This window comes from Pasteurellaceae bacterium RH1A (assembly GCA_012221805.1).
Classification (GTDB): Bacteria; Pseudomonadota; Gammaproteobacteria; order Enterobacterales; family Pasteurellaceae; genus RH1A.
Map to the genome: position 1 here is coordinate 1 of CP015195.1, position 57,671 is coordinate 57,671.

Here is a 57,671-nt window from a genome sequence, read left to right on the forward strand (position 1 = left end):
AGGATTTTTGCAGAAATTTGCAAGGAGCCTACCGCTTGAATAATAAAAATAGATTTATAAAATTAAATAATGTGATCTTGATCACAAATATTGATAATATTTTCCTTTTCCCTCCTTCCTTTCCTTTATAATTGTAGAAGATGTATTTCATAATAATATATCTTATATCCGTTATTTTTTATAAAGGGGCTACCATGAAAAAAATCATTGCTATTATGGGTTTAGGTATTTTGCTATCTGCTTGTGCAGGACAAGAGAAGTTAGAAAAGGAAACTGCTTTTGCTTTAGGTGTTGATCCAGAGCAAGTAAAAGTATCTAATATTGATAGGGGAATGTATGAAACCAAATATAATGCTGTTATCAATGGCAGAAAGCATAATTGTACCGTAATTGGCGGAAACCCTGTTTCATTCGGGGTGGTTGTCTCACCTACATGCGTAGAAGTAACAGGAAGCACCAAAGCAACAGGCTCTACGAAAAAGACAAAAGGCAGTTGTAATATTATGCTTGAAAAAGCAGGGAAATGCTCAAGATAACAAGATAATATGATCACAAGCGGTAGATTTTTGGCGGAAATTTGCAAAAACCTACCGCTTTTTTATTGAAAGACTTATATTATTTTCCTGATGAATGAAAATACTGTCTGTTTTTGGAACTTTTAATCATTTAAGCAATTTTAGGCTTGTAAGTATCATATATGATACTAAATATCTGATTTTAGCCTTAAATTATCATTGATAAAAGTAACTGTCCTAAACCAAGTTCATCCTAAACTAAACCTCCACAATAAATATTTAAACGGTTACAAAAAAACGCCTAAAACCCTTACACATTACCAAATGCCCCTAAAACAAGCGGTCTCATTTCCCAAATTTCTTGCAAGGGTGTAAAATAGCCTAAATTTTTCATTTAGGTAATCTTATGGCCCTACTTCCACTTTCTCAGGCGCTGGACAATATGTTCGAGCGTCTGCCAAGCCCTTCTGAAACCCAAACCCTGCCTCTCCATCAGGCGGCCAACCGTATTTTAAGCCAGGCGGTTTACTCCCCTATCAACGTGCCCAGCTTTGATAATTCGGCTATGGATGGCTATGCCCTGCGGGTGGCGGATTTAGCCCATCATTCAGCCTTGACGGTTGCTGGCAAGTCCTTTGCGGGCTCACCTTTTAAGGGCCAATTGCCTGCCGGCCAGTGTGTGCGGATTATGACCGGCGCCATGATCCCTGCCGGGGCTGATGCCGTGGTGATGCAGGAGGAAACCAGCCTTAATCCTGATGGTTCGGTTACCTTCCATAAACAACCTAAACTAGGCGAAAATATCCGTTATGTGGGCGAAGATGTGAAGCAGGGCGACAAGGTGCTGGATCAGGGCGATCTGCTTAATGTCACCACGCTTCCCCTTTTGGCTTCGCTGGGCATTGCGGAGGTGCCTGTTTACCCCCGCCTAAAAGTGGCCATCCTCTCCACCGGCGATGAACTAACCTCAGTTGGCCAAGCCTTGGAAGCAGGCAAGATTTATGATACCAACCGCTTTGCTGTTCGCTTGATGTTGGAAAAACTTAACTGTGAGATCTTGGATTATGGTATTTTGCCTGACGACCCAGCCCAGTTTGAAACAGCCTTTACCCAGGCTCAACAAGAGGCCGATGTGCTGATTACCAGCGGGGGCGTATCAGTGGGCGAGGCGGACTTTACCAAGGATGTCTTAGAAAAATTAGGCCAAATCGGCTTCTGGAAAATCGCCATGAAACCGGGCAAGCCCTTCGCCTTTGGCAAGTTACAAAAGGCCTGGTTCTTTGGCCTGCCGGGCAACCCAGTTTCGGCCCTGGTGACCTTCTATCAACTGGTTCAGCCGGCCCTTTATAAGTTAAGCGGCTTGAAGGCCGAAAAACTTGCAAGTTTAAGCCCGAATTTAACCGCTTGTGCTGCCCAACCCCTTAAAAAAGCAGTCGGCCGCCAGGACTTCCAACGGGGCTTTTACTGGCTGGATGAGGCGGGGCAACTCCAAGTTCGCCCAGTGGGCCAGCAGGGTTCCCATATCTTCAGTGCCTTTTATGAAAGCAACTGCTTTATTGTGCTAGAAGCCGAGCGGGGCCCTGTCCAGGCCGGCGAACATGTGACCATTCAACCCTTTAATAGCCTACTCAAATGATAGAATTAAGCGATCAAGAGGCCCTACGTTATAACCGCCAAATTGTGCTGAAAAGCGTTGATTTTGAGGGCCAGGAGAAACTCAAGGCCAGCCGGGTCTTGATTGTCGGCCTGGGTGGTTTGGGCTGTGCGGCCAGCCAATACCTGGCCTCAGCTGGAGTGGGGCATTTGACTCTGGTGGATTTTGACGAGGTCTCCCTTTCCAACCTGCAACGCCAGATTTTGCATACCGACCGCAATATCGGCCAGCCCAAGGTGGAATCTGCCAAGGAAAGACTGGGCCAAATCAATCCCCATATTGCGATTGAAACGATTTATGCCAAGCTGACCGAGAAAGAATTTGCCCAGCTTATCCTGGGCTTTGATGCAGTGGTGGATTGCACTGATAATGTCGAGGTGCGTAACCAGCTCAATCAGGCCTGTTTTCAAGCTAAAGTCCCCCTGATTTCAGGCTCAGCCATCCGCTTTGAGGGCCAGGTCTCTGTCTTTAGCTATCAGGAAAATCAACCCTGCTATGCCTGTCTCAGCCAACTCTTTGGCAACAATGTCCTGTCTTGTGTAGAAGCCGGGGTGATTGCCCCGATTGTGGGGGTGGTGGGTAGCCTCCAGGCTCTGGAAACCATTAAGGTCTTGCTCAATATTGGCAAGACCCTATCAGGCAAGCTCTTGATGATTGATGGCTTGAATTTTTCAGTGCGGGAGATGGTGTTGCCCAAGCAGGCCATGTGTCCAATTTGTAACAATTGCTGAAAAAATTGACAGAAAAAAGGATTTTGCAAAGTTATGTTTGGCTGCTTGACCGTTTTAGCAAGTATAGATAATATACGCGCCATCGGTTCTTCCTAACATCTGTTAAGCAAGAAAAGTAGTAATAATTTCCTTAGTTTTCTTTCGATCTTGTTTTATTTGTCTCCTTTTATAAAACAGTGATTCATATACCTCCTAAGAATTAGATCGAAAGGTTTGACCCTCAGGTTTTCTGAGGGTTTTTTTTTATCTAGAACACGCCCTAGCAATCCACTTCCTTGGCGCTCATAATCTCAATAATCTGCCTGTCCATATAGGCCATGCTCTTGGTGGCAATGGCACAAAGGTTATTGATAGACTTATCCACCGAATGCTCCACAATCCCCTCATTGCCCGTCACTCGGCTGTTATCCAAGGCCATCAAGACCGCCTTATAGGCCGAAGATACACCCGTTGAAACCTTCATGGCACAGCTGTTGGCCGCCCCATCGCAGAGCACCCCGCTGATGTCGCCAATCATGGAACAAATGGCCATGCTAATAGCCCTAAAATCTCCTTTGAGTAAGTAGGCCATGCCAGCAGCACTGCCCATGGCGGCGGTGGTCACCGCACAGAGGGCGGAGAGTTTTGGCAGCTTGCTGTGGATATAGATAGCAATGGTATGAGAAAGGAAGAGGGCACGGATGAGCTGCTCATCATCGGCCTTGACAAAGCGGGCCACAATAACCGAAGGCATGGTGGCTGCAATGCCCTGGTTGCCCGAGCCGGAATTACTCATGGCTGGCAGAAGGGCCCCGCCCATACGGGCATCAGAGGCTGAGGTGGTTTCAATCACAATGCGGTTAAGGAGATCATCGGAGAGCAGGCCCATATCAATTTGCTTGCGTAGGGTGCGGCCAATATGCAGGCCATATTCCTTGGCTAGGCCTTCTTGGGAAAGGGCAGCATTCAGCTGGGCAGCTTCGGCAATAAAGGCGATTTGTTCCACTGGCACCTGCATGGAAAAATCATAGATAGCCTGGGCGGAAAGCCCATCAAAGAAGGCCGAGTCGTCTGGCAACTCGCTTTGGTTCACTTCCTGCTTAAACAAGATCTCGCCATTTTTTTCGATCAAGACCACATTGGTGTGGGAATCCTGAATACAGACCTTGACCCAGCCGCTTTCGCCCAAGACCAAGGCTTCGGAATAAAGAGGGCAGTCCACATTGGCAATATCGACACTGACTTGCTTGGCCTCCAACATGGCCTTGGCCTGCTCCACATCAAGCGGTTGGATTTTCTTTAAAACCTGCAAGCCGCCTTCAGGATCGCCCGCCAGCGCCCCCACGGCTGCGGCAATGGGCAGGCCCACCATGCCCGTGCCAGGCACGGTTACGCCCATGCCATTTTTCATTAAATTAGGCGACACCTTGGCCTGAATCTGCACAGGCTGGCTGCCTAGATGCGATACGGCAATGGCCGAGGCCAGGGCCAAAGAAATGGGTTCGGTACAGCCTAAAGCTGGGGTCACATCACGTCTTACAATGGCGATCAGGTCATCGCCGAAATTAAAATCTTGGGTCATGTTAATAATAGGTTAAATCTTGTTAATCGGTCTTGCATTCTCTTTGGCTTTGGGGAGGCTGTCAAGCCCTATCCCCATGAAAAAAGCCCCAATAGAAAACTATTGGGGCTATATGAGAAAGGCCTTGGATTATTCCACTGTTACGGCCTTGGCCAGGTTTCTTGGCTGATCCACATCCGTTCCCTTAATGAGAGCAATGTGGTAAGAGAGTAACTGTAAAGGCACGGTGTAGAAGATTGGGGCCGTTACCTCATCCACCTTGGGCAGAATGATGGTTTTAAAGCCCTCGGCCGCATTAAAGCCTGCATCATGGTCGGCAAAGACATAGAGCTGGCCGCCACGGGCGCGTACTTCTTCAATATTGGACTTCACCTTCTCCAAGAGATCATTTTCAGGGGCAACCACTACCACTGGCATATCAGCATCAATCAGGGCCAGCGGGCCATGCTTGAGCTCGCCCGCGGCATAGGCTTCGGCATGGATGTAGGAGATTTCCTTGAGTTTGAGCGCCGATTCCATCGCGATTGGGTAGTATTCACCACGGCCGAGGAAGAGGGTGTGGTGCTTGTCGGCAAAGTCTTCAGAGAGTTTTTCTATCTCCTTATCAAAAACCAAGGCACTTTCGATTTGTGCAGGCAAACGCTGTAGGGCGCTGACAATATTCTTTTCTTGGGCTTCATCAACCTTGCCTTTAAGGCGACCGATTGCTGTGGTTAAGAGCAACAAACAGGTTAATTGGGTGGTGAAGGCTTTGGTTGAAGCAACGCCAATTTCCACACCTGCTTTGGTCATAAAGGCGAAGTCAGACTCACGCACAAGGGAAGAACTGGCCACGTTACAGATGGTCATGGCGGCCATAAAGCCGGATTCTTTGGCCAAACGCAAGGCCGCTAAGGTATCAGCTGTTTCACCTGATTGAGACAGGGTGATAAGCAGGCTGTTCGGGCGGGTCACAAACTTGCGGTAGCGGAATTCAGAGGCGATTTCCACATCGCAGCTGACACCTGCAATGGATTCAAACCAGTAGCGGGCCACCATACCTGCGTTATAAGATGTGCCACAGGCCACAATTTGGATATGCTCCACCTTGTTTAAGATGGCTTCAGCGTTGGCACCGATGGCATCGATCACGACTTTACCGTTAGCAATACGGCCTTCAAGGGTGTTCATAATGGCCACTGGCTGCTCGAAGATTTCTTTTTGCATATAGTGGCGGTATTGGCCCTTGTCCGCAGCGTCCTGCTCGAAGTTGCCCTCGTGGATTTCACGCTCAACCTTGTCGCCCTCACGGGTGTAGATGTCCACGGTTTTGCGGGTGATTTCGGCCACATCGCCTTCTTCTAAGTAAATGAAACGACGGGTTACGCTAAGTAATGCAAGCGGGTCAGAGGCCAGGAAGTTTTCGCCCATGCCTAAACCAATTACCAACGGCGAACCTGAACGGGCCACCACCAAACGGCTTGGATCGTCTTGGTTCATGACCACTGTGCCGTAGGCCCCACGTAGTTGTTTAACCGTCTTTTGTACGGCTTCAAGCAGGCTACCTGCCGTGCGGAATTCCCATTCAACTAAATGAGCAATCACCTCTGTGTCGGTTTGGGATTGGAATACATAGCCACGGGCCTGAAGCTCGACCTTAAGTTCCTCGTAGTTTTCAATAATGCCGTTATGCACCACAGCGATCTTGCCTGAACGGTGCGGGTGGGCATTGGTTTCAGACGGCTCACCGTGGGTGGCCCAACGGGTGTGGGCAATCCCTGTGCCACCTAAAACTGGGCTGGCTTCAATGGCCTCGTCTAGGGCCTTAACCTTGCCCACACGACGGACGATTTGCATATTGTGGTTGACATCCACCACTGCCACGCCCGCTGAGTCGTAACCACGATATTCTAAGCGGTGTAGGCCATCTACTAAAATTTCTGCGACATCACGTTGTGCTACTGCACCAACAATTCCACACATTGTACTTTCCTTCTGTTAGTTAATTTCCGACAGCGACTGCGTCGCAATCGGTTACTGATAAGTCAGGGGCTTTGCCCCTGTATAGGCTGAGGGGCAAAGCCCCTCACTTATTCGTAACCACGTACGGCTTGCCGTGCGTGGTAAAGCAAGCGGTTTAAATTTGCAAAAAAATCTGCAGATTGCCCCGCTTGTAAACTTATTTCGCCACCAAAACCTCAACTCCCTTGCTTTCAATCTCCGCTTTCACCGCAGGGCTGATTTGGTTGTCGGTAATAATGCGGCTGATCCTGCCCCATTCCAGTTCGATATTGGGCATTTTTCGCCCGATTTTTTGCGATTCGATCATCACATTGACTTCCCGTGAGACCTCTGCCATGACCTGGCTTAGCCCCACCAACTCATTAAAGGTGGTTGTGCCACGAGCCAAATCCAAACCATCGGCCCCGATAAAGAGCTGATCGAAATCGTAAGAACGCAAAACCTGTTCGGCCACCTTGCCCTGAAAAGACTCGGAACGGGCATCCCAGGTGCCACCAGTCATTAGCACAGTGGGTTCGCTTTCCAAGGCGGTTAATTCGTTGGCCAAGGCAAGAGAATTGGTCATCACCACCAGGCCCGTTTGGTTGAGGGCATGAACCAAGGCCCCTGTAGTGGAGCCGCTGTCGATGATAATGCGGTTATGATCCCGAATGCAGCTGGCAGCCAGTTGGGCAATAGCTTTCTTTTGAATCGAAAGATGTTCGTCATTTTCTTCTATCAGGTCAGAAGGAATTTTTACCGCCCCGCCATAGCGACGCAGCAAAAAACCGCTCTCTTCTAGGGCGGTTAAGTCCTTACGGATAGTGACTTCTGAAGTATCAAAGAGGCTGGCAAGCTGCTCCACGCTAACCTCGCCCTGGGCTTGCACCATCTGGACAATCTGGTGGCGACGTTGTTGGGTGTTGCGTTTGGACATAGGCCTTCTCTTAAGTTTCAATTATCTTTCGTTTCGAAAGGAGGCCTATTATAGGGAGGTAAAAATAAAATGCAAGTTTTAGCTGTAATTTCTGGCCCCAAAGATAGCCGTGCCAATCCTAACCATGGTTGAGCCACATTCAATGGCAGCTTCCATATCATCAGACATGCCCATAGAAAGGGTATCAACCCCCTCAAACTGGGCCTGTAATTGCTCAAACAAGTTCTTCATCTTACGAAGTGAAACTTTTTGAGCCTCGATATCGGTTTCAGGCTGGGGAATAGCCATCAGGCCCCGCAGTTTGAGGCAGGGTAGATGGGCAATTTCCTGGGCCAGGGCCAACATTTCTTCAGGGGCGATACCCGACTTAGAAGCTTCATCACTGATGTTAATTTGAATCAGCACATTAAGCGGGGGCAGGTGGGCCGGTCGCTGTTCATTAAGACGATGGGCGATTTTGGCCCGGTCTAGGGTCTGCATCCAGTCGAAATGCTCGGCCACCAGACGGGTTTTGTTGGATTGGAGGGGGCCGATAAAATGCCATTCCAGATCATATTTGCCCGCAAAATGGGCGATTTTCTCCACGCCTTCTTGAACATAGTTTTCCCCAAAAGAGGTTTGGCCGGCCAAGATGGCCTCTTCAATGGCCTCAAAGGGCTTGGTTTTACTGACGGCCAAGAGACGAACTTCACCTGGCAAGCGGTGGGATTTTTGGCAAAAATTGCAAATTTGGGCCTGAATCTGGTTGATATTACTTGAAATAGACATGCTGAGTTCCTAAAAGCTATAATGGTTCATCTTAAAACGCAAACCAATCAAAAACAAGAAGGGTATATGCAGAGTTTAGCAAAAATTAAATTAGTGATTACCGATATTGACGGGGTTTTAACCGATGGCAGCCTCTACTACGATGCTAATGGCGAAAGCCTCAAACGCTTCCATGTGCGGGATGGGCTAGGCATGCACATGCTTATGGCTTGTGGGATTGAGGTGGGGGTGATTTCTGGCGGCGATCTGCCAGCTTTGCGAGCCAGGCTGGCCAAGCTCAAGCTTAAACATGTCACACTGGGTAAGATGGAAAAACGCTCAGCCTGCCTGGAAATGATGGCTAAATTGGGGGTAGCGCCTGAAGAAGTGGCCTATATCGGCGATGATACCCTAGATCTACCTGCCTTTGAGGCCTGTGGCCTGGCCGTGGCGGTGGGCGATGCACCTGACTATATCAAACAACAGGCCGATTTGGTGCTACAAACCCCTGGCGGACATGGGGCCTTTCGGGAACTGTCGGATATGATCTTAAAAGCCCAGGGTAAGGAAACCGTTTTTGCCACAGCGGCGGGCTTCTTGGAAGTCGTGGAGAAAATGGGCCAGTAGGCTTTATGAGAAAAAAGGGTATAATCAAGTTATCAACTAAGCAAAAAAGAAGAGGAGAAGCCTATGTCTAGCCTTGCTATGAATCAAATTACTGAACTCAGCCAGTTGGATCCCAACCGCTCTTACAGCTATGCCGACTACCTTTTATGGCAGCTCAAGGAACGGGTGGAAATTATCAAGGGTAAGATTGTGGCCATGTCGCCTGCGCCAACACGGTTACATCAGGATATTTCCCGTAAAATTAACCGAGAATTTGACCGTGTTTTTATTAACCACCCTTGCCGGGTTTATTATGCCCCTTTTGATGTGCGTTTCCCTGATCAAGAAGGCAAGATTAAAAACGTAGTACAGCCTGATCTCTGTGTTATTTGTGATGAAAATAAGTTAGACGACAAGGGCTGTATCGGTGCGCCGGATTTGGTGGTGGAAATCCTCTCTCCAGGCAATTCCAAGCGGGAGATGAAGTATAAATATGAGCTTTACCAAGAGGCTGGTGTGCTGGAGTATTGGGTGGTGCGGCCCGAGGAGCGTAATATCCATATTTATTTGCTCAAAGACGGCGAATATATCGGCCTTCAACCAGTGGTGGAGGGAGATGTAATTACCTCTCGAATTTTCCCTGACTTGAGTTTTAATACTGATGGGCTTTATGATTTATAAAAAATAACCGATTTTGACCCGCTTGTGGCTTTGGCACGGAGAGTGCCTGTGTCTTGGCTGGGCAGTAACTTATTGATATAGGCACCAGCCTGGGGGCTGGCGCCATCAATCCTTATTATTTTCCCGCCATGCGGTTGATGATTTTCTCACCCTTGATCTGGTGGTAGATAGCCATCACGATATGGCCGCCCACCAAGGCAAAGAGTGCCCAGGCTAACTCGCCATGTAAGAGGCCACCTAGATTGACCATCCAGTCAATTTTTTCTGCCGCGCCATCCATAACATTCACGCCAAAGACCTCTAAAGGCCCACGGGCGCCGCCATATTGGCGAATTAGGGCAATCACAGGCACAGCAATCATTAAGACATAAAGGGCCAAGTGGCCAAGTGTGACCATAATATTGCCCGCAGGTGGGCGATTTTTACGGTTGGCAATCGCCCAAATAATACGGATGACTAAAAGCCCCATTAAAATTGTGCCGACAGACTTGTGATAAGGCATGAGAGCCTTAAAGGTTTCCTCGCCTGCCAGGCCAGTATAAAGCATAAAACCAAAGCAAAGTGCCATGGACCAGTGTAAGAAACGGCTGACAGTGCCGTATTTTTGGCGGTTATCCAACATAAATTCCCCTAAATGTGAAGTAATAAGTAAAGGCAAGATTATAGAGGAAAACTTAAAAACTTCTTAAAATGTTAAGAAAATGTTTGTAAAGAATACATTTGCAAATTTTGCCCTAAATCCTCCCGCTTGCATTGTCCTTTCCATGCCTAAACCAGTTGAAATCCCGCCCAAAAATCGCTATTGTGGACGCCCTCTAGCAGCCCTAGAAAAGGTTGCCCACAAGCGGTCTTATTTATGCAAAATTTTACAAATATCTTAACAGGCAAGAGCCGGGAGCATTTGGTTGCTCTGCCCAATGCCCTTTCACCCAACCATTTCCTGCACCCACTGGCTGCTAAGGCTTTTTTGGCCCTGCAAACGGCTGCTCACAAGGCAGGTTTTAACCTTCAACCTGCCAGCAGCTTTCGGGACTTTGAGCGGCAAAAGGCCATTTGGAATGCCAAGTTTCGTTGTGAACGCAAGGTACATGATGATTGGAATCAAGCCCTCGACCTGAGCTGCCTTGATGACTGGGCCAAGGCTCAGGCCATTCTGCGCTGGTCGGCCATGCCAGGCGCTAGCCGCCATCATTGGGGGACGGAAATTGATGTATTCGATCCAGACTTACTCCCCCAAGGCCAATCTCTCCAGCTTGAACCCTGGGAATATCAAGCGAATGGATATTTTGCAGAACTTGCAAATTGGCTGGTGGAAAACTTGACCTATTTTGACTTCTATCTGCCTTTTTCTGAGCGGTGTAGTAAAAAAATTGGACTGGAGCCTTGGCATATCAGTTATTTTTACTTGGCGGAAAACTATGCAAGCCAATTTAAGCCTGAAATCCTCTTATCTGCCTGGGAAAATGAGGACGTGGCAGGCAAAGCCTGTCTTGAACAACACCTAGATCAAATTTTTAAAGACTATATCCTATGACAGCCATTCAACTTATCTACGAAGGCGGAGATGAAGCCAAGTTCCAAGCACTTTGTGATAAATGGCAGCTTGTTCACGACAGTTCTGCTATTTTAGCCCTAGTGCAAACCGAGCAGCAACTGGAATTACGCAAATTAGATGAGCCAAAACTGGGTGCCATTGCGGTCAATTTTACTGAGGGTGTCATGGCTCACCGCCGCAAATTTGGGGGCGGACGGGGCGAGGCAGTTGCCAAGGCTGTTGGGCTGAAAAAAGGTTTTATCCCAACAGTGATTGATGCCACAGCAGGCCTGGGGCGAGATGCCTTTGTGCTGGCCTGCGTGGGCTGTCAGGTTAAATTGGTGGAACGCAATCCTGTGGTGGCAGCACTCCTAGAAGATGGCCTAAACCGAGCCTATCAGGATCCTGAAATTGGTGCCATGATGCAGGCAAACATGCAACTGCTTTCTGCAAGATCTATCGCAGAATTGACCGCTTGTGATAAGGCCGATGTGGTCTATCTCGATCCTATGTTCCCTCACAAGCAAAAAAGTGCCTTGGTTAAGAAGGAAATGCGGGTTTTCCAACATTTAGTTGGGGCTGATTTAGATGCCGATGATTTTTTACCTTTAGCACAACAACTGGCCAACAAACGGGTTGTCGTAAAACGGCCTAATTATGCGCCCTTTCTTGCAGAGCAAAAGCCGGATTTTAGCCATGAAACTAAGAACCATCGCTTTGATGTATATTTGAAGAAAGAATAGGTTAATATGAGAGGATGGCTGGGGTACTAGGATTCGAACCTAGGGATGCCGAGATCAAAACCCGGTGCCTTACCGCTTGGCGATACCCCAAAAAAGAAAAACTAACCCGAAGTTAGCTTTATTTGAAATTTATATGTTGTGAGATGGCTGGGGTACTAGGATTCGAACCTAGGGATGCCGAGATCAAAACCCGGTGCCTTACCGCTTGGCGATACCCCAATCCAAGAATTTGCAAACTGAAATGGTGCGGGAGGAGGGACTTGAACCCACACGCTTTTGGCGCCAGAACCTAAATCTGGTGCGTCTACCAATTTCGCCACTCCCGCAATATAAGTTTAAATGGTGGCTACAGCGGGACTCGAACCTGCGACCCCAACATTATGAGTGTTGTGCTCTAACCAGCTGAGCTATGTAGCCATTCAAACTTTATTTGCTAAACCATATCGGCGTTTGCGGGGCTTATTATGCGGATTTCAGTTGCCCTCGTCAAACGTTTTTTTTGAAAAAAATGTTTTTTTGCGTTGTTTGATTTTAAAATCATCAAATTGTGCCAAAAACCAACAAATTAAGCCTCAAAAGCCTGACTATATGCGTTGAAAGCCTTGCTCTAAATCTGCAATTAAGTCCTCAATGGCCTCCAAGCCAATATGTACCCGAATTAAGGTGCCAGTTAGCTCTCGCTCAATATTTGGGCGAATACGGGCAATTTCTTTGGGTTGGTTGGCTAGAATTAAGGATTCAAAGCCGCCCCAGGAATAGGCCATGGAAAATAACTCAAAATGATCCAGGAAGTTGGCCAGTTCTTCATTATTTAGGGTTTTGCAAAGTTCAAAGGAAAAAAGACCGCTTGCGCCCTTAAAATCCCGTTTGAAAAACTCATGGCCTGGGCAGCTTGGCAGGGCAGGGTGATAAACGGCCTTGACTTCAGGCCGCTCATCCAGCCATTTGGCCACCGCAATACTGTTTTCTTCATGCTGTTTGAGGCGAATGCCCAGAGTGCGTAGGCCACGGGCGGTCACATAGGCGGTATCTGCATCCACCATTTGGCCCATAAGGTAGGACTGCTCACGCAGCTGATCCCAGCATCGGGCATTGGAAACAGCCGTGCCAATCATGGCATCAGAATGGCCGACTAGATATTTGGTGCCGGCCTGAATAGAAATATCAATCCCGTATTCCAGAGCAGGGAAAAGCACGCCCGCCGACCAGGTGTTATCAATCATGATCACAATCTCAGGATTTTTGGCCCGTACGGCACGGACGATGGCGGGAATATCAGCCACTTCCATAGTTAGCGAACTTGGTGCTTCCAAAAATAAAACCTTGGTATTGGGCTGAACCAGGTCGGCAATCTGTTCTCCCAGCATCGGGTCATAAAAAGTGGTTTCCACGCCCATTTTTTTCAAGATGATCTTACAGAAATCCTGGGTTGGCTCGTAGGCTGCACCGGTCATTAAAACATGGTCGCCCTGTTCCACAAAGGCCAAGAGAGCATTGCTGACTGCCGCTGCCCCACAAGGGTAGAGATAGCAGCCTGCCCCGCCTTCCAGCTCACACATGGCATCTTGCAGGGCAAAGTGGGTCAGGGTGCCTCGGCGGCCATAAAAGAGGGCGCCCTTGTAGCGGTTTTGGGTAGCCTGTTTTTTGTCGGCCACACTGTCAAAAACCAAGGAAGAGGCACGCTGAATTACGCTATTCACTGCCCCCTGGGTATAGCGGGATTGGCGGCCAGCGTGGACGAAGGTGGTTGCAGGTTTGTGGTTTGTCATGAGAACGTCCTTAAATCAGATCAAATGGCTGTATTATGAAAGGGATTGGCTAAAAAAGCAAAACGCACGTCTTAAACGTGCGTTTGGGGCTTAACGGAGGAAAGCCGGGATCTGGCTTTCATATTGGGAAATCTTGTCCTCGTGTTGGAGGGTCAAGCCGATATTGTCCAAGCCATTTAAGAGGCAGTGGCGGCGGAACTCATCTAGCTCAAAATGGTAGGTTTTATCGCCCACTTGCACGGTTTGGGCTTCTAAGTCCACATCAATCTGCTTGCCTTCATTAGCCCAGACCCATTGGAAGATTTCTTCTACTTCCTCTTCGCTTAAACGAATGGGCAACATATGGTTGTTGAGGCTGTTATTGTAGAAAATATCCGCAAAGCTCGGGGCGATCATCACCTTAAAGCCATAGTCGGCTAGGGCCCAAGGTGCGTGCTCACGGGAGGAGCCACAGCCCAGGTTCTTGCGGGCTAGCAAAATGGTTGCCCCCTTATATTGAGGGTAGTTGAGCACAAAGTCTGGGTTGGATTGGGTGCCCTCAGCATCTAAATAACGCCACTCGTGAAAGAGGTGCTTCCCAAAACCTACTCGGGTAATGGCCTGTAAGAATTGCTTAGGAATGATCGCATCTGTGTCCACATTGGCTGCATCAAGGGGCACAACCAAGCCTGAATGTTGTTGAATACCTGCCATAGAGCCTCCTTAATTTAATGTTACCTGACGAATATCGACAAATTTACCAAAAACCGCTGCCGCCGCTGCCATGGCTGGGCTGACCAAGTGGGTGCGGCCGTTGCGGCCCTGACGGCCTTCAAAGTTACGGTTGGAGGTGGAGGCACAACGCTCCCACTCGCCTAGGCGGTCATCATTCATGCCCAAGCACATGGAGCAACCTGGGTTACGCCACTCGGCACCCGCACTGATAAAGATCTGATCCAAGCCCTCTTTTTCAGCCTGTTCCTTAACCAAACCAGAACCTGGCACAACTAAAACCCGCTTGACGTTATCCGCCACCTTACGGCCCTTCATCACGGCTGCGGCTGCCCGCAAGTCCTCGATCCGTGCATTAGTACAGGATCCGATAAAGACCTGATCAACCGCCACCTCTTTAAGATCGGTATGGGGTTCTAGGCCAATATAGGCCAAGGCCTTTTCAGCCGAAGCCTTGGTAACAGGGTCGTCCATTTCAGCTGGGTTTGGCACCACCTCATCAATGCCCATGACCTGGCCTGGGTTGGTTCCCCAGGTGACTTGCGGGGCGATGTCCTTGGCTTCTAGGGTCACGACTGTATCAAACTCTGCCCCCTCATCGGTTTGCAGGGTCTTCCAATAGGCCACGGCATCCTCCCAGTCCTGGCCTTGAGGGGCGTGAGGGCGGCCCTTGAGGTAGGCAAAGGTGGTTTCATCAGGGGCGACCAGGCCTGCCTTGGCTCCCATTTCGATGGCCATGTTGCAGACGGTCATCCGGCCCTCCATGGACAAGTCCCGAATGGCCTCGCCACAGAATTCAACCACATGTCCCGTACCGCCTGCCATGGTGGTTTTGCCGATGATGGCCAGAATAATGTCCTTGGCCGTAATGCCTGGGGCCACCTTGCCCCGCACCTCAATCTTCATGCTCTTGGCCCGAGCCTGTTTAAGGGTTTGGGTGGCTAAAACGTGCTCAACTTCGGAGGTTCCGATACCAAAGGCCAAGGCTCCAAAGGCTCCGTGGGTGGCGGTGTGGGAGTCGCCACAAACGATGGTCATGCCTGGTAAGGTCAAGCCCTGTTCTGGCCCCATCACATGGACAATGCCCTGTTGCTTAGTGTTCATATCAAAGAGGGAAATGCCAGCTTCCTTACAGTTCTTGTCTAGCTCCAAAACCTGGATCTTGGCCTGGCCTTCCAGCTTCTGCACATCCCGCACCTGGGTGGAGATACTGTGATCCATGGTGCCAAAGGTCTTGCCTACCTGACGCACGGCCCGCCCTGCCACCCGCAGGCCGTCAAAGGCCTGGGGGCTGGTGACTTCGTGAATTAAGTGACGGTTAATATATAAGATGGGCGTTTCGCCCTCAGCCTCGTGCACCACGTGGGCATCGAATAATTTTTGATATAGGGTTTTTGCCATAAGTCCAACTCTCTTAAGTAAAACAAGCGGTTGGGTTTTGCAAAAAACTTGCAAATAGAACCCGCTTGCGAAGCGATAAGAAGAATATAACCGCTCTAAAATCTAAAGTAAAATCCTATTTTTACGGTTTTTTCATATTTTTATGCTGCTGAAAAAGCCAAAAATTCAAGTTTTTAGGAAGGTTGCAAAATTTTATGCTGGGCTATTTCTTATTTACAGAAACTTATCAGACAAATTTGGGGCTTTGTAGAGGCTTACGCTTTTTCTAAAAAGGCTAATAGGGAGTGAAAAAAGTGACCCAGCTCACATTATTAAAAAATTGTTATCAAATTGATCATTTTTTGCTTTACAAGGCCTACCGCTTTCGCTAAAAATTGACAGGTCTTAGATCTCATAGTATTCCAACGGAGGACATTTATGCAAAACACAACTCGTACACTCCTAAGCCTGGCCGTTGCCCTGGGCCTTTCCAGTGCGGCCTTTGCTGCCAAGGTGCCAGAAGGCACGCAGCTTGCCGCTAAACAACAAATCGTGATCAACAATGGTGCAGAGCCACAAAGTTTCGACCCGCATAAAGTAGAAGGCGTGCCAGAGTCCCAAGTGGCCTATCAACTATTTGAAGGCTTAGTCACCCGTGATGCTGATGGTAATCTTGAGCCTGGTATGGCTGAACGTTGGGAAAGTACACCTGATTTCAAAACCTGGACCTTCCACCTGCGTAAAGACGCTAAATGGTCTAACGGTGATCCTGTAACCGCTCATGATTTTGCCTATTCTTGGCAGCGTTTGGCTGATCCAAAAACGGCTTCTCCTTACTCCAGTTTCTTAAATTATCTGCAAGTAGAAAATGCCCAAGATGTGATTGATGGCAAGAAAAAACCAGAAGAGCTAGGCGTGAAAGCCTTAGATGATCACACTTTTGTAGTGCAACTTAGCAACTCTGTGCCTTATGCTGTGGGTTTAACTACCCATCAGGTTTTAGTGCCTGTGAATAAAAATGTGGTAGAAAAATTTGGCGATGCTTGGGTCAAAAAAGAAAACTTTGTGGGTAATGGCGCTTATGTGCTGACCAACCACGTTATCAATGAAAAAATTGAATTCGCCCGCAATAAGCACTACTGGAATGACAAGGAAACCGTGATTGATACCGCCACCTTCCTAGCCATTGAAAACCCATCTACTGACGTGGCTCGCTACCGTGCTGGCGATGTTGATATTACCAGCTATGCCATTCCGCCAGAGCAGTTTGCTAAATTAAAACAGGAAATTCCAAATGAAGTATCGGTAGTCAGAACGCTTTCTACCTATATGTATGAGTTAAATCACACCAAGGCTCCGTTTAACGATGTGCGGGTGCGTAAGGCACTGAACCTTGCCCTAGACCGTAATGTGATTACCGACAAGGTGCTAGGCCAAGGTCAAACCCCAACCTACGTCTTTACCCCAACCTATATTGAGGAAGGCGAGAAAATTCAGCAGCCTGAATATTCCAAACAGCCAATGGCAGAACGTAATGCCGAGGCCATCAAACTCTTAGAAGAGGCAGGCTTTAGCAAGAAAAATCCGCTTAAGTTTACTCTCCTTTATAACACCAATGAAAACCACAAGAAAATTGCCATTGCGGCAGCTTCTATGTGGAAGACCAATACCAAGGGCTTAATTGAGGTGAAATTGGAAAACCAAGAGTGGAAAACCTATATTGATAGCCGTCGTAACAAACGCTATGATGTAGCCCGTGCAGGTTGGTTGGCCGACTATGACCATGCAACAACCTTTGGTAACTACTTCCTTTCCACCTCCAGCAACAACACGGCCTTCTATAAGAGCCAGGAATATGATGATGCCATCAATTCCTCTTTCCAAACAGGTGATGCAGGTGAACGTGCAGCAGCCTATGCCAAGGCAGAAGAAATCCTAGCCCGTGATTCTGCCCTAGTACCTGTTTATAACTATGTAAACCCTCGCTTGGTTAAAACCCACGTTAAGGGCTACACAGGTAAAGATCCACAAGATAAGATCCTCTTAAGAAACCTCTATATTGTGAAATAAGTCTGGTATAGCAAAGTAAATGGCCTAGGGAAACCTAGGCCATTTTTTTGGCATAGTAGACAAAATAGTTGCTGATTCGTCAAAAACTATGCCAAGTGGACAAAATAGTTGCTAATGTTTATTTTCTAAAATGTTAGCAGCTATTTTTATTCAAAAAATCCTTTATAAACATGGCTTTATGTTTTTTGCTTAATCCATTATGATTATTTAACTGTCGCTTCATATGTTTAAATAGCCCTTCAAGCCTATTTGTTGTCCTTTCTATATTTAAATCTGACCGTTCTTCAAAAGTAAATAAATATTTCATATACCATTTAAGGCTTGCATAAGCCCCTCTAACACTACGATGCTTATAAGGTAAATATCCCTTTTCATTTGGCTTATCACTTCTTTCTTTTAAATACTCTTCATGTTTTAAATACCAATAATGAAGGCGTTTGTAAAATTCATTTTTTGAACTCTCCACCAGTGTTTTTACGATAACTTTTAATTCTTTTCCCGCTTGTGATTGATGCTTTTTTCTGAGTTTTCTCATCACTATTGCAACCATATGAAACTGACACATCTGCACAGGTGCATTGAACAAGTCCTTCATCAGACCTCGCCTACCATCACAGGTAATGGATTGTATTATATAGCTTTTTTCTCTCAATCTATTAAGTGCCAGCTTATAGTAAACGTCTTTTTCTGTTCTTACAAAACAGTGAAATACCACTTTCTTTGTATGAGAGTCCATTAACACTAATACGCCGAAATTACGCTTAAAAAAGGTAGTGTCCATAATTATATTAAGCGATGTGCTTTGAGGTGGATGTAATAATGTTTTAGGAGCTTTATCAATATATCTTTGGATAGTTCTAACCGAACAATGATACTTATTGGCAAGCTGTTGATAAGTTTGTTTTCCTGAAGTGTAATCATCCCAGATCTGTATTGGGTCTAATTTCTTTTGATGGGTAAAGGTTTTATGGCATTGATTACAATAATAACGCTGAATGTTATTTTGTTTACCATGTTTCTTGATATTCGCACTTTGGCAGAAAAGGCAGTTTTTTGTTCATTTTTCAAAAAGAGGGCTTAAAGCCTTGTACTATAAGGCTTTAAGCCACTTTTTAGCAACTATTTTGTCTATTATGCCATTTTTTTATGTTTGCAAAATTGCCCTTATGAAATCGGCAATTTGGGTTTAATGCTTGGGTCAATGATAGGCTCTGCGCCTTCGTCTTCAGCAGGGGCTGCGGGCTCTGGGGCGTCTGGCTCTGCTTGAGGCTGAGGCTCGGTTTTTTCCTCAGGCTGTGTAGGTTGAACTGACTCAGGCTTGGCTTCTTCTGGCTGATTGTCGGCCGCAGGTGCAGGCTCATCAACCTTATTTTCTTCTTTTGCAGAATTTTCCTGATTTTCCACCGCTTGTTCAGGTACTGGCTCTCGCACACCAGCAATCGGCACTGTTACCGTTTCCCTTTCGGCCTCATCCTTACGTTTTAGGGTGATTTTCTTGCCAATTTCTACCCGAGGATCCAACCAAACTGACACGATGGCATTGTTTACTTCCTCAGAAAACTCATCGGATAAAACCGTATCATTGAGCACAAAATAGCCCCTGTCTTCCAAGGCAATATAGCTTAAGCTATCTTTAGGATCGATATTGGGTAGGGTCTTGCGTAAATGGCTGATAATATTTTCCTGATCTTCTACCTTAATCCCTAAATTAGACCAAGAACGAGCCAGGGAAATGGCAAAATCCCGTCCATCAACGGGTTTTTCATATTTGAGGGTTAGCATGAGGGGGCGAATGCCTGGGTTATATTCCCCTGTTTCCGTATAAAGGGAAATATTGTAAATCTTGAAGGGGCCAAAGGTGTAATCCACATCATTGATCTTCTGCCAGGTTGCCAGGGCAGAGGTGCTAAAGAGCAGGAAGAGACTGGAAAGAAAGAAGGTTTTACGCATGGAATATCCCTACAAATCAAAAGTGCTGCCATTATAGCAAAAGGGCTTGAGAAAGCTATCTTCACATAAAGACAATCAAATTGTTGTATTTATCTTCAGAACCTTTTAAAATTGCACGGTTTTTTAACACTTATACACCTATTGAAGGATTTTTTATGAAACACTTAACTAAAATTGCTGGCCTTTCTCTTGCCGCAGTATTATTAACAGGCTGCTTAAACGCATCAAGCCACAACGTAGATGCTCGCCCAGAAGTGCAACCACAACCGCCTGTGGTACAAAAAGCCCCTGCTCAACCAGTTAAAGAATACACCTTAAGCGGTGACTTCTTGTTCGATTTCGACAAGAGCAACCTCACTGCGAAAGGTAAGAGCGTTGTCAGCAACATGGCTAAAGAAATCAAGGCTGCTGGTGCAAGCCGTGTAACCGTAACAGGTTATACAGACCGTTTAGGTTCTGCCCAATACAACTTAAAACTTTCTCAAGCCCGTGCTAACACGGTGAAAGCCTACCTCCAACAACAAGGTGTGAAAGCCAACATCACTGCTAAAGGCCGTGGTAAGGCTAACCAAGTTAAGGCTTGTAATGGCGTAACAGGTCAAGCTCTTAAAGACTGCTTGAAACCTAACCGTCGTGTACACGTTCGTGCTGAATAATTAGCTTATTCAAGACAAAAAAACAGGGCCTTGGTTGCCCTGTTTTTTTATTATATAGTCAGACACAGTCTGACTATATAAAACCATACGCTTTGCGTATGGGCCCAAAGAGCTTAAGCGATGAACAGAAAAAATCCGCGCTATATAATCAACAAGGCTGATAACCAAAATTCAGAATATAGGGGAATATGAAGGCAGTTATGTAACTACAAGAATGTGGAAATCATAGAAGCTCATGCAATGAAAGATCATATTCATAGGGTAGCCTAAAAACCGCCCGTTTTATGGGCGGATTGTTATTCTTACCTTGCTTATATCTTAACCAAAAAGGTCACATCAAGTGCATTTAACGATCATTATACAGTCAATAAAAATGTGAAGAATATCAAATTTCTACAACACAAGAATAAAAAGTAAACAATTGTTACATTGCTTTACACTAGAATTGTAATATAATTCAATTTGTGTCAAGTTTCTTTTTGTTTACATACATTATATAAGGCTATTTTATGAATAAGACTACAACAACAGCCGCAGCAGTATTATTAGGCTTAATTACTTCTGGAAATTTTTTAATCGCTCAACCTGCTCACTCATTGGAGTTGGAACTTGATGACCCAAGCAAGGTTGATGTAAGTGGTTCAAAGCCTCTAGTTACGCTTGACCCAACAGGAAACCTAGTTATTCCACCTCTCTCTAATACCCCATCAAAACCGAATCCTATAGAAGATCTTTCTTCACAAAGCTCATCAAATCATAACGTTGTTGCAGATAGTCAGGATTTTGATAGTAGCAATGCACCTAAGCAAACATTGGAAGATGCATATCGTAAAATTGAAAATCTAGCCTTATCTAAGGCAGATAAATCTGCTATTAGTCAATTAGAAAAAAATCTTGAGACAAAAGTGAGTGAGGATGAGCTTGCGAGACAATTGGCTGAAAAGGCCAATGTGATTGATTTAGATACTAAAGCGGATAAGACTCTCGTTGATTCACTAACAAGAAATGTTGAAAATCACGCTAAACAAATAGGTCGTAAAGCAAATAAAGCAGATGTAGATAAATTAGCTACAACGGTTAATAATAATAAAGTTGCAGTAGATAATGCGCTTAAAAATAAGGCAGACCAAAAAACAGTTGCTGATTTATCAAGCACTGTGACATCAAATAAAGCAGCTGTAGATAGCGCTCTTAGTGATAAGGCTGATAAGGCTAAACTTGAAGAGGTAAGAAATATTGCAGAGCTTGCTCAATCAGTTGCCACTCAAAATATTGGTGTTATCAATGGTTTAAAAGATGATGTTACAGCGAAATTAAATGAAAAAGCGAATGTTGTAGATTTAAGAAATAAAGCTGAACAATCTTATGTTAATGACGAATTAGTGAAAAAAGCCAACCTAACGGATTTAGCAAATAAGGCGGATAAGTCAGCTTTAGAGACCTTAAAAGATAAGGTTGATATGAAGGCTGATAAAGTTGCTTTAGAGACAGTGAAGTCTGATGTCGAGACTAAGGCAGCTCAATCAGAGGTAAATACCTTAAAAGGTCTTGTTGATACCAAGGCAGATAAGTCAGCTTTGGAAACCAAGGCAGATAAAACGGCTTTAGAGACAGTGAAGTCAGATATCGAGACTAAGGCAGCTAAATCAGATTTAGATGCTTTAAAAGGCACTGTTGATACGAAGGCTGATAAAGTTGCTTTAGAGAGTAAGGCCGATAAAACAGCTTTAGAGTCTAAAGCAGATATATCATTAGTGAAAACATTAAGTGAGTCTGTTACGAGAAGTGTAGCAAACATCAGCAATGCATTGGGTCGCAAGGCTAATGAATCAGATTTAGAGGCCTTAAAAGATAAGGTAGATACGAAAGCTGATAAAGCTGCTTTAGAAGGTAAGGCTGACAAAACAGCTTTAGAGACAGTGAAATCAGATGTAGCGACTAAGGCCGCTAAGTCAGATTTAGATGCTTTAAAAGGGACTGTTGATACCAAAGCAGATAAAACGGCTTTAGACGCTAAGGCAGATAAACAAGCTGTTACAGCGCTTGAGCGTGATGTGGTGGCTAATAGCGCATTAGTGGTTGGTCTAGGTAATGAGTTAGCTGGCAAGGCTAGTAAAGAAGAGCTTGCTCAAGCCCTAAATGCTAAGGTAGATAGAGCCGAAATGGGCGTCTTAGGAGATGCACTGACAAAAAATGTAGACAAGATCAACGGGGCCTTGGATCGTAAGGCTAATCAATCAGAGTTAGACACTGTGAAGGCAGATGTTGCAACTAAGGCAGCTCAATCAGAGGTAAATACCTTAAAAGGTCTTGTTGATACCAAGGCAGATAAGTCAGCTTTGGAAACCAAGGCAGATAAAACGGCTTTAGACGCTAAGGCAGATAAACAAGCTGTTACAGCGCTTGAGCGTGATGTGGTAGCTAATAGCGCATTAGTAGTTGGTCTAGGTAATGAGTTAGCTGGCAAGGCAGACAAAACGGCTTTAGAGACAGTGAAGTCAGATGTCGAGACTAAGGCAACTAAATCAGATTTAGATGCTTTAAAAGGCACTGTTGATACGAAGGCTGATAAAGTTGCTTTAGAGAGTAAGGCCGATAAAACAGCTTTAGAGTCTAAAGCAGATATATCATTAGTGAAAACATTAAGTGAGTCTGTTACGAGAAGTGTAGCAAACATCAGCAATGCATTGGGTCGCAAGGCTAATGAATCAGATTTAGAGGCCTTAAAAGATAAGGTAGATACGAAGGCTGATAAAGCTGCTTTAGAAGGTAAGGCTGACAAAACAGCTTTAGAGACAGTGAAATCAGATGTAGCGACTAAGGCCGCTCAATCAGACCTAGATGCTTTAAAAGGGACTGTTGATGCGAAGGCAGATAAACAAGCTGTTACAGCGCTTGAGCGTGATGTGGTAGCTAATAGCGCATTAGTAGTTGGTCTAGGTAATGAGTTAGCTGGCAAGGCAGACAAAACGGCTTTAGAGACAGTGAAGTCAGATGTCGAGACTAAGGCAACTAAATCAGATTTAGATGCTTTAAAAGGCACTGTTGATACGAAGGCTGATAAAGTTGCTTTAGAGAGTAAGGCCGATAAAACAGCGTTAGAGTCTAAAGCAGATATATCATTAGTGGAAACATTAAGTGAGTCTGTTACGAGAAGTGTAGCAAACATCAGCAATGCATTGGGTCGCAAGGCTAATGAATCAGATTTAGAGGCCTTAAAAGATAAGGTAGATACGAAGGCTGATAAAGCTGCTTTAGAAGGTAAGGCTGACAAAACAGCTTTAGAGACAGTGAAATCAGATCTGGCGACTAAGGCCGCTCAATCAGACCTAGATGCTTTAAAAGGGACTGTTGATGCGAAGGCAGATAAACAAGCTGTTACAGCGCTTGAGCGTGATGTGGTGGCTAATAGCGCATTAGTGGTTGGTCTAGGTAATGAGTTAGCTGGCAAGGCAGACAAAACGGCTTTAGAGGCAGTGAAGTCAGATGTCGAGACTAAGGCAGCTAAATCAGATTTAGATGCTTTAAAAGGCACTGTTGATACGAAGGCTGATAAAGTTGCTTTAGAGAGTAAGGCCGATAAAACAGCGTTAGAGTCTAAAGCAGATATATCATTAGTGGAAACATTAAGTGAGTCTGTTACGAGAAGTGTAGCAAACATCAACAATGCATTGGGTCGCAAGGCTAATGAGTCAGATTTAGAGGCCTTAAAAGATAAGGTAGATACGAAAGCTGATAAAGCTGCTTTAGAAGGTAAGGCTGACAAAACAGCTTTAGAGACAGTGAAATCAGATGTAGCGACTAAGGCCGCTAAGTCAGATTTAGATGCTTTAAAAGGGACTGTTGATACCAAAGCAGATAAAACAGCTTTGGAAACCAAGGCAGATAAGCAAGAAGTGGCAGCTGTTGCAAATATAGCGGCAGCGAATGCAGCATCAGTGGTTAGCTTAGGTAATGATCTGGCTGGTAAGGCAGATGCATCATTAGTGGAAACATTAAGTGAGTCTGTTACGAGAAGTGTAGCAAATATCAACAATGCATTGGGTCGCAAGGCTAATGAATCAGATTTAGAGGCCTTAAAAGATAAGGTTGACACGAAAGCTGATAAAGCTGCTTTAGAAGGTAAGGCCGACAAAACGGCTTTAGAGACAGTGAAATCAGATGTAGCGACTAAGGCCGCTCAATCAGACTTAGATGCTTTAAAAGGGACGGTTGATACGAAAGCAGATAAAACTGCTTTAGATAGCAAAGCAGATAAGCAAGAAGTAGCAGCTATTGCAAATGTAGCGGCAGCGAATGCAGCGTCAGTGGTTAGCTTAGGTAATGATCTGGCTGGTAAGGCAGATGCATCATTAGTGGAAGCATTAGGTGAGTCTGTGACGAGAAGTGTAGCAAACATCAACAATGCATTGGGTCGCAAGGCTAATGAATCAGATTTAGAGGCCTTAAAAGATAAGGTTGATACGAAGGCTGATAAAGCTGCTTTAGAAGGTAAGGCCGACAAAACAGCTTTAGAGACAGTGAAATCAGATCTGGCGACTAAGGCCGCTCAATCAGACTTAGATGTTTTAAAAGGGATTGTTGATGCGAAGGCAGATAAAACTGCTTTAGATAGCAAAGCAGATAAGCAAGAAGTAGCAGCTATTGCAAATGTAGCGGTAGCGAATGCTGAATCTGTTGTGGGCTTGGGTAAAGATCTTGCAGCTTTAAATACAGAAGTATCAGGTAAGGCTGATCAAGCAGCGGTTGATGCAGCTCTAGCTAAAAAAGCAAGCGTTGATCTAGTCGATAGCTTAGGCGATGCTATGACTGAAAATGTGAATAAGCTCAACACTGCTTTAGGCCGTAAAGCCAACCAAGCTGAGTTAGATACCGTTAAGGCAGATCTTGCCGGCAAGGCCAACCAAACAGATGTAAACGCTCTGAAAGATGTGGTGGATACCAAGGCAGATAAAGCTGCGTTAGAAGCCAAAGCAGACAAGGTGGCTTTAGATAGTAAGGCTGATCAAGCAGCGGTTGATGCAGCCCTAGCTAAAAAAGCAAGCGTTGATCTAGTCGATAGCTTAGGCGACGCCATGACTGAAAATGTGAATAAGCTCAACACCGCTTTAGGCCGTAAAGCCAACCAAGCTGAGTTAGATACCGTTAAGGCAGATCTTGCTGGCAAGGCCAACCAAACAGATGTAAACGCTCTGAAAGATGTGGTGGATACCAAGGCGGATAAAGCTGCGTTAGAAGCCAAAGCAGACAAGGTGGCTTTAGATAGTAAGGCTGATCAAACAGCGGTTGATGCAGCCCTAGCTAAAAAAGCCAGTATTGAACTGGTCGATAGCTTAGGCGACGCCATGACTGAAAATGTGAATAAGCTCAACACTGCGTTAGGCCGTAAAGCCAACCAAGCCGAGTTAGATACCGTTAAGGCAGATCTTGCCGGCAAGGCCAACCAAACAGATGTAAACGCCCTGAAAGATGTGGTTGATTCCAAGGCAGATAAATCTGCGTTAGAATCTAAAGCAGATAAGGCTGCTTTAGATGGCAAGGCAGATAAGTCAGTGCTTGAAGCCTTATCAGGTGTGGTTGATACCAAGGCTGATCAAGCAGCGGTTGATGCAGCCCTAGCTAAAAAAGCCAGTATTGAACTGGTCGATAGCTTAGGCGACGCCATGACTGAAAATGTGAATAAGCTCAACACTGCTTTAGGCCGTAAAGCCAACCAAGCCGAGTTAGATACCGTTAAGGCAGATCTTGCCGGCAAGGCCAACCAAACAGATGTAAACGCCCTGAAAGATGTGGTGGATACCAAGGCGGATAAATCTGCGTTAGAAGCCAAAGCAGATAAGGCTGCTTTAGATGGTAAGGCAGATAAGTTAGCTTTTGAAGCTTTATCAGACGTGGTTAATACCAAGGCAGATAAGCAAGCCGTGACAGATATTGCCAATCTAGCAGCAGTAAATGCTGAATCCGTTGTAGGCTTGGGCAAAGATCTTGCAGCCTTAAGTACAGATGTATCAGGCAAGGCTGATCAAACAGCGGTTGATGCAGCTCTAGCTAAAAAAGCCAGCATTGAGCTAGTCGATAGCTTAGGTGATGCCATGACTGAAAATGTGAATAAGCTCAACACTGCTTTAGGCCGTAAAGCCAACCAAGCTGAGTTAGATACCGTTAAGGCAGATCTTGCCGGCAAGGCCAACCAAACAGATGTAAACGCTCTGAAAGATGTGGTGGATACCAAGGCGGATAAAGCTGCGTTAGAAGCCAAAGCAGATAAGGCTGCTTTAGATGGCAAGGCAGATAAGTCAGTGTTTGAAGCCTTATCAGGTGTGGTGGATACCAAGGCTGATCAAGCAGCGGTTGATGCAGCCCTAGCTAAAAAAGCCAGTATTGAACTGGTCGATAGCTTAGGCGATGCCATGACTGAAAATGTGAATAAGCTCAACACTGCGTTAGGCCGTAAAGCCAACCAAGCCGAGTTAGATACCGTTAAGGCAGATCTTGCCGGCAAGGCTAACCAAACAGATGTAAACGCTCTGAAAGATGTGGTGGATACCAAGGCGGATAAATCTGCGTTAGAAGCCAAAGCAGATAAGTCTGCTTTAGATGGCAAGGCAGATAAGTCAGTGCTTGAAGCCTTATCAGGTGTGGTGGATACCAAAGCTGATCAAGCAGCGGTTGATGCAGCTTTAGCTAAAAAAGCCAGTGTTGAACTGGTCGATAGCTTAGGCGACGCCATGACCGAAAATGTGAATAAGCTCAACACCGCTTTAGGCCGTAAAGCCAACCAAGCCGAGTTAGATACCGTTAAGGCAGATCTTGCCGGCAAGGCTAACCAAACAGATGTAAACGCTCTGAAAGATGTGGTGGATACCAAGGCGGATAAGTCTGCTTTAGATGGCAAGGCAGATAAGTCAGTGCTTGAAGCCTTATCAGGTGTAGTTGATACCAAGGCGGATAAATCTGCGTTAGAAGCCAAAGCAGATAAGTCTGCTTTAGATGGCAAGGCAGATAAGTCAGTGCTTGAAGCCTTATCAGGTGTGGTTGGTACCAAGGCTGATCAAACAGCGGTTGATGTAGCCCTAGCTAAAAAAGCAAGCGTTGATCTAGTCGATAGCTTAGGCGACGCTATGACTGAAAATGTGAATAAGCTCAACACTGCGTTAGGCCGTAAAGCCAACCAAGCTGAGTTAGATACCGTTAAGGCAGATCTTGCTGGCAAGGCTAACCAAACAGATGTAAACGCCCTGAAAGATGTGGTGGATACCAAGGCAGATAAATCTGCGTTAGAAGCTAAAGCAGATAAGGCTGCTTTAGATGGCAAGGCAGATAAGTCAGCGCTTGAAGCCTTATCAGGTGTGGTGGATACCAAAGCTGATCAAGCAGCGGTTGATGCAGCTTTAGCTAAAAAAGCCAGTGTTGAACTGGTCGATAGCTTAGGCGACGCCATGACCGAAAATGTGAATAAGCTCAACACCGCTTTAGGCCGTAAAGCCAACCAAGCCGAGTTAGATACCGTTAAGGCAGATCTTGCCGGCAAGGCTAACCAAACAGATGTAAACGCTCTGAAAGATGTGGTGGATACCAAGGCGGATAAGTCTGCTTTAGATGGCAAGGCAGATAAGTTAGCTCTTGAAGCTTTATCAGGCGTGGTTAATACCAAGGCAGATAAGCAAGAAGTAGCAGCTGTTGCAAATGATATAAAATCTCTGCAAGGTGTGGTGGACACTAAGGCGGCTCAGTCAGACTTAGATGCCTTAAAAGGCACTGTTGATACGAAAGCTGATAAAACTGCCTTAGATAGTAAGGCCGACAAAACTGCTTTAGACACAGTGAAATCGGATGTAGCGACTAAAGCTTCACAAGATGATCTTAGTGCACTCTCTCTTATCGTAGATGGTAAGGCGGATGAAAAATCAGTAGCAGATTTATCATCAATGTTAGACACTAAGGCTTCTCAGGCTGATCTCTTTACCTTATCTAGTGCTGTTGAGATTAAGGCAGATAAATCAGAAGTGAATGCTGCCTTGGCTAATAAGCTTGATAATAGTGTAGCGAATGCTCTCTTTAGTACCAAGGATGAAACTGCACAAAATAGTGAAGCTATTCAAGAAAATGCTAGTGCGATCAGTGTGAATAAACAGAGTATTGCAGGAAATACACAACAAATTTCGCAACTTAGAGCAAGCTCTGAAACTCATGCTCAAAACATTGCAGAAAATCGTGTGCAGATTGCGGAAAACAGAGAGCAAATTGCAGCCAATACACAAAGCATCGTGCAAACCAATCAGCAGGTTCAGGTAAACCAAGCTAATATTGCGGCTAATAGTGCTAAGATCCAGCAAAATGCCCAAGCGATTGCGAAGAATAGCCAGCGTATTGATGCAGTGGATCAACGGGTGACCAAGCTCAATAAGAAACTTGAAAATGGTCTGGCTGCTCAGTCTGCTTTATCAGGCTTGTTCCAACCGTACACCGTAGGCAAGGTAAATATGACTGCGGCAGTAGGTGGCCATAATGGTAAAACGGCTGTTGCAGTCGGTGCAGGCTATCGGCTTTCACCAAATACTGCAACTAAAGCTGGACTTGCTGTCAGTGGTAATGGAGTGTCCTATAATATGGGCGTAAACTTTGAGTGGTAATACTTTTTAAGTTCCCTTTCTTTATCTCGTTATAAATAAGGCTAAGCGTTCCTAAGTTTAGATATTTGATCTAACAACAAGGAGCGCTTATTTTTTATCTTAAGAGGGTTATCTACCGATTTTGTTGAAGAGACGATATAATTTTGCTGTAAATCATTATTTGATTAGGAGTAACCATGTACCAAAACTTTCTCGCTGAACTCGAATGGGCTACCTTACATATGCCCCGCACCTGCAAGGCGGTTGAGGCCTTGCCTGATCTGTCCCATGTTCGCCTGGCCTGCAATATGCACCTTGATCTTAAAATGACGCCCATTGTAAAGGGCTTGCTGGATCGAGGTGCCAAGGTTTTCCTTACCACCTGCAACCCAACCACCGTGCAGGATGATGTGGTCAGCTACCTAGTTGAACACGGGGCGGAGGCCAAGGCCTGGCGGAATATGAGCCATGCCGATTGGCAGCAAAGTTTTGCTGAGGCCATCGCCTGGGGGCCGACCCACCTGTGTGAAATGGGGGCAGACTTAACCGCGCTTATTCATGAACAGAAGCTCCAAACCCAAGTGAAGGCAGGCCTAGAGGCCACAGGTTCCGGCATCAGCCGCCTTAATGGTTTGCAGCCCCAGTACCCCATTTTTAACTGGGACGATCTGCCTGTGAAAGAAGGCTTGCACAACCGCCACATGGTAGGCTTAACGGCCTGGCATACCTTCTTTCAAACTACCCATCTAACCCTGCACGAAAAAACCGTGGTGGTGATTGGCTATGGCTTGGTCGGCCAAGGCGTGGCTCATGCGGCCAAGGCCTATGGCGGGCAGGTGATTGTGGCAGAAATCGACAAGGGCCGTGCCCTTCAGGCCAAGTATGACGGCTGGCAGGTCCTGCCTTTGGCAGAAGCCATAGCCCAAGCGGATGTGATTGCCACTGCCACAGGAGCCAAGAATGTGGTGTCGGCTGACCTCTTGGCTCAAGCTAAATCAGGCCTCTTTATCCTCAATGTCGGCCACGTTGCCGAGGAAATTGATCTGGCCTTCCTTATGCAGCACCCAAGCACCGAACCCATGCCTTATGTGAATGCCTATGATCTGGCCGGCAAGACCATCTACCTCTTGGCCAACGGCTCTATGTTTAACTTAACCGCAGGCTATGGCGACAGCCTCAATGCCTTTGATGTGACCTTGGCGGTTATGGCCAGCGGCATTGGCCATATCGTTGGGGCAGGGGAAGGGGCCGAAAGGGCGGTTTATCTTCTGCCGCAGGCGGTTTGGGATAGGGTTTTATAGGCCAACAAGCGGTCTATTTTTGCTGATTTTTTGCAAATTGTAGCCAAGTTTACAGAACTTGGCTTTTTTATATGTAAATTTTGGAGTGAATTTTCAAAACTGTGACACGGATCATAAATTTTTTTTCAAAATCTTGTATCATAGGTAGTATAAGAACAATTTATTAACAAAGGAGCAACAAAATGAGTGTACTAAGTTACTTTCAAAAAGTCGGGCAGGCCCTGATGGTGCCAGTGGCTGCCCTTCCCGCAGCCGCCATTTTAATGGGGGTAGGTTATTGGATCGACCCTGACGGCTGGGGTGGCAATAGCCAGTTAGCTGCCTTGCTGATTAAATCAGGTGGGGCCATTATTGACAATATGGGCTTCCTCTTTGCCGTGGGTGTGGCCTTTGGGATTTCTAAAGATAAACACGGTTCTGCCGCCCTGTCAGGCTTGGTGGGCTGGTTTGTGATCACCACCTTGCTTTCACCCGGTGCTGTCGCCCAACTCCAACACCTGCCGGCCGATCAGGTGCCAGCCGCCTTCTCCAAAATCCAAAACCAATTTATTGGTATCCTCATCGGGATTGTGTCAGGTGAGCTTTACAACCGCTTCCACCAAACCGAACTGCCAAAAGCCCTGGCCTTCTTTAGCGGCAAACGCCTGGTGCCGATTGTGGTTTCCCTTGTTTCTATCGTCCTTGCCTTTATCCTGCTTTATGTTTGGCCTGTGATTTTCAGCGGCCTGGTCAGCTTTGGGGAAAGCATTAAGGACATGGGTTCTGTTGGGGCAGGCATTTACGCTTTCTTTAACCGCCTGCTTATTCCTGTAGGCCTCCACCACGCCCTCAACTCTGTTTTCTGGTTTGATGTGGCCGGCATTAACGATATTCCTAACTTCCTTGGCGGCTATAAATCCTTACAAGAAGGCAAGGCTGTGCTTGGGGTAACTGGTATGTACCAGGCAGGCTTCTTTCCAGTTATGATGTTCGGCCTGCCAGCGGCTGCCTTGGCCATGTATCATTCTGCCAAGCCAGCGAAAAAAGCCATGGTTGGTTCCATTATGTTTGCGGCTGCTCTGGCCTCTTTCTTTACGGGCGTGACCGAGCCACTTGAGTTCGCCTTTATGTTCGTGGCCCCTGTGCTTTATGTGGTGCATGCCTTACTGACAGGTCTTTCTGTCTTCATTGCGGCTTCGATGCAGTGGATTGCAGGCTTCGGCTTTAGTGCAGGCCTGGTGGACTTGGTGCTTTCCACCCAAAACCCGCTGGCCAATCAATGGTATATGCTGATTGTGCAAGGCCTGGTTTTCGGTGTGATTTACTATGTGGTCTTCCGTGCGGTGATTAAAATGTTCAACCTCAAAACCCTTGGCCGTGAAGACGACAATCAAGAAAGTGCGGTATCCAACCTCAAGCCTAGCCAAAATGCCCCAGAAATCCTCAAGGCACTGGGCGGCAAGGCCAACCTCAAAACCATTGATGCCTGTATTACCCGCCTACGTTTAACGGTGGTAGATACCAAGCTGATCGATGAAGCTGCCTTATCCGCTCTTGGCTCAAGAGGCGTGGTAAGACTGGGCAGCGACGGCGTTCAGGTTATCTTCGGCCCAGAGGCAGAAAGAATTGCTGACTCCATTAAGGCGCTCTAGCCAAACAAAAAGTCCCTCAATTGAGGGACTTTTTTTGCTTACAAGCGGTTAAAACAAACGATTTTCTTGAAATCTTATTTGAGGGTCAGTTTGCTTTGGTCGCTAAAGGTCAAGGCCTTGGTTTGAATACGGGAGGTAATATTGGAGTTTTCACTGAGGAATAGCTGTCTGTTTTCTTCAGAAAGCTCATTTAAGCCCAGTTGAACCTCAATATTGAATTGGTTGCCGGGTTTGAAGAAAGGGGCTTGTACATTTAATTTGATGGGCTTGGTGTGGGCATCCTGGCCATTAACCATATAAATCACTTCCCATTCCATGGTTTGCAAATCTTTGTCTGACAGGTTTTTCACTTCATAATTGGAGAAAATCACAGCCTGATCTTCAACCGCTTTTACCCCTTGGCCTAGGTATTTTACGCTTAAGTTTTCTTGCAACTGGCTTGCAGTCGCTGCAACTGCGGCTAGGCCTGCTCCCGCTGCTGCGGCTTTGGCTACAGGTTTGGCGGCCGGCTTGGCAGCTTGTTTTTTGGCAGGCTTGGCTGCGGGTTTAGCCGTGGTTTTTGGCTTTTGGGCCTGTGTAGTTTTTTGAGCAGGTTTTTGTGGGGATTTTTGCATTTTTTTAGGGGCCTGTTTCTGGGTTTGTTTTTGGGTTTGCTTCTGTTTTTGAGCCTGTTTGGTCGGTTCCTTGGCCGTATTGGCATAACTCGGTGCAGCAGCGATAAAGCCTGATAGGGCAAGGGCAGTGGCAAGATTTAATAATTTCATAAAAACTCCATTGAAGATAAATCGGCTCTATTTTAGCCAATTTTCCCTTTTTTTGCACCAACTAATCTTTTTTATAGGCGGAATTTGAAATTTTCGCTAAAATAGCGCAATCGTTTGCTTTTAAAGATTTAAGGACGTTTATGAATGTTTTAATTATCGGCAATGGCGGCCGTGAACACGCCCTGGCTTGGAAGGTTCGCCAATCAGCTTTGGTTGAAAAGGTCTTTGTTGCCCCAGGTAATGCGGGCACAGCGCTTGAAGAAGGCATTGAAAATGTGGCCATTTCAGGCACCGATCTGCCTAAATTAGTGGAATTTGCCCAAAACAACCAAGTCGGCCTAACCATTGTAGGGCCTGAAGCACCTTTGGTTGCAGGCGTGGTGGATGCCTTCCGTGCTCAAGGCTTAAAGATCTTTGGTCCAACCCAGGCTGCTGCCCAGCTTGAGGGCTCTAAAGTCTTTACCAAGGATTTCTTGGCCCGCCACCAGATCCCAACCGCTGAATACCAAAACTTTACCGAAATCGAGCCAGCCCTGGCCTATCTGCGTGAAAAAGGCGCACCGATTGTGATTAAGGCCGACGGTTTGGCCGCTGGCAAGGGAGTGATTGTAGCCACGACCCTGCAAGAAGCTGAAGAAGCCGTGAAAGATATGCTATCAGGCAATGCCTTTGGCCAGGCCGGCAGCCGGGTGGTAATTGAGGAATTTTTAGACGGTGAAGAAGCCAGCTTTATCGTGATGGTGGACGGCAAACACGTTGAGCCTATGGCCACCAGCCAAGACCACAAACGAGTGGGCGAGGGCGATAAGGGGCTGAATACAGGCGGCATGGGGGCTTATTCGCCTGCGCCTGTGGTCACGGCCGACATTCACCAACGGGTTATGCAAGAAATCATCTATCCAACGGTTGAGGGCATGGCCCAAGAGGGCAACCCTTATACGGGCTTCCTCTATGCCGGCCTGATGATTATGCCAAATGGTCAGCCTAAAGTGATCGAATTTAACTGCCGCTTTGGCGACCCTGAAACCCAGCCCATTATGATGCGTTTGCAGTCTGACTTGGTGGCGCTGTGCTTGGCGGCTTGCGATGAAAAACTCGATACCGTTCAATCCCAATGGTGTGAAGAAGCTGCCCTAGGCATCGTCTTGGCCGCAGAAGGCTACCCAGGCGACTACCGCAAGGAGGATGAAATCAGCGGCACCTTGCAAGCCACCGATGGCCAAAAGGTCTTCTTAGCGGGTGTCGAGCAGAAAGAGGGCAAACTGGTGACCAACGGCGGCCGTGTGCTGTGTGCCACTGCCTTGGGTAAGAATGTATCAGACGCCCAACAGGCTGCCCTCAGACTGGCTGAGCAAATCCACTGGCAGGGGCGTTTCTACCGCCGTGATATTGGTTATCGAGCGGTGGCGAGAGAACAGCAGGCTTAGTTCTTGTTTGCATTATCCTAGCGTGGGCATTGATGGCGCCAGCGTCCTCGCTGGTGCCGAGGTTTACTTGAAAAGATCTGGATAAAAGCAGCACCAGCCTGGAGGCTGGCGCTATCGGAGATCCAAGTTCGTGGGCTAAAGCCCACGCTACATGTTGATATAAAAAGTCCATCAAACGATGGACTTTGTTGTTTCTATACCAAGGCCTTTTCAATCTTCTCAAATAAATCGCGGGCCAGATTTTCCTTGTCTTTTAGCCGTTCCAAGCCCCGTTTCATCAGGGTTTGGCGTTGGGCATCGTAGCGGGAGAGCTTAATCAAGGGTTCAATCATGCGAGCAGCGACTTGCGGGTTGCTGTCGTTGAGTTGAAGGAGCATGTCCACCAAGAAGCGGTAGCCCGAGCCATCAATATTGTGGAAGGCCTTAGGGTTATGTTGGGCAAAGGCGCCAATCAAGGAACGCACCCGATTTGGGTTCTTGAAGTTGAAACTTGGGTGATCCAGCAGGCTTTGCACTAGGTCTAGCACATTTTCATCTGGGCGGGTGGCCTGGAGCATAAACCACTTGTCCATAACCAGGCCATCTTGGTGCCACTTATTCTCAAAGTCCTTGAGAAGCTGATCACGGCAATGCAGTTGTGCCTTGGTGGCCGCAGACAGGGCAGCCAGGGTGTCGGTCATATTATCGGCCTGGTTGTAGTGCTTATGCACCATGAGGTTGCCAATATCGGTAAAGGCCAGGTAGCTTAAGCAGACATTGCGTAAGGCCCGTTTGGCCATTTCGCTGGCCTCAACCTGATAGTCGCCTGTCTTGTTTTTGTGATAAACCAGCTCCAGGCGGTCTTTGAGTTCTTCAGCAATGGCTCTTTGCATAAAGTCCCGCACGGCGGCAATGCCAGCAGGGTCGATCACCTTAAATAGCTCGGCAAATTCGGTCTCTTTTGGCAGGGTGAGGGTGAGAGCGGTTAGCTCAGGATCACGGGCCTGATCTTCCAAGACAAAGGTCAGGGCCTCGCTTAAGGCAGAGGAGAAGGCCATTGGCAAACCCTGTTGGTGGCGGGAGAGGTTTTCCCGCAGCTCATTGTTAAAGAGGGTTTGGGCTGCGTCCCAGCGGACAAAATCATTGTCAGCGAATTTGAGTAGAGTGAGCAGCTGCTCGGTGCTGTAGTTGTAGTCCAAACGCACCGGGGCGGAGAAGTCGCACAAGAGAGCCGGCACAGGCTGCACAGACACATTGTGGAACTCAAAGGTTTGGTGTTCATGGATCACATCTAAGACATCGCTGACGGTTAAAAGCTCGTGTTGCAGTTTGAGCTTCTGGCCACTTTGGCTGTAAAGGGCCACCTTGAGTGGGATATGTAGATTGACCTTGTCCAGCTGATCGGCCGTTGGTGGCGTGTGCTGGGAAACGTGCAAGCGGTAGGTCTGGCGTTTTTCATCATACTCATCGCTGATGGTCAGTTCAGGCGTGCCTGATTGGCTGTACCAGCGACGGAACTGGGTCAAGTCCACGCCCGTGGCATCCTGCATGGCATCGACAAACTGATCGCAGGTGGCAGCCGATCCATCGTGGCGTTCCACATAGAGCTTCATGCCCTTTTGGAAGCCCTCTTCGCCTAAGAGGGTGTGGATCATGCGGATAACTTCAGCCCCCTTTTCGTAAACCGTGACCGTATAAAAGTTGTTCATTTCGATCACTTTTTCCGGGCGGATAGGGTGGGCCATTGGGCTGGCATCTTCGGCAAATTGCAGGCTACGCAGGAAGCGGACATCATCAATCCGCTTGGCCGAGCGAGACCAGAGATCGGAGGTAAATTCCTGATCACGGAAAACGGTCAAGCCCTCCTTGAGGCTGAGCTGGAACCAATCCCGGCAGGTAATGCGGTTGCCCGTCCAGTTGTGGAAGTATTCGTGGGCAATCACGCTTTCCACGTTCATGTAGTCTTCATCGGTGGCCGTTAGCGGGTGGGCCAGGACGAACTTGGAGTTAAACACGTTCAGCCCCTTATTCTCCATGGCGCCCATATTAAAGAAGTCCACAGCCACGATCATGTAAATATCTAAATCATATTCCAGGCCGAAGCGATCTTCATCCCACTTCATAGAACGCTTGAGGCTTTCCATGGCCCAGGTGGCCCGCTCTAAATTGCCTCGATCGACATAGATTTCCAGGGCTACTTCCCGCCCACTCATGGTGATAAACTTGTCCTCTAGCAGATCAAAATCCCCAGCCACCAAGGCGAACAAATAACTTGGTTTTAAGAAAGGATCTTGCCATTCCACCCAGTGGCGGCCGTCCTCTAAATCCCCCTGGGCAATACGATTACCGTTGGACAGGAGGAAGGGATACTTGGCCTTGCAAGCGGTGATTTTAGTCGTATATTTTGCAAGCACATCAGGCCGGTCTAGCATATAGGTGATCTGGCGGAAGCCCTCGGCCTCGCACTGGGTACAAAGCCCCTCGCCCGATTGGTAGAGGCCTTGTAGAGAGGTGTTTTGATTAGGCTGGAGACGGGTTGCAATTTCTAGCTCAAATTGGCCCGCTTGTTGGCCGCTCAAATCCAGGGTCAGGCTTTCCTTATCCTGCACATAGGCCGAAAAGGGCTGGCCATTGAGCTTGATGCCTAAAAATTCAAAGCTATGCCCGTCCAAACGCAGTTGGCTGGCCGTCTCGTTTTTTCGTTCGACGAGGAGGCGGGAGGTAACCAGGGTTTGGGCAGGGTCAAGCTGGAAGTCCAGATAAATATCGGTGATGGTAAAATCAGGGCTGCGATAATCTTTACGGTATTTGGCTTTTGGTTGCATACAAGTTCCTTTTAGGCGTTTGTCTGGCTGCTAGTGTAATCCGAATTTGCAAATTTTTCTAGAAATTCGACCGCTTGTTTCGCTTTTTAGCTTTGCACAAGGCCTATCATCTACTAAAATAAGCCCTAATTTAGACCAAACGTTTGCCTACCAAGATGAAGCTTAATTTTCCGACCTATCTCACCCTCTTTCGGGTTATCCTGATCCCGCTTTTTATTGCGGCCTTTTACCTCCCGCCTGCCTACGCCCCTGAGGTCTCCACCCTGATTTTCTTTATCGCCTGCATGACAGACTGGTTTGACGGCTATCTGGCCCGCAAGTGGAACCAAACCACCCGCCTGGGTGCGTTTTTAGACCCCGTGGCAGACAAGGTTTTGGTGGCGGTGGCCTTGGTTTCGGTGGTCGAATACTATCATCTTTGGTGGATAACCATTCCCGCAGGCATTATGATTTCCCGTGAAATCATCATCTCCGCCCTTCGGGAATGGATGGCCGAAATCGGCGAACGGGCCAACGTGGCTGTGTCTAAAATGGGCAAAATCAAAACCACCGCCCAAATGCTGGCCCTAGGCGGCCTACTCTGGCGGCTCAACGAAACCATGGAAATCCTGGCCTTTATCCTGCTTTATGTTGCCGCCATTTTGACCATTTGGTCCATGTGGCAGTACCTCAAGGCCTCAAAACCGAGTTTGTTGAAGCCCTAAGGCCAATCCCTTTTCAGAAATGGAGAGGGATTTTGTTTTTTCTGATATAATTGCATAGTTTTTAAAGATGAAGCCATTTGATAGCGCCAGCCTCCAGGCTGGTGCTGAAACCTATTGATATATAAGGCACAAGCGTGGACGCTTGCGCCATCATTTAGAAAGGATAACTTATGACCCCTGTTGTTGCCCTAGTGGGCCGTCCTAATGTGGGCAAATCAACCCTCTTTAACCGCCTGACCCGCACCCGTGATGCTTTAGTCGCAGACTTCCCGGGCCTAACCCGTGACCGCAAATACGGCCAGGCCAATATTGCCGGCCACGATTTTATCGTGATTGATACTGGCGGGATCGATGGCACAGAAGAAGGCGTGGAAGAAAAAATGGCCGAGCAATCGCTCCTAGCCATTGAAGAAGCCGATGTGGTGCTCTTTTTGGTGGATGCCCGTGCAGGCCTGGTGCCAGCGGATCTCGGCATTGCCCAATACCTCCGCCAGCGGGAAAAAACCACCGTTGTCGTGGCCAATAAAACTGACGGCATTGATGCCGATGCCCACTGTGCTGAGTTCTACCAATTAGGCCTAGGCGAGGTGGAACAAATCGCTGCCGCCCAAGGCCGGGGTGTAACTCAACTTATCGAACAAGTGCTTGCCCCACTCGCCGAAAAACTCGAGGCCCAAGCGGATGAAAATGCCCAAGATCTTGCAAATGATGAAGAGCAGGACGAATGGGACAGCGACTTTGACTTCAACAATGAAGAAGATACCGCCCTTTTAGATGAGGCCCTGGAAGAAGAAGCCGAAGAGCAGGACAGCCGCAATATCAAAATCGCCATTGTCGGCCGACCGAATGTGGGCAAATCCACCCTGACCAACCGCATTTTAGGCGAGGATCGGGTGGTGGTTTATGATATGCCGGGCACAACCCGGGACAGTATCTACATCCCTATGGAGCGGGACGGCCAGGAATATACCCTGATTGACACTGCCGGCGTGCGTAAGCGGGGCAAGGTGCATTTGGCGGTGGAGAAATTCTCTGTGATCAAGACCCTTCAGGCCATTCAGGACTCGAATGTGGTCTTGCTGACCATTGATGCTCGAGAAGGCGTGTCTGATCAGGATTTATCGCTTTTGGGCTTTATCCTCAATGCCGGTAAGTCTTTGGTGATTGTGGTCAATAAGTGGGACGGCCTGTCGCAGGATGTGAAAGACAACATCAAGTCTGAACTGGATCGTCGTTTAGACTTTATCGACTTCGCCCGAGTGCATTTTATCTCTGCCCTGCACGGCAGCGGGGTGGGCAACCTCTTTGGTTCTATCCAAGAGGCCTATGCCTGTGCTACCAAGAAAACTTCAACTTCTATGCTGACCCGTATCCTGCAAATGGCCACGGATGAGCACCAGCCGCCTTTGGTCAATGGTCGCCGAGTCAAGCTCAAATACGCTCACCCAGGTGGCTACAACCCGCCGATTATTGTAATCCACGGCAACCAGATGGATCGCCTGCCAGATTCCTACAAGCGTTATTTGTCTAACTACTATCGCAAGACCTTGAAGATCATCGGCTCGCCAATTCGGGTGCTTTTCCAAGAGGGTAACAACCCATTTGCCGGCAAACGCAACCTGCTGACCCCAACTCAGCTGCGTAAACGCAAGCGTTTGATGAAGTTTATTAAGAAAAATAGAAAATAGTCCTTATATATTTAGCGATGGCGCCAGCCTCCAGGCTGGTGCCTGTCCAATAGCTTATCGGCACAAGCGAGGACGCTTGCGCCATCATGTTTAGGAGAAACCATGTTCCCACCAAAAAACCTCGAAGCCATCGCCCAACAACTCCACAATGCCCTGCCACAAGGCCTAAAAGATGTGGGCAGCGATTTAGAAGAAAAATTCAAGCAAGTCCTCCAAGCCCAACTGGCCAAGCTAGACATCGTCACCCGTGAGGAATTTGACGTGCAGTCCCAAGTTCTGCTCCGCACCCGTGAAAAATTAGTGGAGCTGGAAAAACGGGTCGATGAGCTTCTGGCACAAAAGGCTGAAAACAGCCAAAGCCAACCCAATTCAAATTAACTTTTTGAGGAAACTCGTATGCAATCAATCAACCCAACCCAAACCCCTGCCTGGCAGGCCCTCAGCCAACACAAGGCCAATATTCCAAGCATCAGCCAACTTTTTGCCCAAGAACCCAAGCGTTTTGAGCATTATTCCCTGGGCTTTGAAAACCAAATCTTGGTTGATTATTCCAAAAACAATATCACCGCCCAAACCTTGGAACTTTTGCGCAACTTAGCCAAGGAGTGCGGTTTAGACGCTGCCAAGCAGGCCATGTTTAGCGGCCAAAAAATCAACCGTACCGAAAACCGTGCTGTTTTGCACGTTGCCCTGCGTAACTGTGCTAACTCCCCGATTGAGGTGGACGGCAAGGATGTGATGCCAGAAGTTAATGCTGTGCTGGCCAAGATGAAGGCCTTTAGTGAGCGGGTGATTTCAGGCGACTGGAAGGGCTACACCGGCAAGGCTATTACGGATGTGATTAACATCGGCATTGGCGGTTCAGACCTGGGCCCTTATATGGTGACTGAGGCCCTGCGCCCTTATAAGAACCATCTGAATATGCACTTTGTGTCTAATGTGGACGGCACCCATATTGCGGAAACCCTGAAAAAATGCAACCCAGAAACTACCTTGGTCTTGGTGGCTTCTAAAACCTTTACCACCCAAGAAACCATGACCAATGCTCTTTCTGCCCGTGACTGGTTGTTAGCAGCTGCTCAGGATGAATCAGCCGTGGCCAAGCACTTTGTGGCCCTTTCCACCAATGCCAAAGAAGTAGCCAAGTTCGGCATTGATACGGCCAATATGTTTGAATTTTGGGACTGGGTGGGCGGCCGTTATTCCCTCTGGTCAGCCATTGGTTTGTCCATTGCCCTTTCTCTAGGCTTTGAGAATTTTGAGCAACTGCTTGCAGGTGCCCACGCCATGGATAAGCACTTCCTCAATGCCCCTGTGGAAGAAAATATCCCAACCACCCTGGCCCTTATCGGCATTTGGAACAACAACTTCCTAGGGGCAGAAAGCGAGGCCATCCTCCCTTACGACCAATACCTCCACCGCTTTGCCGCCTACTTCCAACAGGGCAATATGGAGTCCAACGGCAAGTATGTGGGCCGTGACGGCAAGCCAGTCAGCCACCAAACAGGCCCGATTATCTGGGGCGAACCAGGCACCAACGGCCAGCACGCCTTCTACCAGCTTATTCACCAGGGCACCAAATTGATCCCGTGCGATTTTATTGCGCCTGCCCAAAGCCATAACCCGATTGGTGATCACCACAGTAAGCTACTGTCCAACTTCTTCGCCCAAACCGAGGCCCTGGCCTTTGGTAAATCTAAGGAAACGGTTGAACAAGAGTTCCTACAAGCGGGTAAAAGTTTGGAAGAAGTTGCAAATATCGTGCCTTTCAAGGTCTTTACCGGCAACAAACCGACCAACTCTATCCTGGTACAAAAAATCACCCCGTTTACCTTGGGTGCCTTGATTGCCATGTATGAGCATAAGATCTTTGTCCAAGGCGTGATCTTCAACATCTACAGCTTTGACCAATGGGGCGTGGAGCTGGGCAAACAACTGGCCAACCGCATTTTGCCAGAATTGGAAAATGAAGAAGTGATTAGCAGCCACGACAGCTCAACCAATGGTTTAATCAACCAGTTTAAGGCCTGGCGTTAGGCAAGGGCCTGCAAGCGGTAGAAAATTTGCAAAAAACTGCAAAATTTTTACCGCTTGTTTAAGCTTTATCCTAAATTCCTAGCCAAATTGCTCTTTTTCTATTAATATTTGTTCTATTTTGACGAATTTATAAGGATTTTCTGTGCCAACTCGAGATTATGCTAAGTCCCGTAAACGCAAGGGGAAAAGCACCTACCTCATTTTAAGTTTAATTCTGCTCTTCATTGGCTTAAGTGCGGCAGGCCTTTATTTCTTAAAAGAAAAGGCGCCCGCCCCTGTGATTCCTACACCGACCAATGCGGTACAAGCCCCGAAAAGTAGCCTGCCAAGCCGCCCAGAGGAGGTTTACAGCTACATTCGAGACCTGGAAACCCGGGAAATTCCTGTCGGCCAAGATGAAAAACACCTGGCCCAACAGGCAAAACTCAATGAGAAACAGGAGAAACTTCTGCGTGAACGCAAGGCCTTAGAGGAAAAACGCTTGGCCGAACAAGCAGCAATCAATAACCAAACGCCGCCTAAAACCGAGGGAAGTGCCACAGATAGCTCAAGCCCGGCGATTAACCAGTCGGCAGAACAAGAGCTAGCCCAGCAAAAGGCCAGGGAAGAAGAGAAACGTTTGGCAGAGGAAAAACGCCGTAAGGAGCAAGAGCGTAAGAAGCAGCAAGAGCTGGCGGCAGCCAAGAAAAAAGAAGAGGAAAAGGCCAAAACCAAAATCGTGGCCAAGGCTGGCAATCCTCAAGAAGCACCTAAGCAGGTCGGCCAATTTGGCCTCCAATGCGGCGCCTTTAAAAACAAGGCCCAGGCTGAAAATATGCAGGCTCGCTTGGCCATGTCAGGCTTCAATGCCCGCATCAACTCCAGTGCCGATTGGAACCGTGTGGTGGTTGGCCCCGTGGGCGACCGTGCCGCGGCATCAAGAGCGCAGACCAATGCCCGCAGCGTGGCCGATTGTGTGATTGTAGGAATGTAATTTTAAATTGATTAAGAGGTTATTATGAAAATTATTTTATTAGGCGCACCAGGCGCAGGCAAAGGAACCCAAGCCCAATTTATGATGAATAAATTCGGTATTCCACAAATTTCAACTGGCGATATGTTCCGTGCTGCCATCAAAGAAGGCACCGAGCTGGGCAAACAAGCCAAGGCCCTCATGGACGAAGGCAAACTGGTGCCAGATGAACTGACTGTGGCCCTGGTAAAAGACCGCATCGCCCAGCCAGACTGTGCCAAGGGCTTCTTGCTAGACGGCTTCCCACGCACCATTCCCCAGGCTGATGCCCTGAAAGAAGCGGGTGTTAAAATCGACTTCGTGCTTGAGTTTGATGTAGCTGATGAAGTGATTGTAGAACGCATGAGCGGCCGCCGTGTCCACCAGCCATCAGGCCGTACCTACCATGTGGTTTACAACCCACCAAAAGTGGAAGGCAAGGATGATGTAACCGGCGAAGACCTCATCATCCGCCCAGACGACAAGCCAGAAACCGTGCTTGACCGCCTCGCCATCTACCACAAACAAACCAAGCCTTTAATTGCCTACTATACTGCCCAAGCAGAAGCGGGCCAAACGGTTTACCACCGTTTAGATGGCACTCAACCTGTTGAGGCCGTGAGTGCAGAACTCAACCGAATCTTAGGTTAGGCTTAGCCCTTTAAACAAGCGGGGCGATTTGCAAAAAATCTTGCAAATCGCCCCGCTTGTCTTTGGTTAGCCGACAGGCCTATTTGGCCTTTTTAGCCTTGGTCGCTTTGGCTTTTTTCTTCTTAGGTTTGATGGTTTTGGCTTCCTTAAAGACCGGCTTTTCAGCGGACACTTTAGCCTTCTTCTTGGCCGTTTTGCCCTCGCCTCTTGGCTTACGCAGGCTGGTAATCAGGGCGAAATCGATCTTCTTATCATCCAGATTGACATTAATCACCTTAACCTTGACCGGGTCGCCCAGGCGGTAAATGATGCCTGAACCGCCCACCAAGCGTTGGCGGTCGTTGTCGAAATGATAGTAGTCGTTGTCTAGGGTAGAAATATGCACCAGGCCGTCAATCAGGAGTTCATTGAGTTTCACAAAAAGCCCAAAGCCCGTGACACTAGAAATCACGCCCTCAAAGGTTTCCCCCAGATGATCCTGCATATACTCACACTTGAGCCAGTCGGCCACATCACGGGTGGCTTCATCGGCCCGGCGTTCGGTGGCAGAGCACTTGTCGCCGAATTGATCCATATCGTCTAGCTGGTAGTGGTAGCCGCCGCCATCGGTATAGTGGCGTTTCGCTCCCTTTTGCTTCTCGATCAGATACTTAATGGCCCGGTGGAGCAGGAGGTCTGGGTACCGCCGAATAGGCGAGGTAAAGTGGGCATATTGGGTCAAAGCCAGGCCGAAATGGCCCACGTTGTCAGGCGAATAGACCGCTTGACGCAGCGAGCGGAGCAACATGGTTTGAATCAGCTCCCGATCGGGCCGTTCCTGCACCTTTTCCAAGAGCTTGGCGTAGTCTTTGGGCTCTGGCTTAAGGCCACCGTCTAAGAAGAGGCCACATTCTTTGAGGAAGGTGCGGAAGCTGGTTAGCTTTTCCTCACTTGGCTCGGCGTGAATACGGAAGAGGGCAGGTTCGTTGGCTTCTTCTACAAAACGAGCGGAGGCGATGTTGGCCAAGATCATACATTCTTCGATGATCTTATGGGCATCGTTGCGAATAAGGGGTTCTATCCGCTCAATCCGACCTTCTGGATTGAAAATAAACTGGTTTTCCACCGTTTCAAACTCAATGGCCCCCCGTTTTTGCCGTTCGGCAACCAGGGTTTGGTACATGGCGTTCAGCTCTTCCAGGTGTGGCACCAGGTAGAAATAACGTTCCCGCAGCTCAGCATCGCCCTGCAAGATCTTCCAAACCTTGGTGTAGGTCAGGCGGGCATGGGAGTTCATCACAGCCTCATAAAACTTGTGGCTGGTTAATTTGCCGGCCTTAGAAACGGTCATTTCCGCCACCAAACAGAGCCTGTCTACCTGTGGATTAAGGGAGCAGAGGCCGTTGGAGAGGATTTCAGGCAACATAGGAATGACCCGATTAGGGAAATAGACCGAGTTGCCCCGGGCTTGGGCTTCCAAATCCAGAGCCGTTTTAGGGCGGACATAATAGCTCACATCCGCAATGGCCACCCAGAGCCGCCAGCCCTCGCCCTCTTTTTGGCAGAAAACGGCATCGTCAAAGTCCCGGGCCGATTCGCCGTCAATGGTGACCAGGGGAAGTTGACGCAGATCCACCCGCCCTTGCTTGGCCTCTTCAGGCACTTCTTCGCTAAATTGGCGGATCTGCTTTTCCACGCCTTCTGGCCAAACGTGGGGAATATCGTGGTTACGCAGGGCGATTTCAATTTCCATACCTGGGGCCAGGTTGTCGCCCAGAATTTCGGTGATATGGCCCACCGGGCGGTTAAAAGAGGCCTTGCGGGGTTGCAATTCGACCACGACTACCTGTCCCATTCTGGCCCCCAAACGCTGATCGTCTGGGATGAGAATATCCTGGGTCAAACGGCTGTCGTCCGGCACCACAAAGCCAATGCCCGACTCCAGGAAGAAACGGCCAACTACCTGCTTTTTACGGGCCTCTAGCACCCGCACAATCCGCACTTCCTTGCGGCCACGACGGTCTGTGCCATTGGGCTGGGCCAGGACAAAATCGCCGTGCATCACCCGGGCCATCTGATTGTTGGGGATAAACCAGTCGTTATCGCCCTCCACCTGCAAAAAGCCGTAGCCATCTCGGTGGCCTAAGACCGTGCCCTTGAGCAGGTCCATCTTTTCAGGCAGGGCGTACTTCTTGCCCTTGGTAAAGACCAACTGGCCATCGTTTTCCATGGCTCTTAAGCGGCGGCGAATGGCCTCAGCACGCTCTTCATCGAAAATATGGAAGGTTTCCAGCAGGGCCTCCCGGCTCATAGGGGCGTCAAAGTCCCGAATGGTTTGTAGGATAAAATCCCGGCTGGGCACGGGGTTCTCGTATTTTTCTGCTTCTTGTTGATAGTTTGGATCAAGTATCATCTGTTTTCTCTTCATAGGGATATAAATAAAACAAGCGGGCCAAATCTCGGCTGTTTTTGCAAATTTTGTGAGATTTGGAACCGCTTGCAGTTTGTAAAAAAATCGTGATAGCTAAGGATACGCCTTAGACGGGGTGTTGTCAATTTGTACAGTTTTTGCCTAGAATGTTTAGGAATAGGCATAAGGTACTTTTTATTCGCTGCTAAAACGCTTAAAAATCAAGGAAGTATTAACCCCACCAAAGGCAAAGTTATTATTCATCACATAATCGGTTTGAATAAATTTGCCGTCTCCTTGAATGTAATCTAACTTGCCGCAGCGTTCATCAATATGATCCAAATTGAGGGTTGGGGCGAACCAGCCGTCTCGCATCATTTCAATGGAGAACCAGGATTCCAAGGCGCCACAAGCCCCCAAAGTATGCCCTAGGTAGGATTTTTGCGAACTAAGGGGAACCTGCCCAAAGACGGCTTCGGTTGCCAGCGTTTCGGCAATATCGCCCTGCTCTGTTGCCGTGCCGTGACCATTGACATAGCCGATTTGGGAAGGCTTAATGCCCGCATCTTGAATGGCCAGTTCCATACAACGTTGCATAGTGTCCTTTTGCGGGCGGGTAACATGGCTACCGTCGCTATTGGCCCCGTAGCCTACAATTTCAGCAATAATGTTGGCACCACGGGCTAGGGCGTGTTCTAGTTCTTCAAGCACAAACATGCCTGCCCCTTCGCCAATCACAAGCCCGTCCCGATCCCTGTCATAAGGGCGAGGGGTGGCTTGAGGGCTGTCGTTCTTGCGGCTGGCTGCATAAAGCGAGTCAAAGACATAAACCTCCGACAGGCAAAATTCTTCACCACCGCCGGCCAGCATCATTTTCTGCATACCGTATTTAATGGCCTCATAGGCATAGCCAATGCCCTGACTGCCTGATGAACAGGCACTGGAGGTCGGGATAATCCGCCCAGTCAGGCCAAAGAAAATCCCTACATTGGCAGCAGTGGTATGGGGCATCATTCGCACATAGGTGTTGGCGTTGAAGGTGGTGGATTTGCCAGTTTCCAGCAGCATACTGACATCACGCACATCACGAGTGCTGCCGGTGCTAGAGCCGCTGGCCACCCCCATTCGTCCATCCTTAAGTTCGGGCAAAATCTGCCCCTCCTGCATAAGACCTGCCTGGGTCAAAGCCTGTTCAGCCGCATCAACACAGAATTGGGACACCCGCCCCATAGAACGCAGTTGCTTACGGTTCCAATGGCTAGGTGGTGTGTAATCACGGATCATGGCCCCCAGACGGGCTTCCAAGTCCACATATTTTTCATCCACCTCAAGGGCCTGCACTGCATTTTGCTTCTGCTCAAAGGCCGCCTTAATCTCTGCCCAAGAACGCCCAAAGGCGGTAATGCCCCCAATGCCTGTAATTACAACTCTTTTCATTTCTAGCCTACTTTGTAAAAAATAATCAGGCAGATTATAGCAAAGGTTCTTGAAGATAATCTCCTTATTTTATTGGCTATTTACTAGCAATAAAAAACTGGCCCCAATAAATTGAGGCCAGCCTTCGATATTTAATTTAACCCTTTAGGCCAAATTACATATTTTGTGTAAAGGTACGCGTAATCACGTCTTGTTGTTGTTCCTTAGTTAAAGAGTTAAAACGCACAGCATAACCTGATACACGAATGGTTAATTGCGGGTATTTTTCAGGGTTTTCCATGGCGTCTAACAACATTTCACGGTTCATGACATTTACGTTGAGGTGTTGGCCGCCTTCCACTTCGGCTTCGTGGTGGAAGTAACCGTCCATAAGGCCTGCAAGGTTACGTTTTTGGGCTTCGTAATCCTTACCTAGGGCGTTTGGTACGATTGAGAAGGTGTAAGAAATACCATCTTTAGCGTAGGCAAACGGCAGTTTAGCCACAGAGGTCAAGGAGGCTACCGCACCTTTTTGGTCACGGCCGTGCATTGGGTTTGCACCTGGGCCGAATGGGGCACCAGCACGACGACCATCTGGGGTGTTACCGGTTTTCTTACCATAAACCACGTTAGAGGTGATGGTGAGAACAGACTGGGTTGGGGTGGCGTTACGGTAAGTACCCAATTTTTGGATTTTCTTCATAAAGCGTTCAACCAAGTCGCAGGCGATGTCGTCTACACGGTTGTCGTTGTTACCGAATTGTGGGTATTCGCCTTCGATTTCAAAGTCAATCGCCACGTTTTTCGCCACGCCTGTCACTTCGCCCGCTTTGTTTTTGATTTCAATATCGCCACGGATTGGTTTTACCTTAGCATATTTAATCGCAGAGAGTGAGTCGGCTGCCACGGAAAGACCAGCAATACCACAAGCCATGGTGCGGAAGACATCACGGTCATGCAAGGCCATGAGTGCCGCTTCATAGGCATATTTGTCGTGCATAAAGTGGATGATGTTAAGGGCTGTGACATATTGTTTGGCCAACCAGTCCATAAAGCCGTCTAGGCGTTCCATCACTACATCGTAGTTGAGAACTTCGTCTGTGATTGGGGCAGTTCTTGGGCCAACTTGGTCGCCTGATTTCTCATCCACACCGCCGTTGATTGCGTATAGGAGGGTTTTGGCTAAGTTTGCACGGGCACCGAAGAACTGCATCATTTTACCCACGATCATTGGCGATACGCAGCAAGCAATGGCATAGTCATCGTTTTGGAAGTCTGGACGCATTAAATCGTCATTTTCATACTGTACCGATGAAGTATCGATAGACACTTTAGCCGCATAGCGTTTAAAGCCATCTGGCAAACTTTCAGACCAAAGAATGGTTAAGTTCGGCTCTGGTGATGGGCCCATGGTGTAAAGGGTGTGGAGAATACGGAAGCTGTTTTTGGTCACAAGTGTGCGGCCGTCCATACCCATACCCGCTAGGGTTTCCGTTGCCCACATTGGGTCGCCAGAGAAGAGTTGATCGTACTCAGGTGTACGCAAGAAACGCACCATACGGAGTTTCATCACCAAGTGGTCGATAAGCTCTTGGGCTTCTTGTTCAGTGATTTTACCCGCTTGGAGGTCACGCTCAATGTAAATGTCTAAGAAGGTAGAAACACGGCCGAAAGACATCGCTGCACCGTTTTGGGATTTCACCGCTGCGAGGTAAGCAAAGTAAGTCCATTGCACCGCTTCTTGAGCGTTGGTAGCAGGGCCTGAAATGTCGTAGCCGTAAGAAGCTGCCATTTCTTTCATTTTGCCAAGGGCACGGTGCTGTTCAGCAATTTCTTCACGCAGCTGAATAGTGGCTTGAATGTCCACGCCACTTTCTAATTTTTCTTGAAGAGAGTTAAATTGTTTAACCTTATCCTTCATCAAGAAGTCTGCACCGTAAAGGGCCATACGGCGGTAGTCACCGATGATACGGCCACGGCCATAAGCATCTGGCAAGCCAGTGATAACGCCAGATTTACGGCAGCGGAGGATGTCTGGGGTGTACACATCAAACACACCTTGGTTGTGGGTTTTTCGGTATTCTGTGAAGATATGCTCAACTTCAGGTTTGAGCTCACGGCGATAAACCTTGCAAGAACCCTTAACCATATTGATCCCGCCATAAGGCATGATGGCACGTTTTAATGGGGCATCTGTTTGAAGACCGACGATTTTTTCAAGGTCTTTGTTGATGTAGCCAGGGGCGTGGGAAGTGATGGTGGATGGGGTGTCCGTATCAATATCATAGGGTTCGTGGGTTTTGTTTTCCACTTTGATTTTTTCCATCACATCTGTCCAAAGGGTGGTGGTCGCCTCTGTTACTTCTGCAAGGAAGGATTCATCACCTTCATACGGGGTGTAGTTTTTTTGGATAAAGTCACGCACATTGACTTCGTTTTGCCAGTCGCCTTCGGCAAAACCAGCCCAGGCTTTTTGTTGCGCTTCAGTTAATTGAGCCATTTTTTGTCCTCTAAAGTTGATTTAAAACTGCTTACAAGCGGGGCAAATTTGTAAAAAATCTGCAAATTTGAACCGCTTACCTAAACTCATCGATAGCGCCAGCGTCCACGCTGGTGCTATTTTGAACCAAGGCACCAGCGTGGACGCTGGCGCCATCATTACTTAATGCTTTCTCAAATGCAAAAACCACTGCACCAAGCCGATAAAGACTGCACCACCCACAATATTCCCTAGAGTGGCTGGAATTAAATTTTTGGTCACAAAATGTGAGACCGTTAAATCGGCAAATTGGTTCGGGTCAATATTAATGCTTGTCCAAAATTCTGGGCTGGCAAAGCTGTGGATAACAATTCCCATCGGCACCATAAACATATTGGCCACACAGTGCTCAAAGCCCGAGGCCACGAACATGGAAATAGGCAGGATCATAATAAAGGCCTTGTCGGTCAAGCTCTTGCCAGCATAGGCCATCCAAACCGCAATACAAACCATGATATTACAGAAAATGCCTAGGCTAAAGGCCTCACTCCAACTGTGATGGATCTTATGTTGGGCAGTGTTTAAAATCACCAAGCCCCATTGGCCCTTGGCGGCCATAATTTCGCCGCCAAACCAGACCAAGCCCACAATAAAGAGGGCGCCAATCAGGTTACCCCCATAAACCACCAACCAGTTTTTAAGCACCTGGTGCCAGCTTAGGTGACCAGAGGCTTTGGCAATCACGGTTAAGGTTGATGAAGTAAAAAGTTCTGCGCCTAAAACCACGCACATAATAATACCCAAGGAGAAAACTAAGCCGCCAATCAGCTTGGCCACACCCCAAGGTAATTCGCCCGCCCCGACCTGGGTGGTAGCGTAAAACACAAAGGCGATAGAAATGTAGGCTCCCGCCGTGATGGCGGAAACAAAAGAGTAGAATTGATTTTTGGTGGCCTTATAGACGGCACCGTCTTCGGCAATCTTTGCCATTTCTGCTGGAGAAAACATGGTCATTCTTCAACTAATTTTTTAAGATTTATAAATTTTGTTGAATTATAGACCGCTTGGAGGGGGTGATGAAAGGAAATTTTACCAAAATGGGGGGGCTATCTTGATTTACATCAAACCTTTAACAAGCACAAAATTTAATCGTACCTTTTGGTAAAATTTAGCTTACAAATTTGTAACAAGAAAGGTGGTTGGTAAGCTTGCCCAACCATGATATTTTCTGCAAAAAATTCAGTAAATTCACCCGCTTGTTGGCCTTGGGGATTGACTAAGCCACATAACCCGCTAGAATTCGTCAGATCATCTCAAAAAATTTTACCAAGGATTTGCAAATGAACTTATACAACATCAAACACCCTGAAGAAGTGGTGAATTTTGCTCAGGCGGTACGCCAGGGCCTGGGCAAGGATCAGGGGCTTTTCTTTCCTGAAACCATCCCGCAATTAGACAACATTGAAGAACTCTTAGGCCTGCCTTTGGTTGAACGTAGCCAGAAAATCCTTGCGGCTCTCATTGGTGAGGAAATCCCAGCCGCCACCCTCAATACCATGGTTCAAAACGCCTTTACTTTCCCTGCGCCACTGGCTCAGGTCACTGACGATATTTATGCCCTGGAACTCTTCCACGGCCCAACCCTGGCCTTTAAGGACTTCGGCGGCCGCTTTATGGCCCAAGCCCTAGCCGCTGTGAGAGGTAAAGGAAAAATTACCATTTTAACCGCCACTTCAGGCGACACAGGTGCTGCCGTGGCCCATGCCTTCTATGGTTTAGAAAACATCAACGTGGTGATTTTATATCCAAAAGGCAAGATCAGCCCACTGCAAGAAAAACTCTTCTGCACCCTGGGTGGCAATATTCGCACAGTGGCCATCAATGGTGACTTCGATGCCTGTCAGGCCTTGGTTAAACAAGCCTTTGATGATGCCGAGCTGCGCCAAGCCATCGGCCTAAACTCGGCCAACTCCATCAACATCAGCCGCCTCTTGGCTCAAATCTGCTACTACTTTGAAGCCGTGGCTCAACTGCCAAAAGCCAAGCGGGACAAGGTGGTGGTGTCTGTGCCAAGCGGTAACTTCGGCAACCTGACTGCTGGCCTGATTGCTAAGAGCTTGGGCCTGCCAATCAAGCGCTTTATCGCTTCAACCAATGCCAACGATACCGTGCCACGCTACCTCAAATCAGGCCAATGGCAGCCAAATGCCACCGTGGCTACCCTGTCTAACGCCATGGACGTAAGCCGTCCAAACAACTGGCCACGGGTGGAGGAACTCTTCAAACGCAATGGCTGGAGCTTGAACGAACTGGGCTCTGCAGCCTTAAACGACAGCGAAACTGAAGCCGCCCTTCAAGCTCAACATGAAGCAGGCTACCTCTGCGAACCGCACGGCGCCATTGCCTACCAGGCCCTGAAAGACCAGCTTCAAGCTGATGAAACAGGGATCTTCCTTTGCACAGCTCACCCAGCCAAGTTTAAGGAGTCGGTGGAGCGTATTTTAAATCTTGAACTGCCTCTGCCAGAAGCCCTAGACAAGCACAATAAGCTGCCGCTCTTATCTGATGAAATGGATGCAGATTTCTCGGCACTTCGAGCCTATTTATTAAAATAACCAGATTGGCTGCCCTTGGGGGCGGCCATTTTTTTAACCTAAAATAAGAGGAAACCATGACAAGCACAAACTTATATGAAAACAGCTGGCAAATCCGTGTAAGCGACCCAGGCGAAGAGGGCGCCCACAGCCACTTGTTTGAAACCACCAGCGTGACCTTGAGCGCAGAGCCAAAGGGCAAGGACTTGGTTTACCATTTCCTACGCAAAACCGAAGAAAGGGTGGAACAAGAAATCACCTTGGAGCAATCCAACGAACTCTTTAAACTGATGGCGGATTATTTAGATCCGGTAGGCATGGGGAATTTAGGGGTGCAAATTGGCTTGCTCAAAGCCAGCCTCTAAGTGCAAGCGGCTAGAAAGGGACTAAATCTTGCAAAAGAAAAGCCTAGGATTTTCATCCTAGGCTAACACTCAAACTTAGAGCTTCTGAATACGGAAAACATCTAAATCCGTGTGGTTCCATTCCTTGTCTAATTTCCCTTCAATGCGGATCTTATCGCTTGGGGTGATGTTTTGGCCGTTCCAGGCTTCGTCTTCTACTTCAATTTTAATTTCGCCTGAAGCGTCACGGAAGATGAATTCATCCTTGTCGATTTGTTTAACGATATTACCTTCGAGCGTCACGATGCTGTTATCTTTGGCTTCTTTGGCCTGGGCGATGGTCATAACCTGGCCGACGTTAGTGTTGTTAAAACCGCCTGCTTGGGCATTGTTACCTTGGAAGCCGCCTGCGGCTAAAGCAGAAGTGGCCATAAAGAGGGTTGAAAGGGCTAATAATTTTTTCATAAATACTCCTTGTTATAATAGGTTGATAAAAGCCTCTTGGCTTTCGATGGGGTATTTAATCAAATAAATCTTAAAGATTTCTTAATCTTGGCGAAAAAAGATAAAAAGTTTCCATTTTCTTGCTAAAATCCTGCCAACAATGCTTTAAGGAAACCTATGTTACTACTTATTCTTTATATTATTGGGATCACAGCCGAAGCCATCACCGGTGCCCTGGCTGCTGGGCGGGAAAAAATGGATATGTTTGGGGTGATTATCATCGCCTCGGTCACAGCCATCGGCGGAGGCTCGGTGCGGGATGTGCTGCTGGGCCATTATCCGTTGGGCTGGGTTGCCCATCCTGAATATTTTTTGATTGTGGCAGGGGCAGCCATTTTCACCATGTTTATCGCCCCCTTCCTGGGCTACTTCCGCACCATCTTCTTGGTCTTGGACGCCCTAGGCCTGATTGTCTTTTCCATTATCGGGGCGCAGGTGGCACTTGATATGGGTTATGGCTTGGTTATCGCCTCTATTGCCGCCGTGATTACGGGCGCCTTTGGCGGGGTCTTGCGGGATATGCTTTGTAACCGTATTCCTTTGGTTTTCCAAAAAGAACTCTATGCCAGTGTGTCCTTTATGTCTAGCTGCATTTATGTGGGCTTGCAGGAGCTAGGGCTAAGCCAAAATATTGTGGTGATTTTGACCCTGGTGCTGGGCTTTTCGCTGCGCCTCTTGGCCATTCGCTTTAAATTGGGCCTGCCTGTCTTTGAATTTGATGAAGCCCAGTATTTGGGCAAGGGTGATTTGTGGGATCGCTTGTCTAAGAAGAAAAAATAGGGATAAGAAAAACGCTAGTAGGCAACTACTAGCGTTTTTCTTTAGATGGCTCCTCCTGCGGGACTCGAACCTGCGACATATGGATTAACAGTCCACCGTTCTACCGACTGAACTAAGGAGGAATAATTATTTGTTAAAAGTGGTGCCTCGAGGCGGAATCGAACCACCGACACGGGGATTTTCAATCCCCTGCTCTACCGACTGAGCTATCGAGGCAACTCATGCTCGTTAGAGCAATGATTTAAAATAAAACGCTGATATAAAATCAGCGTCTTGGAATATGGCTCCTCCTGCGGGACTCGAACCTGCGACATATGGATTAACAGTCCACCGTTCTACCGACTGAACTAAGGAGGAATAGATGGTGCCTCGAGGCGGAATCGAACCACCGACACGGGGATTTTCAATCCCCTGCTCTACCGACTGAGCTATCGAGGCAACGTCTGTTGCGGGGCGTATTAAACCGTTTTTTCCGCCCCTCGTCAAACGTTTTTTTGAGAAATTCTGAAAAAAACGCTTAACTGCTTGCTTTAAATACAATTCGCCTTAAAAAACAACACCCTAGCGTGTGCCACGGTATTTCTTATAGGCTCGCTCCACCTTAACCAAGTAGTTACGAGATTCAGCCGCTGGGTGGGCCGTGGTTAAAATCCGATAAATGGCATCTGGTGAGAGATTATTGACACGGTTGATGGCCGCATACTTATCTCTGTCAAAGACCCGCATGGCGGCCCCTGCCCCGCCATTATAGGAAGAAATCATGGCATAACGCATGGATGTTGGGTTGCCAATGCCGGCCAAATATTCATTCTTCAAAATAGCCAGATACATGGTGCCCGCATCAATATTCTGCTTAGGATCGTAGAGGTAATCACGAGATGGCTGGCCGCCAAAGCCCTTACGTTCAAAAATATCCCGCCCTGCGGTGCGTGGAACAACCTGCATAAGACCAATGGCGTTAGCATGGCTAACCGCATAAGGGTTGAAGCTGGACTCAATTTCCATAATGGCCAGAATTAGGCCTTCCTCAATCCCATATTGGCGGGCAGCGTGACGAATATAAGGCATATAGCGTCTGGCCCGCACATCAACGTGGTTGGCCACCATGCCGATCTCAACATAGCTGACGGTACGTCCGTTTTTTAAACGGCGATTTTTGAGCTTGTTTTGCAAAAGATAGGTGGCAAAATCGTTGGCTAAGGCAATATTAGTAATCGAACGCCCATACTGATCCACCACTTGTCCCCTCAAGAAGGGCTGATTGCTAATCGGCGTATCGCCTGAGGCAAAAAGGTCGATACCTGATGGATCCGAGCCCATTAAAAGCGTGTGAATAATGGCATTACGCAGGTGGTTTCGGTCGCCCAGGGTTTCAATTTCGATCTTGCCATCTTCAAAGCTGATATGGCTACGGGTGTAGAATTGGTCGGTATATTTAACATAGTCCTTACGGCTGGCCACCAAGAGCTCATTGACCCCCCAAATCTGGTCGATATTGTGGGAAAATTGGCCCGTCAGCAAGTCCAGCCCCATGGTGTCCTTGCTGTAGTCTGGCCGCTTGACACTGGTGGAGCGACTTGGTTTAGAATCACCGCCACAGGCAGCCAAGAAGCTGGCTAAAAGGCAAACCGAAACAAACTTCTTCCAACTACGCATCTTTACCCTCAACTGGCACATAGCCCTCAATTTTGACTTCTTTGCCCTCAAAGAGGAAATTCACCATCTCGGTTTCTAGGAGCTGACGGTGCTCTGGGTTCATCATATTTAATTTTTTCTCATTCACCAGCATGGTTTGTTTTTTAATCCATTCAGACCAGGCCTGCTTGCTGATGGAATCAAAAATTCGCTTGCCTAGATCGCCTGGGTAGAGCTGAAAATCTAAGCCCTCTGCTTCTTCTTTTAAATATTCACAAAATACGGTTCTTGCCATAGGTCTATTCCTTCATGGTTAGCGTTAATTCATCTAAAATGCTTTTAATGGGCTGGGGTAGCCCGATTTGGCTAGGATGGGCTAGATCATACCAATAATCGGCCTGTGAAGCACGATAAATTGCGGTTTTTTCCTCTAGCACAAGCGGGCTATTTTGTGGATTTTTTTGCAAATCCAGCTCCACCAAAATAGGGTAAATATCCAAATGAAAGTGGCTGAAGGTATGCCTAAATGCCACCATCTGCTGCGATATTTGCAAATTATGGGCCGAAATCACCCGCTTGAGCTGATCCAAACTCTCAAATTGTGGGAAAACAAAGAGCCCGCCCCACAGGCCCTTTTCCTCTCGCTGTTTAAGCAGAACCTGACTGCCCCGCTTCAAAATCAAAAAATAACCCACTTTTTCTGGCAGGGCCTTTTTAGGCTTCTTGCCAGGAAAATCGGCCCAGGCCTCCAGGCGGTTTGCCTGGCAGGATTTTTCCAAAGGGCAAAGGGTACATTTGGGCTTGGAGCGGGTGCAGATCATGGCTCCCAAGTCCATCATGGCCTGATTAAAATCCGCAACCTGGCTTTGAGGAGTAACAAGGGCAGAAAGTTCCCATAATTTTGCCTCAACGGCCTTTTCGCCTGGCCAGCCGGCCACCGCAAAATGGCGGGCCAGCACCCGTTTAACATTACCGTCCAAGATAGGATGGGGGACATTAAGCACCGAGGAGAGAATGGCCCCTGCCGTGCTTCTGCCGATACCTGTTAGAGCCAAGACTTGCTCGAAATCGGTCGGAAATTCACCCCCAAACTCATCCCGAATCTGCTGGGCAGCCTTGTGCAAATTGCGGGCACGGGCATAGTAGCCCAGGCCTGTCCAGAGGTGGAGAACCTTGTCCAGCGGGGCATTGGCCAGGTCTAAAATGCTGGGAAAACGCTGGATAAAACGCTCAAAATAGGGAATAACCGTAGCCACCTGGGTTTGCTGGAGCATAACCTCCGACAGCCAAACCTGGTAGAGGGTCTTGCCCTGCTGCCAGGGCAGGTGCTTGCGGCCATAGGTTTCATACCAGGCCAAAACAGCCCCCGCAAAAGGGGCTTGAGCCGAGGACTGAGCCAAAGGATAGGATGATTGCGCCATAGGTTCCCCACTGAAAAGTGCAAATAGTGCCTGACAAGCGGGCAAATTTAAAGTATTTTTTGCAAATATTTGCCCATTTTCCACCGCTTGTAAGGAGACATTATGCCCAGCCCCATCTTAGGCTTTCACCATATCGCCATCATCGCCTCGGACTATGCAAAATCCAAGGCCTTCTACACCCAAGTTCTAGGGGCTAAAATCCTTGAAGAGACCTACCGGGAGGCCCGTCAGAGCTACAAGTTAGACTTGCGTTTTCCAGACGGCTCACAAATCGAGCTCTTTAGCTTCCCCAACCCACCGGCCCGCCCCACCAGCCCCGAGGCCTGCGGGCTCCGCCACTTGGCCTTTAGGGTAAAAAACATTCAACAAGCGGTGCAATATTTGGCAGAATTTGCAGTAGAGTGCGAACCCATTCGGATGGATGAACTGACTGGTAAACGTTTCACTTTCTTCCGAGATCCTGATAATTTGCCCCTAGAATTCTATGAAATGGAGGAAAAAGATGGAGATTAAATTAGTTAAGCCGACACTGGTCCACAAACCAACCGCCCAAGCCTACCAGGCCGCTTACAACCAACGCGGCCTGCAACTCCACGGCGTGTCTTTCAACAATTTTGACTGCTTTGAAGATTGGCTGGCCTTTAGCCAAGAGCCTGCTGGCAGCCCAACCCCCTGGGGCTTTCCTAAAGTCGCCGATGCCACCTATTTTGCCCTAGCCCCAACTGGCAGCATGGTGGGGGTGATCAACTTCCGCCACGAACTCAATGATTTTCTCCGCAAGCGTGGCGGCCACATCGGCTACTCCGTCCACCCCGACTACTGGGGCCAGGGCATCGCCAGTGCCATGCTCAAAACCGTCTTAGCCCAGGCCCAAGACCAGGGCCTTAGAGAGGTTCTTATCACCTGCAATGCAGACAACCCTGCTTCTGCCAGAGTGATTGAGAAAAATGGAGGGGTGCTAGAAAATGTGATTGAACATGAGGGGAAAGAGGTAAAACGGTATTGGGTGAAATTATCTAGGGATTCAAATTCTAAATAAGACATTCAATGTGGTTGGTAGGGACGCATTGCATGCGTCCCTACAATAGAATCTAACAACTCTACTTTTTTACCGAAAACTACATCGGGCCAATTGGCAAACCCAGTGCATAATAAATCAAGAAAAATATTCCCCAGCTAAAGAGTAAAATTAAGGCATAAGGCAACATCATAGATAAAAAGGTGCCAAATTTTATTTTGTTATCATATTGGGCAATAATGGCCAATATCATGGG

45 protein-coding genes and 8 tRNA genes (1 of these 53 running past the window's edge) are annotated in these 57,671 nt (G+C 47.7%); 24 read left to right on the forward strand and 29 right to left on the reverse strand.

What is annotated here, in order from left to right; all coding sequences use genetic code 11:
- Positions 1-194: 194 nt before the first annotated feature.
- From A4G20_00005 to A4G20_00015, 3 genes are all read left to right on the forward strand, one after another.
- A complete protein-coding gene (locus A4G20_00005) occupies positions 195-536 on the forward strand; it encodes a hypothetical protein (protein ID QIW14878.1) in 342 nt (113 codons plus the stop codon).
- 385 nt (positions 537-921) lie between these two features.
- Positions 922-2,151 carry a molybdopterin molybdenumtransferase MoeA gene (locus A4G20_00010; GenBank protein ID QIW14879.1) on the forward strand — a complete coding sequence of 410 codons (1,230 nt, stop codon included), beginning with the start codon at positions 922-924 and terminating at the stop codon, positions 2,149-2,151.
- On the forward strand, positions 2,151-2,900 hold the full coding sequence (locus A4G20_00015) for a molybdopterin-synthase adenylyltransferase MoeB (protein ID QIW16808.1): 750 nt from the start codon (positions 2,151-2,153) through the stop codon (positions 2,898-2,900). The genes A4G20_00010 and A4G20_00015 overlap by 1 nt, the downstream gene beginning before the upstream one ends.
- A 259-nt stretch (positions 2,901-3,159) precedes the next feature.
- Here the strand turns inward: A4G20_00015 and A4G20_00020 are convergent, their stop codons facing one another.
- From A4G20_00020 to A4G20_00035, 4 genes are all read right to left on the reverse strand, one after another.
- Positions 3,160-4,461: a hypothetical protein gene (locus A4G20_00020; GenBank protein ID QIW14880.1), complete on the reverse strand. Its 1,302-nt coding sequence runs from the start codon at positions 4,459-4,461 to the stop codon at positions 3,160-3,162.
- A 129-nt stretch (positions 4,462-4,590) separates the two neighbouring features.
- Positions 4,591-6,423, reverse strand: coding sequence for a glutamine--fructose-6-phosphate aminotransferase (locus A4G20_00025; protein ID QIW14881.1), 1,833 nt, complete (start codon positions 6,421-6,423; stop codon positions 4,591-4,593).
- 196 nt (positions 6,424-6,619) lie between these two features.
- Positions 6,620-7,378 (reverse strand): XRE family transcriptional regulator, encoded by a 759-nt coding sequence (locus tag A4G20_00030; GenBank protein QIW14882.1) that lies wholly within the window; start codon positions 7,376-7,378, stop codon positions 6,620-6,622.
- 78 nt (positions 7,379-7,456) lie between these two features.
- Positions 7,457-8,146 (reverse strand): YggS family pyridoxal phosphate enzyme, encoded by a 690-nt coding sequence (locus A4G20_00035; protein ID QIW14883.1) that lies wholly within the window; start codon positions 8,144-8,146, stop codon positions 7,457-7,459.
- Positions 8,147-8,212: 66 nt separating this feature from the next.
- Here A4G20_00035 and A4G20_00040 point away from each other — a divergent pair, with 66 nt between their 5' ends.
- Positions 8,213-8,752: a 3-deoxy-D-manno-octulosonate 8-phosphate phosphatase gene (locus A4G20_00040; protein ID QIW14884.1), complete on the forward strand. Its 540-nt coding sequence runs from the start codon at positions 8,213-8,215 to the stop codon at positions 8,750-8,752.
- Positions 8,753-8,815: 63 nt separating this feature from the next.
- On the forward strand, positions 8,816-9,412 hold the full coding sequence (locus tag A4G20_00045) for a restriction endonuclease (protein QIW14885.1): 597 nt from the start codon (positions 8,816-8,818) through the stop codon (positions 9,410-9,412).
- Between the two features lie 115 nt (positions 9,413-9,527).
- Here the strand turns inward: A4G20_00045 and A4G20_00050 are convergent, their stop codons facing one another.
- Positions 9,528-10,034, reverse strand: coding sequence for a hypothetical protein (locus A4G20_00050; protein ID QIW14886.1), 507 nt, complete (start codon positions 10,032-10,034; stop codon positions 9,528-9,530).
- Positions 10,035-10,268: 234 nt separating this feature from the next.
- On the opposite strand from A4G20_00050, the gene A4G20_00055 reads away from it, so the two are divergent.
- Both A4G20_00055 and A4G20_00060 read left to right on the forward strand, forming a co-directional pair.
- Positions 10,269-10,946: a peptidase M15 gene (locus tag A4G20_00055; GenBank protein QIW14887.1), complete on the forward strand. Its 678-nt coding sequence runs from the start codon at positions 10,269-10,271 to the stop codon at positions 10,944-10,946.
- On the forward strand, positions 10,943-11,689 hold the full coding sequence (locus tag A4G20_00060) for a 16S rRNA (guanine(1516)-N(2))-methyltransferase (GenBank protein ID QIW14888.1): 747 nt from the start codon (positions 10,943-10,945) through the stop codon (positions 11,687-11,689). Before A4G20_00055 ends, A4G20_00060 begins: the two co-directional genes overlap by 4 nt.
- A gap of 15 nt (positions 11,690-11,704) precedes the next feature.
- Here A4G20_00060 and A4G20_00065 read toward each other — a convergent pair.
- The 7 genes from A4G20_00065 to A4G20_00095 form a co-directional block, all read right to left on the reverse strand.
- A tRNA-Gln gene (locus A4G20_00065) sits at positions 11,705-11,779 on the reverse strand.
- 54 nt (positions 11,780-11,833) lie between these two features.
- A tRNA-Gln gene (locus A4G20_00070) sits at positions 11,834-11,908 on the reverse strand.
- A gap of 23 nt (positions 11,909-11,931) precedes the next feature.
- Positions 11,932-12,015, reverse strand: a tRNA-Leu gene (locus tag A4G20_00075).
- A 14-nt stretch (positions 12,016-12,029) separates the two neighbouring features.
- Positions 12,030-12,106: transfer RNA gene (locus A4G20_00080), tRNA-Met, on the reverse strand.
- Between the two features lie 167 nt (positions 12,107-12,273).
- Complete coding sequence (locus A4G20_00085; GenBank protein QIW14889.1) at positions 12,274-13,458, reverse strand: cystathionine beta-lyase; 1,185 nt, start codon at positions 13,456-13,458, stop codon at positions 12,274-12,276.
- 90 nt (positions 13,459-13,548) lie between these two features.
- Positions 13,549-14,151 carry a 3-isopropylmalate dehydratase small subunit gene (locus tag A4G20_00090; GenBank protein QIW14890.1) on the reverse strand — a complete coding sequence of 201 codons (603 nt, stop codon included), beginning with the start codon at positions 14,149-14,151 and terminating at the stop codon, positions 13,549-13,551.
- A gap of 9 nt (positions 14,152-14,160) precedes the next feature.
- The gene (locus A4G20_00095; protein QIW14891.1) at positions 14,161-15,570 is read right to left on the reverse strand and encodes a 3-isopropylmalate dehydratase large subunit; all 1,410 of its coding nucleotides are present in this window, start codon (positions 15,568-15,570) and stop codon (positions 14,161-14,163) included.
- Between the two features lie 417 nt (positions 15,571-15,987).
- Between A4G20_00095 and A4G20_00100 the strand changes: the two genes are divergently transcribed.
- The gene (locus A4G20_00100; GenBank protein QIW14892.1) at positions 15,988-17,619 is read left to right on the forward strand and encodes an oligopeptide ABC transporter substrate-binding protein OppA; all 1,632 of its coding nucleotides are present in this window, start codon (positions 15,988-15,990) and stop codon (positions 17,617-17,619) included.
- A 133-nt stretch (positions 17,620-17,752) separates the two neighbouring features.
- On the opposite strand, the gene A4G20_00105 is transcribed toward A4G20_00100, so the two are convergent.
- Together A4G20_00105 and A4G20_00110 are read right to left on the reverse strand one after the other, a co-directional pair.
- Entirely contained in the window at positions 17,753-18,355 is a 603-nt protein-coding gene (locus A4G20_00105; protein ID QIW16809.1) for a transposase, read from the reverse strand.
- 428 nt (positions 18,356-18,783) lie between these two features.
- Positions 18,784-19,569 carry a hypothetical protein gene (locus A4G20_00110; GenBank protein ID QIW14893.1) on the reverse strand — a complete coding sequence of 262 codons (786 nt, stop codon included), beginning with the start codon at positions 19,567-19,569 and terminating at the stop codon, positions 18,784-18,786.
- A 155-nt stretch (positions 19,570-19,724) separates the two neighbouring features.
- Here A4G20_00110 and A4G20_00115 point away from each other — a divergent pair, with 155 nt between their 5' ends.
- The 4 genes from A4G20_00115 to A4G20_00130 all read left to right on the forward strand — a co-directional run bounded on the left by A4G20_00115 (position 19,725) and on the right by A4G20_00130 (position 31,769).
- Positions 19,725-20,225, forward strand: coding sequence for a hypothetical protein (locus A4G20_00115; GenBank protein QIW14894.1), 501 nt, complete (start codon positions 19,725-19,727; stop codon positions 20,223-20,225).
- A gap of 812 nt (positions 20,226-21,037) precedes the next feature.
- Positions 21,038-28,858 carry a hypothetical protein gene (locus A4G20_00120; GenBank protein ID QIW14895.1) on the forward strand — a complete coding sequence of 2,607 codons (7,821 nt, stop codon included), beginning with the start codon at positions 21,038-21,040 and terminating at the stop codon, positions 28,856-28,858.
- A gap of 176 nt (positions 28,859-29,034) precedes the next feature.
- Positions 29,035-30,138, forward strand: coding sequence for an adenosylhomocysteinase (locus tag A4G20_00125; GenBank protein ID QIW14896.1), 1,104 nt, complete (start codon positions 29,035-29,037; stop codon positions 30,136-30,138).
- Positions 30,139-30,320: 182 nt separating this feature from the next.
- Positions 30,321-31,769: a PTS glucose transporter subunit IIBC gene (locus A4G20_00130; GenBank protein ID QIW14897.1), complete on the forward strand. Its 1,449-nt coding sequence runs from the start codon at positions 30,321-30,323 to the stop codon at positions 31,767-31,769.
- 74 nt (positions 31,770-31,843) lie between these two features.
- Here A4G20_00130 and A4G20_00135 read toward each other — a convergent pair whose 3' ends face one another.
- Positions 31,844-32,533 (reverse strand): hypothetical protein, encoded by a 690-nt coding sequence (locus A4G20_00135; protein QIW14898.1) that lies wholly within the window; start codon positions 32,531-32,533, stop codon positions 31,844-31,846.
- 140 nt (positions 32,534-32,673) lie between these two features.
- Between A4G20_00135 and A4G20_00140 the strand changes: the two genes are divergently transcribed.
- The gene (locus tag A4G20_00140) at positions 32,674-33,960 is read left to right on the forward strand and encodes a phosphoribosylamine--glycine ligase (protein ID QIW14899.1); all 1,287 of its coding nucleotides are present in this window, start codon (positions 32,674-32,676) and stop codon (positions 33,958-33,960) included.
- A 194-nt stretch (positions 33,961-34,154) separates the two neighbouring features.
- Here A4G20_00140 and A4G20_00145 read toward each other — a convergent pair whose 3' ends face one another.
- A complete protein-coding gene (locus A4G20_00145) occupies positions 34,155-36,764 on the reverse strand; it encodes an aminopeptidase N (GenBank protein QIW14900.1) in 2,610 nt (869 codons plus the stop codon).
- Positions 36,765-36,919: 155 nt separating this feature from the next.
- Between A4G20_00145 and A4G20_00150 the strand changes: the two genes are divergently transcribed.
- The 6 genes from A4G20_00150 to A4G20_00175 all read left to right on the forward strand — a co-directional run bounded on the left by A4G20_00150 (position 36,920) and on the right by A4G20_00175 (position 42,835).
- Positions 36,920-37,468 (forward strand): CDP-diacylglycerol--glycerol-3-phosphate 3-phosphatidyltransferase, encoded by a 549-nt coding sequence (locus tag A4G20_00150; protein ID QIW14901.1) that lies wholly within the window; start codon positions 36,920-36,922, stop codon positions 37,466-37,468.
- A gap of 170 nt (positions 37,469-37,638) precedes the next feature.
- Positions 37,639-39,156 (forward strand): ribosome biogenesis GTPase Der, encoded by a 1,518-nt coding sequence (locus A4G20_00155; protein ID QIW14902.1) that lies wholly within the window; start codon positions 37,639-37,641, stop codon positions 39,154-39,156.
- A gap of 102 nt (positions 39,157-39,258) precedes the next feature.
- Positions 39,259-39,534, forward strand: coding sequence for a hypothetical protein (locus tag A4G20_00160; protein ID QIW14903.1), 276 nt, complete (start codon positions 39,259-39,261; stop codon positions 39,532-39,534).
- 18 nt (positions 39,535-39,552) lie between these two features.
- The gene (locus A4G20_00165) at positions 39,553-41,193 is read left to right on the forward strand and encodes a glucose-6-phosphate isomerase (protein QIW14904.1); all 1,641 of its coding nucleotides are present in this window, start codon (positions 39,553-39,555) and stop codon (positions 41,191-41,193) included.
- Positions 41,194-41,335: 142 nt separating this feature from the next.
- Complete coding sequence (locus tag A4G20_00170) at positions 41,336-42,166, forward strand: cell division protein FtsN (protein QIW14905.1); 831 nt, start codon at positions 41,336-41,338, stop codon at positions 42,164-42,166.
- A gap of 24 nt (positions 42,167-42,190) precedes the next feature.
- Positions 42,191-42,835: an adenylate kinase gene (locus A4G20_00175; protein QIW14906.1), complete on the forward strand. Its 645-nt coding sequence runs from the start codon at positions 42,191-42,193 to the stop codon at positions 42,833-42,835.
- 79 nt (positions 42,836-42,914) lie between these two features.
- Here A4G20_00175 and A4G20_00180 read toward each other — a convergent pair whose 3' ends face one another.
- The 4 genes from A4G20_00180 to A4G20_00195 form a co-directional block, all read right to left on the reverse strand.
- A complete protein-coding gene (locus A4G20_00180; protein ID QIW14907.1) occupies positions 42,915-45,227 on the reverse strand; it encodes a ribonuclease R in 2,313 nt (770 codons plus the stop codon).
- Positions 45,228-45,419: 192 nt separating this feature from the next.
- Positions 45,420-46,661, reverse strand: coding sequence for a beta-ketoacyl-ACP synthase II (locus tag A4G20_00185; protein ID QIW14908.1), 1,242 nt, complete (start codon positions 46,659-46,661; stop codon positions 45,420-45,422).
- A gap of 154 nt (positions 46,662-46,815) precedes the next feature.
- Complete coding sequence (locus A4G20_00190) at positions 46,816-49,140, reverse strand: formate acetyltransferase (protein ID QIW14909.1); 2,325 nt, start codon at positions 49,138-49,140, stop codon at positions 46,816-46,818.
- 162 nt (positions 49,141-49,302) lie between these two features.
- Positions 49,303-50,127: a formate transporter FocA gene (locus tag A4G20_00195; GenBank protein QIW14910.1), complete on the reverse strand. Its 825-nt coding sequence runs from the start codon at positions 50,125-50,127 to the stop codon at positions 49,303-49,305.
- A 332-nt stretch (positions 50,128-50,459) separates the two neighbouring features.
- Between A4G20_00195 and A4G20_00200 the strand changes: the two genes are divergently transcribed.
- Complete coding sequence (locus A4G20_00200; GenBank protein ID QIW14911.1) at positions 50,460-51,734, forward strand: threonine synthase; 1,275 nt, start codon at positions 50,460-50,462, stop codon at positions 51,732-51,734.
- Between the two features lie 56 nt (positions 51,735-51,790).
- Positions 51,791-52,078 carry a dithiol-disulfide isomerase gene (locus A4G20_00205; GenBank protein QIW14912.1) on the forward strand — a complete coding sequence of 96 codons (288 nt, stop codon included), beginning with the start codon at positions 51,791-51,793 and terminating at the stop codon, positions 52,076-52,078.
- Between the two features lie 75 nt (positions 52,079-52,153).
- Here the strand turns inward: A4G20_00205 and A4G20_00210 are convergent, their stop codons facing one another.
- Positions 52,154-52,522, reverse strand: coding sequence for a TIGR00156 family protein (locus A4G20_00210; GenBank protein ID QIW14913.1), 369 nt, complete (start codon positions 52,520-52,522; stop codon positions 52,154-52,156).
- 156 nt (positions 52,523-52,678) lie between these two features.
- Between A4G20_00210 and A4G20_00215 the strand changes: the two genes are divergently transcribed.
- Positions 52,679-53,341, forward strand: a complete 663-nt coding sequence (locus A4G20_00215) for a hypothetical protein (GenBank protein ID QIW14914.1) — start codon at positions 52,679-52,681, stop codon at positions 53,339-53,341.
- 46 nt (positions 53,342-53,387) lie between these two features.
- Here the strand turns inward: A4G20_00215 and A4G20_00220 are convergent.
- The 7 genes from A4G20_00220 to A4G20_00250 all read right to left on the reverse strand — a co-directional run bounded on the left by A4G20_00220 (position 53,388) and on the right by A4G20_00250 (position 56,397).
- Positions 53,388-53,463 (reverse strand) — tRNA-Asn (locus A4G20_00220).
- An 18-nt stretch (positions 53,464-53,481) separates the two neighbouring features.
- A tRNA-Phe gene (locus A4G20_00225) sits at positions 53,482-53,557 on the reverse strand.
- 65 nt (positions 53,558-53,622) lie between these two features.
- Positions 53,623-53,698 (reverse strand) — tRNA-Asn (locus A4G20_00230).
- A gap of 5 nt (positions 53,699-53,703) precedes the next feature.
- Positions 53,704-53,779: transfer RNA gene (locus A4G20_00235), tRNA-Phe, on the reverse strand.
- Positions 53,780-53,902: 123 nt separating this feature from the next.
- The gene (locus A4G20_00240) at positions 53,903-54,997 is read right to left on the reverse strand and encodes a murein transglycosylase C (GenBank protein QIW14915.1); all 1,095 of its coding nucleotides are present in this window, start codon (positions 54,995-54,997) and stop codon (positions 53,903-53,905) included.
- Positions 54,990-55,271, reverse strand: a complete 282-nt coding sequence (locus tag A4G20_00245; protein ID QIW14916.1) for an oxidative damage protection protein — start codon at positions 55,269-55,271, stop codon at positions 54,990-54,992. Before A4G20_00245 ends, A4G20_00240 begins: the two co-directional genes overlap by 8 nt.
- 4 nt (positions 55,272-55,275) lie before the next feature.
- Positions 55,276-56,397, reverse strand: a complete 1,122-nt coding sequence (locus A4G20_00250) for an A/G-specific adenine glycosylase (protein ID QIW14917.1) — start codon at positions 56,395-56,397, stop codon at positions 55,276-55,278.
- A gap of 102 nt (positions 56,398-56,499) precedes the next feature.
- On the opposite strand from A4G20_00250, the gene A4G20_00255 reads away from it, so the two are divergent.
- Together A4G20_00255 and A4G20_00260 are read left to right on the forward strand one after the other, a co-directional pair.
- Positions 56,500-56,910: a hypothetical protein gene (locus tag A4G20_00255; protein ID QIW14918.1), complete on the forward strand. Its 411-nt coding sequence runs from the start codon at positions 56,500-56,502 to the stop codon at positions 56,908-56,910.
- Entirely contained in the window at positions 56,900-57,436 is a 537-nt protein-coding gene (locus A4G20_00260) for a GNAT family acetyltransferase (protein QIW14919.1), read from the forward strand. Before A4G20_00255 ends, A4G20_00260 begins: the two co-directional genes overlap by 11 nt.
- Positions 57,437-57,515: 79 nt before the next feature.
- Here A4G20_00260 and A4G20_00265 read toward each other — a convergent pair whose 3' ends face one another.
- A protein-coding gene (locus tag A4G20_00265) for a p-aminobenzoyl-glutamate transporter (protein ID QIW14920.1) crosses the window boundary here: on the reverse strand, positions 57,516-57,671 show its 3' end. It continues 1,338 nt past the right edge of the window; only the last 156 of its 1,494 coding nucleotides appear in the window; its start codon lies beyond the right edge, outside the window; the stop codon is at positions 57,516-57,518.

Excerpts from the sequence above, each read along its gene's own strand:
- A4G20_00005 (QIW14878.1), top strand. The coding sequence starts at position 195 with ATGAAAAAAATCATTGCTATTATGGGTTTAGGTATTTTGCTATCTGCT.
- A4G20_00010 (QIW14879.1), top strand. The coding sequence starts at position 922 with ATGGCCCTACTTCCACTTTCTCAGGCGCTGGACAATATGTTCGAGCGT.
- A4G20_00020 (QIW14880.1), bottom strand. The coding sequence starts at position 4,461 with ATGACCCAAGATTTTAATTTCGGCGATGACCTGATCGCCATTGTAAGA.
- A4G20_00025 (QIW14881.1), bottom strand. The coding sequence starts at position 6,423 with ATGTGTGGAATTGTTGGTGCAGTAGCACAACGTGATGTCGCAGAAATT.
- A4G20_00030 (QIW14882.1), bottom strand. The coding sequence starts at position 7,378 with ATGTCCAAACGCAACACCCAACAACGTCGCCACCAGATTGTCCAGATG.
- A4G20_00035 (QIW14883.1), bottom strand. The coding sequence starts at position 8,146 with ATGTCTATTTCAAGTAATATCAACCAGATTCAGGCCCAAATTTGCAAT.
- A4G20_00040 (QIW14884.1), top strand. The coding sequence starts at position 8,213 with ATGCAGAGTTTAGCAAAAATTAAATTAGTGATTACCGATATTGACGGG.
- A4G20_00045 (QIW14885.1), top strand. The coding sequence starts at position 8,816 with ATGTCTAGCCTTGCTATGAATCAAATTACTGAACTCAGCCAGTTGGAT.
- A4G20_00050 (QIW14886.1), bottom strand. The coding sequence starts at position 10,034 with ATGTTGGATAACCGCCAAAAATACGGCACTGTCAGCCGTTTCTTACAC.
- A4G20_00055 (QIW14887.1), top strand. The coding sequence starts at position 10,269 with ATGCAAAATTTTACAAATATCTTAACAGGCAAGAGCCGGGAGCATTTG.
- A4G20_00060 (QIW14888.1), top strand. The coding sequence starts at position 10,943 with ATGACAGCCATTCAACTTATCTACGAAGGCGGAGATGAAGCCAAGTTC.
- A4G20_00085 (QIW14889.1), bottom strand. The coding sequence starts at position 13,458 with ATGACAAACCACAAACCTGCAACCACCTTCGTCCACGCTGGCCGCCAA.
- A4G20_00090 (QIW14890.1), bottom strand. The coding sequence starts at position 14,151 with ATGGCAGGTATTCAACAACATTCAGGCTTGGTTGTGCCCCTTGATGCA.
- A4G20_00095 (QIW14891.1), bottom strand. The coding sequence starts at position 15,570 with ATGGCAAAAACCCTATATCAAAAATTATTCGATGCCCACGTGGTGCAC.
- A4G20_00100 (QIW14892.1), top strand. The coding sequence starts at position 15,988 with ATGCAAAACACAACTCGTACACTCCTAAGCCTGGCCGTTGCCCTGGGC.
- A4G20_00105 (QIW16809.1), bottom strand. The coding sequence starts at position 18,355 with ATGGACTCTCATACAAAGAAAGTGGTATTTCACTGTTTTGTAAGAACA.
- A4G20_00110 (QIW14893.1), bottom strand. The coding sequence starts at position 19,569 with ATGCGTAAAACCTTCTTTCTTTCCAGTCTCTTCCTGCTCTTTAGCACC.
- A4G20_00115 (QIW14894.1), top strand. The coding sequence starts at position 19,725 with ATGAAACACTTAACTAAAATTGCTGGCCTTTCTCTTGCCGCAGTATTA.
- A4G20_00125 (QIW14896.1), top strand. The coding sequence starts at position 29,035 with ATGTACCAAAACTTTCTCGCTGAACTCGAATGGGCTACCTTACATATG.
- A4G20_00130 (QIW14897.1), top strand. The coding sequence starts at position 30,321 with ATGAGTGTACTAAGTTACTTTCAAAAAGTCGGGCAGGCCCTGATGGTG.
- A4G20_00135 (QIW14898.1), bottom strand. The coding sequence starts at position 32,533 with ATGAAATTATTAAATCTTGCCACTGCCCTTGCCCTATCAGGCTTTATC.
- A4G20_00140 (QIW14899.1), top strand. The coding sequence starts at position 32,674 with ATGAATGTTTTAATTATCGGCAATGGCGGCCGTGAACACGCCCTGGCT.
- A4G20_00145 (QIW14900.1), bottom strand. The coding sequence starts at position 36,764 with ATGCAACCAAAAGCCAAATACCGTAAAGATTATCGCAGCCCTGATTTT.
- A4G20_00150 (QIW14901.1), top strand. The coding sequence starts at position 36,920 with ATGAAGCTTAATTTTCCGACCTATCTCACCCTCTTTCGGGTTATCCTG.
- A4G20_00155 (QIW14902.1), top strand. The coding sequence starts at position 37,639 with ATGACCCCTGTTGTTGCCCTAGTGGGCCGTCCTAATGTGGGCAAATCA.
- A4G20_00160 (QIW14903.1), top strand. The coding sequence starts at position 39,259 with ATGTTCCCACCAAAAAACCTCGAAGCCATCGCCCAACAACTCCACAAT.
- A4G20_00165 (QIW14904.1), top strand. The coding sequence starts at position 39,553 with ATGCAATCAATCAACCCAACCCAAACCCCTGCCTGGCAGGCCCTCAGC.
- A4G20_00175 (QIW14906.1), top strand. The coding sequence starts at position 42,191 with ATGAAAATTATTTTATTAGGCGCACCAGGCGCAGGCAAAGGAACCCAA.
- A4G20_00180 (QIW14907.1), bottom strand. The coding sequence starts at position 45,227 with ATGATACTTGATCCAAACTATCAACAAGAAGCAGAAAAATACGAGAAC.
- A4G20_00185 (QIW14908.1), bottom strand. The coding sequence starts at position 46,661 with ATGAAAAGAGTTGTAATTACAGGCATTGGGGGCATTACCGCCTTTGGG.
- A4G20_00190 (QIW14909.1), bottom strand. The coding sequence starts at position 49,140 with ATGGCTCAATTAACTGAAGCGCAACAAAAAGCCTGGGCTGGTTTTGCC.
- A4G20_00195 (QIW14910.1), bottom strand. The coding sequence starts at position 50,127 with ATGTTTTCTCCAGCAGAAATGGCAAAGATTGCCGAAGACGGTGCCGTC.
- A4G20_00200 (QIW14911.1), top strand. The coding sequence starts at position 50,460 with ATGAACTTATACAACATCAAACACCCTGAAGAAGTGGTGAATTTTGCT.
- A4G20_00205 (QIW14912.1), top strand. The coding sequence starts at position 51,791 with ATGACAAGCACAAACTTATATGAAAACAGCTGGCAAATCCGTGTAAGC.
- A4G20_00210 (QIW14913.1), bottom strand. The coding sequence starts at position 52,522 with ATGAAAAAATTATTAGCCCTTTCAACCCTCTTTATGGCCACTTCTGCT.
- A4G20_00215 (QIW14914.1), top strand. The coding sequence starts at position 52,679 with ATGTTACTACTTATTCTTTATATTATTGGGATCACAGCCGAAGCCATC.
- A4G20_00240 (QIW14915.1), bottom strand. The coding sequence starts at position 54,997 with ATGCGTAGTTGGAAGAAGTTTGTTTCGGTTTGCCTTTTAGCCAGCTTC.
- A4G20_00245 (QIW14916.1), bottom strand. The coding sequence starts at position 55,271 with ATGGCAAGAACCGTATTTTGTGAATATTTAAAAGAAGAAGCAGAGGGC.
- A4G20_00250 (QIW14917.1), bottom strand. The coding sequence starts at position 56,397 with ATGGCGCAATCATCCTATCCTTTGGCTCAGTCCTCGGCTCAAGCCCCT.
- A4G20_00255 (QIW14918.1), top strand. The coding sequence starts at position 56,500 with ATGCCCAGCCCCATCTTAGGCTTTCACCATATCGCCATCATCGCCTCG.
- A4G20_00260 (QIW14919.1), top strand. The coding sequence starts at position 56,900 with ATGGAGATTAAATTAGTTAAGCCGACACTGGTCCACAAACCAACCGCC.